Origin of the sequence: Roseivivax jejudonensis (assembly GCF_900172265.1) — a bacterium.
GTDB classification, from domain to species: domain Bacteria; phylum Pseudomonadota; class Alphaproteobacteria; order Rhodobacterales; family Rhodobacteraceae; genus Roseivivax; species Roseivivax jejudonensis.
Window position 1 is genome coordinate 56,167 of sequence record NZ_FWFK01000002.1, and the last position, 56,079, is coordinate 112,245.

Below are 56,079 nucleotides of genomic sequence, written 5' to 3' on the forward strand. Positions count from 1 at the left end.
GGCGTCGCGCTCAACATCGCGATGACGCTGGCGCATCTGGGCCTGCGTCCGGCGCTCCTGTCGGCGGTGGGCCGGGATGCAGAGGGCGACCGCCTGGTGGCGGAATGCGCGCGCATGGGGCTCGAGACCGCGCATCTCTATCGCTCCGAAGATCTGCGCACGGACCGCTACATGGCGGTCGAGGGCGCGAACGGCCTGATCGCGGCGATCGCCGACGCGCATTCGCTCGAGGAGGCCGGCGCCAAGATCCTGCGGCCGCTGCGCGACGGCGCAATCGCCGACGCGGCGACGCCCTATGCCGGGCTGGTGGCGCTCGACGGCAACCTGACCGCCGCGCTTCTCGAGGAGATCGCGGGAGATCCCGCGTTCCGCGCCGCGGACCTGCGGGTTGCGCCGGCCTCGCCGGGCAAGGCCGAGCGGCTGCTGCCGTTCCTGCGGGCCGGTCGCGGCACGCTCTACGTCAACCGCGAGGAGGCGGCGCTGTTGTGCGGCACGCCCTTCGAGGATGCGCAGACGGCCGCCGCCGCGCTCGTCGCGCGTGGCGCGGCGCGTGCGCTGGTAACCGACGGCGCCGCGGAGAGCTGCGATTCCGACGGCCGCGCCACCGTCCGCCGCCGTCCGCCCGAAGTGCTCGTGACCCGGGTGACCGGCGCGGGCGACACGTTCATGGCCGCGCATATCGTGGCCGAGCGCGGCGGTGCCGACCGCGAGACCGCGCTCGCCCGCGCGCAGGCCGCCGCCGCCGCCCACATTTCCGGAGACACCCCGTCATGAGCCTTGTCACCCCCTCGCCCGCGGTCGCGGCAGCGCTGGCCGACGGCCGGCCCGTCGTCGCGCTGGAATCCACGATCATCACCCACGGCATGCCGTGGCCGCAGAACCTCGAGATCGCCCGGCGCATAGAGGCGGTGGTGCGCGAGGGTGGCGCCGAGCCGGCGACCGTGGCGGTCCTGGGCGGGACGCTGCGCGCGGGCCTCGAGGATGCGCAGATCGAGGCGCTGGCGCAGGCGCGCGGAGTGGCCAAGCTCAGCCGTGCCGATCTCGCGGTGTGCATGGCCGAAGGCGGTACCGGCGCCACGACGGTCGCGGCGACGATGATCGCCGCGGCGATGGCCGGGATCGAGGTCTTCGCCACGGGGGGCATCGGCGGCGTGCATCGCGGCGCAGAGCAGAGCTTCGACGTCTCCGCGGACCTGCAGGAGCTGTCGCAGACCCCGGTGACCGTGGTCGCGGCGGGCGCCAAGGCGATCCTCGATCTGCCGAAGACGCTCGAGGTGCTGGAAACGCTCGGCGTGCCCGTCATCGCCTACGGGCAGGACGCGCTGCCGGCGTTCTGGTCGCGCTCGGCGGGGTTGCGGGCGCCGTTGCGGATGGACGAACCGGGCGCGATCGCACGGGCGCACCGGATGCGGCGGCGGCTGGGCCTGCCTGGCGGACAGCTCGTGACGAACCCGATCCCCGAAGAGGCGGAGATCCCGCGGGCGGAGATGACGCCGGTGATCGGGCGCGCGATGCAGGACGCGGAGGATCACGGCATCCACGGCAAGGATCTGACGCCGTACCTGCTGCAGCGGATCTACGAGCTGACCGAGGGCCGCTCGCTCGATGCCAATGTCGCGCTCGTCCTCGCCAACGCCGCGCTCGCCGCCCGGATTGCCGCCGAAATGGTCAGCCTGCCCGCGGAATGATCCGGATACGGCGGCATGCCATTGTATCGCGCCGAGGCGCCGCCTAATTTGCGGTAAACGACGCCTTGCACGGATCGGTCCGCCGCGATGACCACGCCCTTCGACCCCCAGCCGCGCCGTCCGGGGATGCTCGCCCGGCTGCGCGCCAGCTTCCTGACCGGGATCGTCGTGATCGCGCCGGTCGGGCTGACGGTGTGGCTGATCTGGACGGTGATCGGCTGGATCGACGGATTCGTGCTTCCGCTCGTGCCGCAGAGGCTCGATCCCGAACAATATATCGGGATCAACCTGCGCGGCATCGGGGTGATCTTCTTTCTCGGCTTCACGGTGCTGGTCGGCTGGATCGCCAAGGGTATCATCGGGCGGTCGCTGATCCGCTGGGCCGAGGGGCTGGTCGCGCAGCTGCCGATCGTGCGGTCGGTCTACAACGGCGTGAAGCAGATCGCCGAGACGGTGTTCGTGCAATCCGAGCGGAGCTTCGAGAAGGCCTGCCTGATCGAGTATCCGCGCAAAGGGATCTGGGCCATCGGCTTCATCTCGACGGAGACGCGCGGCGAGGTGGCGCGGCGCGCGGTGACCGGCGGCGGGCTGATCTCGGTCTTCGTGCCGACCACGCCGAACCCGACATCGGGATTCCTGCTGTTCTTCCCGAAGGAAGACGTGATCGAGCTCGAGATGAGCCTCGAGGACGCGGCGAAGCTCGTGATCTCGGCGGGTCTCGTCTATCCCAACGAGCGCGATCCCTCGGCCCCGCCGGTGGTGCACAGCCCCGCCCGCGCGGCCGAGTGACCGGCGGGCGAGCGCCGGGCGACGGGATCAGATCCCGTCGTCGTCGTCGCAGTTGACGCCGGGCGGACGGTTCGGAACGTCGAGGTCGCAGCCGCTGGGCGTGACCGGAGCGTTCGCCGACGTGGTCGCCATGCCGCCCGCCGTGCAGGCGCCGAGCGTCGCGAGCATCGCGACGAGGCTGAGCGATCTGATCATCTCGGATCCTTTCTGGTCTGTCGATGTCCGCTCGGACCTAGCCGGACGCCGATCAACGTCGACGGCTCTCACGCGGGCGTGACCCGGGGCGCGGGGCCGAGCCCCCTGCCCCGGACGCCCGGCGCCGGTCAGTTGAACATCTTCACCAGGTCGGCCGATTGCCGGACGCCGATATCGTCCCTGTGGTGATAGAGAAAGTCGCCGGCGGCTCGGCGTCCGGCCTCCTTGAGCTGCAGGATGACGGTCGAGATCGGCACGAGCTTCGTGGCGACCGACAGGCGGTTCATCAGCTCGTCGTCGGAGACCATGTGCACGAGGACGCGCTTCATCGCGCCCTCGGCCACCGATCCGGCGGAGATCAGGCGCTGCACGAACTCGATCGCGCGCAATTCGCGCAGGAGCGAGGAATTGAAGCTGATCTCGTTGATCCGGTTCTGGATCTCCTGCGGCGTGACCGGCAGGCGATCGACCTCCAGCGGGTTGATGTTCACGATCAGCACGTCGTCCGGCAGCTCGGGCTGGAACAGCGGGAAGAGCGCCGGATTGCCTGTATAGCCACCATCCCAGAACGCCTCGCGCTCGCCGCTGAGCGGACAGGTCGCGTAGACCGCCTGGAACACCGTCGGCAGGCAGGCGGAGGCGAGGATCGCCTCGGTCGTGATGTGTTCGCCCGAGAAGACCCGGACCTTGCCGTCGCGCACCGCCGTGGCGCAGATGTAGAGGTCGGGACCGCCCGCGGCGCAGACCTCGCCGAAATCGAGCCGCTCGGCGATGGGTTGCACCGGGTTCTGGTAAAGCGGGCCCCAGGCATAGGGCGACAGGGCGCGGGTCAGCCCGTCGCCCGCCGCGAAGGCCGGGGAATACTCCACCGCGAGGCTGAGGATGCCGGGATCGGGCAGCCACGCGTTCATCCATTCCGGCAGGCTCAGGCTGTCGAGGCGACCGACCTCGGTCCAGACCCAGTCCAGCATTTCCTTGGCGCCCTCGCGGCCGTTGCGGATCATGCCGGATTTCAGCGCCGCGCCGTTCAGGGCGCCGGCCGAGGTGCCGGAGATCGCGGCGATCTCGATGTCGTCTTCTTCGAGGATGCGGTCGAGCACGCCCCAGGTGAAGGCGCCGTGCGCGCCCCCGCCCTGCAGCGCGAGGTTGATGCGTTTGGTCATGACGTCCCGCCGGTTCGCTGTGTCCGCGACGAAGGTATGCCCGTCGGCCGGTCGCGCAAGACCATTTTTCTGCGCCGCAGCGTGCCTGCCCGCCGCGCGCGCCCCGGCCGCAGTCAGGGACCGTGCAGTCGCGCGATGTAGAAGCCGTAGCTGACGTGCCGGGCGTGGCGTTCGAACAGCGCGATCTCGTGGCGCTCCGCCTCGACGATCTGCCGCGCCCTCGGGTCGCCCGGATGGCGTGCGAGGAACGCGTCGAAGCGGGACGCGAGCGGGCCGTAATAGGTGTCGATCCACGACGAGACCGGCAGCGGAAAGTACCCGAGCGGCACGAGGCCCGCCGCCTCGATCTGCGAGATCTTCGTCCCGGCGGTTGCGATGCCGGGATAGGCCTCGTCCCAGTGACGCTGCAGCTCGGCCGGGCGGTCGGTGGTGAGCCAGGTGAGTTCGGACACAGCGAGGATCCCGCCGGGCGCGAGGAAGCGCTGCCACGCGGTCAGACCGGCCTCGAAGCCCATCGTGTAGATCGCGCCCTCGGACCAGATCGCGTCGAAGCCGCCCTCGGCCAGGGGCAGCGCGTCCATCGACGCCTCGACCGTGTCGATCCTGTCGGAGAGACCGGCGTCGCGCGCCCGGTCGGTCAGGGCCGAAAGGAAGTCCGGCAGCAGGTCGACCGCCGTGACGTGCGCGTCGAGCTGGCGCGCCAGGTCGAGCGTCGCGGCGCCTGTGCCACAGCCGATATCGGCGATCCGCAGCCCGGATCTGCCCGCGAGGCCCGACAGCGCGATCGCGCGGGCGGTGTCCTCGGCGCTGCCGGGGCCCTGGCGCGCCCCGGCCAGATGCAGGTCGACAAGCAGCGCGAGATCATGGTCTTCGGGTGTGTCGCTCACCCGAGCGCGTAGCCCGCGCCGCGCACCGTCCGGAGCGGGTCCGGGCCGCCGTGCTGGCACAAGGCCTTGCGCAGACGCCCGATATGGACGTCCACGGTCCGGGTGTCGACATAGATGTCGCGGCCCCAGACACGGTCGAGCAGCTGTTCGCGGGACCACACGCGGCCGGGCTTTTCCATGAAGGTGGACAGCAGCCGGAACTCGGTCGGCCCGAGCTTCAGCGCCTGACCGTCGCGCACCACGCGGTGCGTTTCGCTGTCGAGAACGATATCCTCGTATTCGAGGCGCACGCCGGCCGAGGCGGGGCGCGTGCGGCGCAGCTGCGCCCGCACGCGGGCCATCAGCTCGATCACCGAATAGGGCTTGACCACGTAGTCGTCCGCGCCGGTTTCGAGCCCGCGCACCTTGTCGACCTCCTCGGAGCGGGCCGAGAGCATGATGACCGGCACGCCACGCGTTTCGGGCTTGGTCTTCAGCTGGCGGCAGACCTCGATACCGCTCGTCTTCGGCAGCATCCAGTCGAGCACGATGATGTCCGGGTTCTCCTCGGACACCAGCAGGAGCGCTTCCTCACCGTTGGCCGCCTTGGCCACGCGAAAGCCCTCGGCCTCCAGATTGTAGCCCAGGACCTCGCGCTGCGCTTCCTCGTCCTCGACGACAAGAACGATCGGCTGATCGGCGGGCATGGATCAGTCCTCCCCCTCGCCGGCTTCTGGCGAAAACCGCGGGTCGGTCGAGGTGGCGTCGGCCTTGGGGCGTTTTTGCTCGGGCATCGCGCCCTCGACGAGGAAGACGACCTGTTCGGAGATGCCCGTCACGTGGTCGCCCATCCGCTCGATGTTCTTGGCGATGAAGTGCAGGTGCATGCAGGCGGTGATGTTGCGCGGGTCCTCCAGCATGAAGGTGAGGAACTCGCGGAACGCGGTGTTGTACATCTGGTCGACGTCGCGGTCGCGTTCGATCACGTCGCGCGCCAGTTCGGGATCGCGCTGGATATAGCTGTCGAGCGCGTCCTTGAGCATCAGCTCGACCTCGCGCGCCATGCGCCGCAGGCTGGCGGCGGCACCGTCGATCGGCTGCAACTGCACGAGCACGCCCGTGCGCTTGGCCATGTTCTTGGCCAGGTCGCCGATGCGTTCGAGGTTGTTTGACATCCGCAGGACCGACAGGGCGACGCGGAGGTCGGTCGCCGTCGGCGCGCGCAACGCGATCACGCGCGCGGCCTCCTCGTTGACCAGCGTGTCGAGTTCGTCGATCGAGGCGTCGCGGCGGCGGACCTCTTCGGCGAGTTCCTCGTCGCGGCTCTCGAGGCTCTTTGCGGAGTCGCGGATCGCGGCCTCGACGAGGCCGCCCATCTTCATGATGTGCGCCTGGATGCCCTCGAGGTCCCGGTCGAAGGCCGAGACGATGTGTTGACTGAGTTGGCTGGCCATTTGGGTCCTCGTATCAGCCGATCCGGCCGGTGATGTAGCTTTCGGTGCGGCTGTCCTGCGGGTTCGTGAAGATCTTCTCGGTCTCGTCGTACTCGACGAGGTTGCCCAGGTGGAAGAACGCGGTCTTCTGGCTCACGCGGGCGGCCTGCTGCATCGAGTGGGTGACGATGACCACCGAGTAGTTCTGCTTGAGCTCGTCGATCAGTTCCTCGACCTGGCTGGTTGCGATCGGATCGAGCGCCGAGCACGGCTCGTCCATCAGCAGGACCTCGGGTTCGGTCGCAACGGCTCGGGCGATGCACAGGCGCTGCTGCTGACCGCCGGACAGGCCGGTGCCCGGCGCGTCCAGCCGGTCCTTCACCTCGTCCCAGATGGCGCCGCGGCGCAGGGCGCGCTCCACGATATCGTCGAGCTCGGACTTGTTCTTGGCGAGGCCGTGAATCTTCGGGCCGTAGGCGACGTTGTCGTAGATCGATTTCGGGAACGGGTTCGGCTTCTGGAACACCATGCCGACCTTGGCACGCAGCTGAACCGGATCCACGCGCTTGTCGTAGATGTCTTCGTTGTCGATGTGGATGTCGCCCTCGACCCGGCAGATCGGGATCGTGTCGTTCATCCGGTTGAGACAGCGCAGGAAGGTCGACTTGCCGCAGCCCGACGGGCCGATGAAGGCGGTGACCAGCCGGTCCTCGATGTCGACAGACACATCCTTGATCGCATGGGTCTCGCCGTAATAGACTTGAACGTTCTTTGCAGCGATCTTGATGTCTGCCTGACCCACGCGGTTCTCCGTCCGGTTTTGATCTGCGTCGTACATTGGGTGACTCCTTACCACCTGCGCTCGAACTTGCGCCGCAGGAAAATCGCCAGTGCGTTCATGAATAGAAGGAACACCAGCAGCACGATGATACCGCCCCAGGCCTTTTCGTAGAAGGCCGGGTCGGCGCGCGCCGCCCAGGTGTAGATCTGCGCCGGCATCGCCGAGTTGGGATCGAGAAGACCCGAGGCGAGCCCGTCGGGGTATTGCCGCGCGACGAAGCCGACCATGCCGATAAGCAGCAAGGGCGCGGTTTCGCCGAGCGCCTGCGCGAGGCCGATGATCGTGCCGGTCAGGATGCCCGGTGCGGCGAGCGGCAGCACATGATGGAATACCGCCTGCATCTGCGAGGCGCCGACGCCGAGCGCGGCGGCGCGGATCGACGGCGGCACCGATTTCAGCGAGGCGCGCGTCGAGATGATGATGGTCGGCAGCGTCATCAGCGTCAGAACGAGGCCACCCACCAGCGGCGCCGATTGCGGCAGGTGCGCGAACTGGATGAACACCGCGAGACCGAGGATGCCGAACACGATCGACGGCACCGCCGCGAGGTTCGAGATGTTCACCTCGATGAGGTCGGTGAACTTGTTCTGCGGCGCGAACTCTTCGAGGTAAATGGATGCCGCCACCCCGATCGGGAGCGCCAGCACAAGCACCACGAACATCATGAAGAACGAACCGATGACCGAAGCGCCGATGCCCGCGCCGCCGGGGTTGTCCACGCCCGAGTCGGTTCCGGTTATGAAGGTCCAGTCGAAGGCGTTGGCCATGACGCCGCTGTCCACGAGCCGGTCGACGATGTCGAGGTCCTCGGGCTCGAGGAAACGGCTGTTGGTCAGGTCCTCGCGGCTGAGCGCGCCGTTCAGGTACCGGTCGACGCGGCTCGAGGCCGGAACGGTGAAGCTCACCTCCTGACCCAGCTGATCCTGGTTGGCGCGGTAGAACTCGCGGATCTGGCTGCCGACGTTGCCCATGATGCGACCGACGGCATCTTCCTCGACCTGCACGTCGCCGGCGCCTTCCTCGTTGAGCTGCGCCTGCAGCGCGCGAACGAAGAAGCCCTCGTATGCGGCGGTCTTGAGGACCTGGCTTTCGGCCTCGTCGAACTGTTCCTGGCTGAGATTGAACTCGACCGTCACGGCGGTTTCGGTGAAGGCGGGCAGCCCGGAGCGCAGGATCGACCACGTGAGCGCCACGAGGAAGAACACGCCGATGCCGATGGCGATCATGCCATAGGTCTGGAACCGCTTCTCGGCCGCGTTGCGCTTTCGCGTGTTGGTGTCTTGCGTGACGATCGACTTCCCGCGGCGGGGCGCGGCGTCCGGGGCGGCACTTGCGGTGGCGTCGGTCATTCGTACTGCTCCCGGTACTTGCGAACGATGTAGAGGGCGGCGACGTTCAGCGCGAGCGTGACCACGAAGAGGGTCATGCCGAGCGCGAAGGCGACGAGCGCTTCGGCGGAGCGGAAGTCACTGTCACCGGTCAGCTGGCTGACGATCTTGGCGGTCACGGTCGTCATCGCTTCGAACGGATTGAGGCTGAGACGCGCGGCCGCGCCGGCGCCGAGAACGACGATCATCGTCTCGCCGATGGCGCGCGAGGCCGCGAGAAGGATCGCGCCCACGATGCCTGGAAGCGCCGCCGGCAGGATCACCTGGCGGATCGTTTCGGACTGCGTCGCGCCGAGGCCGTAGGAGCCGTCGCGCATCGACTGGGGCACGGCGTTGATGATGTCGTCCGACAGCGAGGACACGAACGGGATCAGCATGATCCCCATCGCGAGGCCCGCGGTCATCACGGCGGTTCCGGCGTCCATCCAGCCGACCGTCTGGTCGCCGAAGACCCGCAGCAGGAGCGGCCCGATGGTGAGCAGAGCGAAGAGGCCGTAGACGATGGTCGGGATGCCGGCGAGGATCTCGATCGCCGGCTTGGCGATGGCGCGGGTCCGTTTGGAGGCGTATTCCGACAGGTAGATTGCCGCGAAAAGGCCGATCGGCACCGCGACGATCAGAGCGATCACCGAGATGTAGAGCGTGCCCCACAGCAGCGGAATGATCCCGAGCTCGGACCCGCCGCCAAAGGACGGTGACCACGTGGTCGAGAAGAAGAACTCGCTCGCGGGGTAGAGGCGGAAGAACTCGATCGTGTTGAACACGAGGCTGAGCACGATGCCGATCGTGGTCAGGATGGCGATGCAGGCGGCCAGGATCAGCAGGATCTTGATGCCGGATTCGACGACGTTGCGCGCGCGGTAGCCCGCCGTGCTGTTGCGCAGCCCGAACGCAAGCCCCGCCAGCGCCAGCGCCAGCACCACACCGGTGCGCAGAAGGTCGGCGCGGCCGCTGATCGCGCGGTAGCGCTGAGCGGCCCGCAACACCGCCGACGTCACATCGGAGCCGAGCGCGACGCCCGCCTGCCCGAGCCGCTCGCGCACATCGGTGAACTCGGTGCGCATGTTCGAGGCCCGCTCGCGGGTCATGACGCCCTGCGATACGGCGACGTCGAGGCCGTTCGCCACGCGGCGCACGTCCGACATCATCAGCGATACCGAGCGATTCTGGCGCTCGGCCTCGTCCTGCAGGTCGCCGCGCACCGAGGTCTCGACGATCAGCGGCTGCGCGAGGAGCCAGATCCCCATCAAGAGCATCGCGGGCACGACCGTCTTCATCGCGACGTTCGTGCCGTAATACGACGGCAGGGAGTGCAGCCGGCGCTGGTCGCCGTTCACTTCGCGCAGCGCCCGGCCGCGGCCCAGCACATAGCCGGCCGCACCGAGCGCAAGCACGATCAGAACCACCAAGGTTGTCGACATGAGCGCCCCCACTCCACCATTTCGGAACCAGGAAAAATGACTGAAAGAAAGACCCTAAAAGGGATGGGAGGCGGACAGAGCCGCCTCCCGGAAGTTCAGCCGCTTACGACTGCTCTTCGCTCATGGTCGTCTCGTTTTCGATCTTCTGCTGGGTATCGGCCAGCTCCGGATCGGGCACGAGGCCGTAGTTGGCGAGCGGGCCGCCCGGGCCTGCGATCTCGTCGGAGACGAAGAAGGACGCGTATTCCTTCAGGCCGGGGATCACGCCGATATGTGCCTTCTTGATGTAGAAGAACAGCGGGCGCGACACCGGGTACTCGCCCGACGCGATGGTCTCGGTCGAGGGCTCGACGCCGCCCATGGTGGCGACCTTCAGGGTGTCGGTGTTGTTCTCGTAGAACGCCAGGCCGAACACGCCGATGCCATCGGGGTTGGATTCGATGCGCGCGAGCGTCTCGGTGTAGTCGCCGTCGATGTCGACCGACGCGCCGTCGGTGCGGACAGCCATGCACGCCGCTTCTGCGTCGTCCTCGGACATGCCCATCTCGACCATCTGGTCGTAGGCGCCGGTGTCTTCGCAGCCCTGCAGCAGGACGTTTTCTTCGAAGACTTCACGGGTGCCGTGCTTGGTGCCCGGGATGAAGGCCGAGATCTCGACCTCCGGAAGGTCGCCGTTCACGTCGGCCCAGGTCGAGTTCGGGTTCGCAGCCATTTCGCCGTCCTGCGGGATCTCGGCAGCCAGCGCCGAGTACCAGTCGGAGGGTTCGAACGCGCCGAACTCGGGGCCCGACTGCTGGCTGGCGAAGACGATGCCGTCATAGCCGATGCGCACTTCGATGATCTCGTCCACGCCGTTCTCGGCGCAGGTCTCGACTTCGCCGTCGCGGATGGCGCGCGATGCGTTCGCGATGTCGATGGTGTTCTCACCAACGCCTTCGCAGAAGCGCGCGAGACCTGCCGACGAGCCGCCCGACTCGACAACGGGGGTCGGGAAGTCGGTGTTTTCGCCGAAGGCTTCGGCCACGATCGACGCGTAGGGCAGCACGGTCGACGAACCGGCGACCTGAACGTTCTCGCGCGACTGGGCAAAGGCCGGAGCCGCAGCGGCGATCGCCAGCGCGGATACGGTGAGCGTAACGGATTTCATGGAGAACTCCTGTTTGACATGAATCGTCGGGACCATCCCCCGATGGCCTTGGCGTCTCGCTAGATCGCGCGGACAATCCTTTTGTGACGGTTGCGTAACAGTTTTATGAAGCACACCGGCCCTCCCCGACGTCATCCTCGGGATATCCGGTACTTGTCCAAACGCCGTCAGATGAAGCGCCTCACTTTTGCCCGGATTCGAGATACAGTCCGCGCGGATCGTTTCCCCTCAGAGGCCAATTCGCGCATGTCCTCCGCCCTGTCCGACGCACCGACCGCGCCGCGCGACATCGCCGCGCGGTTTCACGGCGTTGCCGTGCCCGCGTCCCCGTTCCTGACCGAACGGCGTATCACACGGCTCAATTCCGGGCGCTACGAGCGGGAGGAAGTGAGCGGTGCGCTCGCCGTCGTGCGCCCCGAGGACCGCGTGCTGGAACTGGGGGCCGGGATCGGCGCGGTAGGCGCGGCGATCGCGCTCAATACCGGGGCGGAGGCTGTGCTCGCCTTCGAGGCCAATCCGGACCTCGTGCCGGCGGCGCGCGCCCTCTATGCCGCCAACGGCCTCGAGGATCGCGTCACGGTGCGTCATGCAGCGCTGGGCGCTGGGCCCGACCGCCCGGAAAGCGCGACGTTCCGTGCCGGCAAGAGCTCACTCTCCGGCCATGTGGCATCCGGCCTCGTGCCGCGCGACGCGGATCGCCGGGGCGACGTGCCGGTGGAGGAGTTCGAGGCCGTCGCCGCCGCGTTTCGCCCCACCGTACTTTTGATGGACATCGTGGGCGGCGAGATCGACCTGCTGCCGCACATAGACCTGTCGCGCTTTCGCGCCGTCGTGGTCGAGTTCCACCCCGGCGCCTACGGCCAGGAGGGCGTCAAGGCCTGCAAGTCCGCGCTGAAACGCGCCGGCCTCGCCAAGCGGTCGGACCTGTCGACGCGCCTGGTCTGGACGTGCGAGCGGACGACGCCCGATGCCGGTCGCCCCGAGGATTCGCCGCGTCCCGAGGGCGGGTGGTCCGACAGCCTGCAGGTGCTGGACGGTGCGGTGGTCGTGCCGCCCGACACCATCTCGGAAATGCGGTTTCACGCCGGGGTCCTGACGGCCGAGGGCGCGCCCTGCCCCGAGGCCGCGACATGGCGCGGTGTGCGTCGCATCACGGCGCCGCCGAAGCCGCCGGCCACGCCGCCAGAGAGTCTGCCGGGCACGTGGCTCTGGGGTGGGCTGCTCTATGCGCATTTCGGGCATTTCCTGGTTGAGAGCGTCACCCGCCTCTGGGCGCTCGATCACCTGCCCGAGCCGGTCGAAGGCATCGTGTTCTACGCGAAGTTCGACGCCGAAACCGAGGGGCCGCGGGACTTTCACGGCGCCTTCCTGCATCAGTTGGTAACGGATCTGCCGATCCGCATCGTCAGTCGCCCGACCGAGGTCGCGCGACTCGTGGTGCCGGGACAGGCCTTTGGACTCGGATCGGCGATCCGGGGAACGGAGAGGTTCCGCGCGGCCTTCGCCCGGTTCGGTGCGGACACGGCTCCGGAGGGGCCGGAAAAGCTCTATGTCAGTCGCGCGGGCCTCGGCCCGAACCGGGGCGGGCTGCTTTTCGAGTCGCGGCTGGAAGAGCGCCTCGCGGCGGAGGGATACGAGATCTTCCGCCCCGAGCGGCACGACCTGCAAACCCAGATCGCGCGCTACAAGGCCGCGCGGCGCATCGTGGCCGCCGAGGGCTCGGCCCTGCATCTCTACGCGTTCTGCGGCGATCCCGGGCAGAAGGTCGCCATCGTGGTGCGCCGGATGTCGAAGTCCACGCACCATATCCGCACGCATATCGAGGCCTTCGCCGGTGCGGAGGTCACGCTCGCCGACGCGATCGGCCGCGCCTGGGTGCCCGAGGGCCGCGCGCCAACGCACATGACCATGGCCGAGATCGACTTTCCCCGGCTCGGCGCGACGTTGGAGGAGGCCGGATTCGTGTCGGGCGGCGATACCTGGGCGCCGGTCACCGAGGACGAGGCCCGCGCGTTCATCATGGCAAAGCGCCTCTGGCGCCGCCGTGGCTACCACCCGAAGCGGTCAAGGTCTCCGGCCGCGCCGATCGCCGACTAGGCGTCCCGCGTCGGTCATCCCGTCGGCAGGACGACGGTGAACTCCGAGCCCTCGCCAGGCGTCGAGTCGACCAGAAGCCGGCCGCGATGGCGGTTGACGATGTGCTTGACGATGGCAAGACCCAGACCCGTGCCGCCCCGCTCGCGGGATCGGTGCGTGTCGATCCGGTAGAAGCGTTCCGTCAGGCGCGGGATGTGCACCGGGTCGATCCCGGGCCCGCTGTCGGCGACGCGGATGCGAACGCCCTGCCCGCGCACCCGGGGCTCGTAGGACGGGCCGGTCAGGGCCACGCGGGTTGTCGTGCCCTCGCCCGAATACTTGATCGCGTTCTCGATGAGGTTGACCAGCACCTGCCGCAGCTGGTCGGTATCGCCAACGATCTCCGTCGTGCCGGAGCTCAGTTCCAGCGCAACGGTCACGCCGGCCTCGGCCGCCACGGGCTCGAGCGAGCGCACCGTGGCGCGGATGAGGGCGGCGAGGTCGAGCCGCGCGGTGGGGCGCACCCGCTCCTCGGCCTCGACCCGGCTGAGCGACAGCAAGTCGCTGACCAGCCGGTTCATGCGGTTGGCCTCGGATTCCATGATCCCGAGAAAGCGGTCGCGCGCATTCGGGTCCTCGCGCGCCGGTCCACGCAGCGTGTCGATGAAACCGATCAGCGCGGTGAGCGGCGTCTTCAGCTCGTGGCTGACATTGGCCACGAAATCCCGGCGCATCTGCTCGGCCTGCGCGCGGTGGGTCTCGTCCTCGAAGCAGACGATGACGCCGGTCGTCCCGCCCTCGTCGACCTGGCGCGCGGTGACGCGAAAGCTGGTGTCCTGACGCCCGTCGTTCGACAGGTAGACCGCTTGCGAGGGCGCGCCCGTCCGCAGGGCGCCCTCGACCGCCTCGAGCGTCTGGGGCTGGCGCAGAACGGTGATGAAGTGGCGCCCCTCGATCGTCGCGCCGAGCAGTGCGACCGCCTCGGCGTTCGCGGCGATGATGCGTTCGTCGCGCGCGATCAGGAGCGCCGGCATCGGGATCGCGGCAACGATGCTGCCGGGGCCTGCGACCATGGCGCGGTCCGCCTCAGCCGACGGCTTTCGCCGCGGCGAGCCCGGCGTCGATCGCGGCCAGCAGCGCCGCCCGGTCCTCGAGCCCGACCGAGATCCGGAACGTGCCCTCGGAGATCCCGATCGCGGCCCGGCCCTCGGGCGTGAGCGCGCGGTGCGAGGATGACGCGGGATGCGACAGCGTCGTGCCCACGTCCCCCAGCGTCGGCGCGAAGGCGAGCCCTTCCGCGCCCTTGGCAAAAGCGTTGGCCGCGCTGCGACCGCCGTCGAGGTCGAAGGTCACCATGTGACCGCCCTGCCCCCGCAGAACCGCCTGCGCCCGGCGCGCGTCGGGGTGATCATCCCGGGTGGGATAGAGCACGCGCGCGACGCCGTCGCGTCCCGCAAGGTGCGCAGCGAGCGCCGCCGCATTGTCCTGCGCCGCGGCGTAGCGCAACGCAAAAGTGGCGAGCCCGCGCTCGGCCAGCCAGCAATCGAACGGGCTGGGCGTCAGCCCGGTGGTCACGGCGAAATCGTAGATCGCCTTGCGCTGCTCGGGGCTGCGCGCCCAGACCCAGCCCAGCGTCACGTCGGAATGTCCGGCCAAAAGCTTGGTCACCGAGTGGATGACGATGTCGGCGCCGTGATCCGCCGGCGTGATCCCGGCCGGTGTGGTGAAGGTGTTGTCGACCGCCAGCAGGATCCCGCGATCACGACAGAGCGCGGCGATGCCGTCGAGATCGGCGATCCGCAGCGTCGGGTTGGACACCACCTCGATCAGCACCATCCGCGTTTCGGGCCGGACCGCCGCCGCGAAGGCGTCGAGATCGGTGGGATCGGCGAGGCTCGTCTCAACGCCGAACCGCGGCAGATCCTCGCGCATCAGTCGCAGCGACCTGCCGTAGAGCTGGTCGCCCCCGAGGACGTGATCGCCGGCCGACAAGAGGCCCATCAGCGCCGCGGTGACCGCCGCCATGCCCGAACCGGTCACGATGCCACCTTCCACGCCTTCCAGCGCGTCGATGCGCCGGGCGAGGATATCGGCGTTCGGGTGCCCCTCGCGCGCATAGGTGTGACCCTGCGCCCGGCCCTCGTATTGCGCATCGAGCGAATCCGGCGTGTCGCTCGCGTAGACCACCGACGGCATGATCGGCGTCACCACGGGGGCGGACGCGCCGCGCAGGAGCGGGCCGGGCCGCATCAGCGTGCGCTTCACGGTCGGGTCGGAGGGCTTGTTCATCGTCTTGTCTCTTTCTCGATCACGTCCGGCCAGACCGTGGCCGGCCCGTCGTCACAGCGGGCGCAGGCCGTCCCGGAAGCGCGCCGCGTTGTCCTGGTAGTGAAGCGCCGAGGCTTGGAGCGCCTGGATGGCGGCGGCATCGAGCTCGCGCACGATCTTGGCCGGCATGCCCATGACCAGGCTGCCGTCGGGGATCTCCTTTCCCTCGGTTACCAGCGCGCCCGCGCCGATCAGGCAGTTCCGCCCGATGCGCGCGCCGTTCAGGACGGTGGCGCCCATGCCGATCAGGCTGTTGTCGCCGATCGTGCAGCCATGAAGCATCGCCTTGTGCCCGATCGTGCAGTTCGTTCCGATCGTCAGGGGGAACCCCATATCCGTGTGACAGACGGTATTTTCCTGCAGGTTCGTGCCGTCGCCGATCGTGATCGGCTCGTTGTCACCGCGCAGCGTGGCACCGAACCAGACCGATGCGCGCGCGCCGAGGATCACGTGCCCGATCACGTGGCTGCCCGGCGCGACCCATGCGTCATCGGCCACGTCCGGGCGCTTGTCTCCGAGTGCGTAGAGCGTCATCGCAACCCCTCCTCGAATTCCGACTGGAGCGCGCGCACGTGCTGCGTCAGCCCCGGTTGCTGGCTGCGGCGCAGCCGCGCCGCCGTCACTATGGATTTCAGCCGCGCCTCAGTCTCGTCGAGATCGGCGTTGACCAGCACGAAATCATAGCCGCCCCAGTGGCTGATCTCGTCCCAGCTTTTTTCCATACGCTTGCGTATCGTGGCCTCGGAATCCTTGCCACGGTCCACCAGCCGGCGCTTCAGCTCGGCGATCGACGGCGGCAGGAGGAAGATCGACAGCGTGTGCAGGTTGAGCGGCGAATTCTGAAGCTGCTGAGCGCCCTGCCAGTCGATGTCGAACAGCACGTCGCGCCCGGCATTGATCGCCTGTTCCACCGGCGCCCGAGGCGAGCCGTAGAAATTGCCGAAGACGTGCGCGTGTTCGAGCATCTGGTCGTTCTGGACCATGCGGCGAAAGGCGGCGTCGTCGACGAAGCGGTAATCCTGGCCGTCGACCTCTCCCTCGCGCGGGGGCCGCGTGGTGGCCGAGACGGAGAACTCGATCGTCGGATCCCACACGCGCAGGCGCTTGGCGAGCGTCGACTTGCCCGCGCCGGAAGGCGACGAGAGGATGATCAAGAGGCCGCGGCGGGTCTCCATACGCGTCACTCCACGTTCTGGACCTGCTCGCGCATCTGGTCGATCACGACCTTCAGCGCGAGGCCGATCTCGGTCAGGGCGGTCGACCCGGCCTTGGAACACAGCGTGTTGGCCTCGCGGTTGAACTCCTGCATCAGGAAATCGAACCGCCGGCCCATCGGGGCGTCCGCGCCGAGCAGCCCGCGCGCGGCCGCGACATGCGCACCGAGCCGGTCGATTTCCTCGGTCACGTCCGCCTTGACCGCGATCAGGGCGAGCTCCTGCGCGACGCGGTCCGGGTCCGCGCCGTCGGCGTGGTCGGTTACTCGGGCGAGCGCCTCGGCCAGCCGCGTCTTCTGTTCGCCGGCGCGGTCCGCCGCCGCGACGCGCGCGGCGTCGGTCAGGCGCGCGACCTCGTCGAGTTGCGCCGAAAGGATCGTGGCGATGGCCGCGCCTTCGTCGGTCCGCATGGACACGAAGGCGTCGATCAGGCCGGGCAGATCGGCCAGAACGGCGCGCGCCAGCGCATCCGGGTCCGGCGCCGCCGCGCCCGCCTCGAGCACGCCGCGCAACGCCACCACCTGCGCCGCGGTGGCCGGGGCGAGGTCGACGCCCCTTTCCTGCGCCGCCGCCTCGACCTGCGCGACGGCGTCCAGCACCGCATCCAGCGCCAAGGGATCGAGCCTCGGGGTCGAGGCACCATCGTCGGCCGTCACCCGCAGCGACACGGAGACCGATCCGCGCGCGACACGATCCTTCAGGGCCGCGCGCACGGCCGGGTCGAGCCCCGGGAGCCAATCCGGCAGACGCAGCCGCAGATCGAGACCCTTGGAATTGACGCTGCGGATCTCCCACAGCCAGCTTGCGCCCGCTCCGGCGCCTTGAACGCTGGCATATCCGGTCATCGACTGGGTCATGGAAATCCGCCCTCCGCGCGGCCCGCGAAGGCACCGCAGGGGCGACCTACGCGAGCGCGACGATCAAGGCAAGACGCGCGCCCGCCAGGGGCCAAGCCCCGGGCAGCGTTAACCTTTGAGACGGAATTGAGGCGCATTTGCGGCGAATACCGGTATGTTAAGGGAAAGTTAGGAAATGCCGGCAAGGCTGGAGGATGGCGCGATCATCCCCGCCCTTCCGGCCGGACCGGAGGCCGCAGGATGTCCGATCACAGCAAGTTCCCGTCGCGGGTGGTGCCGATGACCGAGCATGAACGCGCGCGCCGTCTGCGTCCGCTGACCCTGATCGAAAGCTACTGGCACGCGCTTGCATCCGAGGCGGGCGGCATTCCGTTTCGCAACGATGTGGACCCGCGCGGCATCCAGGACGCGCTGGAATACGCCTTTCTGGCCGAGCGTGCGGCGCCGCGCGTGGCGCGGTTGCGCGTGGCCGGTGCGCACCTGTCGGACCTGATGGGAATGGAGGTTGCGGGCTTGCCCCTGAGCGCGTTCCTGATGCCGGACAGCCGCGATCCGCTCGGCGACGGCATCTGCAGGGCATTCGCGCAGAACGCGGCGCTGTGCGCCGACCTGCAAGCGGCCACGTCGCTCGGGCGGCCGGACTTGTCGGCCCATCTCCTACTGATGCCGCTGCGTTCCGAGAGTGGCGAGATCGACCGCGCCCTCGGCGGGTTGGTCAGCGTGGGGCGGATCGGGCGCGTGCCGCGCCGCTTCAACCTTGTCGATCTGACCGTGCGCGCGGTGGAGGTCCCGAGCGGCACGGCCACGGATCCGATGTCCTCGGGATTCGCAGAGGATCGCGCGCCCTATCGCCCAAGTCCGGTCAATGCAGAAGCGCGCGACCGGACACCGGCGCGGCCAGCGCATCTTCGCCTGGTGGTGTCGAACGACTGACCGTTGCGCATGCCGCTGCGCGCACGGGCGCACCGACACGCGCGAACATCACTCCGCAGCGACGGGCTTCGGCGCCAGATCGGCGAGCGTCGCGCGGAATTCCGGACGCTGGCCGGCATAGGCGATGGTCGCCTGCAGCATGCCAGCCTTCGAGCCACAATCGTAGCGCGCGCCGGAGAAGCGGAAGCCGCACATGCCGACGCTCTGGGCTCCCTTGGCGATGGCGTCTGTCAGCTGGATCTCGCCGCCGGCGCCGGCGGGCAGCCCGCGCAGATCGTCGAAGATCGACGCGTCCAGCACGTAGCGCCCGACGACCGCCTGCCGCGACGGCGCGTCTGCTGGATCGGGCTTTTCGACCATGCCGTCCGCGAGGATCAGCGGACCGTCACGGCCTGTGACCGACAGGATCCCGTAGTTGGACACCGCGTCCTCGTCGACCTGCATGGTCGCCACCATGTGTCCGGCCTTCCCGCCATCGTAGGCTGCAATCATCTCGGCGATGCAGCCCGGCTCACCGAGGATGAGGTCATCGGGCAGGATGACCGCCACCGGCCCCGGCAAAGCCTCGTCCGCGGCACAGAGCACCGCATGGCCGAGGCCGAGCGGTTCAGGCTGCATGACGAAGGCAACCTGACGCTCGCCGTCGCACAGCGCGTTGTCGTGCAGCATGTCGGCCAGCGTGTCCTTGCCCTTGTCGCGCAGGGTGGATTCGAGCGCGGCGTCTTCGGTCACGTAGCGCTCGATCGCCGACTTGGACGGGTGGCTGACAAAGACCATCCGCTCGATCCCGGCGGCGCGGGCCTCGTCGATCGCGAACTGGATCAGCGGCTGGTCGAGCACGGGCAGCAGTTCCTTCGGCGTCGACTTCGTGGCCGGCAGGAACCGCGTGCCGAGTCCGGCGACGGGGAAGATTGCCGTGCGCACGCGGCGCGGGGTCTGCTGGGTGGCGTCGGTCATCTGAGTCCATTGCTCCTTGTGACGGTTCGGTCGGTCGCCGCGCTGCGGCAGCGCACTGAGGATATGAGGGGCCGTCGACATGTCAAAAATGCTGCCACGCGGCATTCGGTTCCCGCCAGCGGGAAGATATCGAAGTTGATATTTATCAATGCCTTATCTCTAACGAGCCATAGCAATGGCGGATGTGCGCCGACCCTGCATTCAACTTAAGATTGTCGCCCAGATGTTCAATTCGCAAGAATTGACCCCGCTCTCTGCTCATTCGGCAGTCGCCGGGCGCGCGGAGCGCCCAAAAACCGGGCAATCACGGTCGCGTGGCGTTCCTTCGCATCAGCGGTGGACTTGGAGCCGTCTGCGCCTAGGCTCAGACAGGTGCATCGGTGCGCCGGCACCATGCCGATCCTGCAGCCTCTCGATGGATGGACCGACCCTGAAACTCCCCGAACGACATCCCGAACCCGCCCGTCCCGGCATCGTCTACGCACGTCCCTACGCGCGTCTCGCGGTCCTCGGCATGGGCTCCTGGGGCACCGCGCTCGCCTCGGTCGCGGCCGCGGCCGGACGCGAGGTGCGGCTCTGGGGCCGACGCGAGGAGCTTGCGGAGAAAATGCGCCGCACGGGCATGAACCCGGATTACCTGCCGGACACGCCCCTGCCCGACGGCATCGAGCCCACGTCCGAGCTCGCCTACGCGCTCGACGGCGCCGAGGCGGTGCTCATCGTCACGCCGTCGTCGTCGCTGCGCGAGATGTGCGCCGCGCTGCGCCCCCACCTCGCCCCGGGCGTACCGCTGGCGCTGTGCTGCAAGGGGATCGAGCGGCATACCGGCTACCTGCTGTCGCATCTCGTGGAGGAGGAACTGCCGGGCCATCCGGTCGGCGCGCTCTCCGGCCCGACCTTCGCCAAGGAGACGGCGCTCGGCCACCCGACCGCCGCGACCATCGCCTTCGAGTTCCGCTACACCGACCGGCTCGAACCCGACAAGAGCCCGGCCGCGCGGCTGTCGGTGTCGATGTCCTCGAACTCGTTCCGGCCCTACATGTCCGACGACCTCGTGGGCGTCGAGGTCGGCGGCGCGGTGAAGAACGTGATCGCCATCGCCTGCGGGATGATGACCGGCGCCGGCTTTGCCGAGAACACCCGCGCCGCGCTCATCACCCGCGGCATCGACGAGATGAAGGTCCTTGCCGAAGCGCTTGGCGGCAAAAGGGAAACCGTCACCGGCCTGTCGGGGGCCGGCGACCTGACGCTGACCTGCTCGTCCATGACATCGCGCAACATGAGTCTCGGCGTGCAGCTCGGCGAGGGCAAGACCCGCGCGGAATGCTTCGAAGGCAAGAACGTTGTCGTAGAGGGCGAGATCTCGGCGGCATCCGTGGTCGAGCTCGCCCGCCGGATCGGCGTGTCGATGCCCATCTGCGAGGCAGTCCACACCATCCTCTACGACGGGGCCGATCTCGACCAGACCTTCACCGATCTCTGGGCGCGCCCGATCGAATCCGAGCCGCGCGCGCTCGAGATCGAGCTCGTCCACCCCGCCACCATGCCAGAGGCCTGACGTGACCCGACCCCTCAAGGACAAGCAGTTCGTTCTCGCGACCGATCTCGACGGGACCTTCCTCGGCGGCAGCGAGGACGACCGCCGCCGGCTCTACGACTGGATCGAGGCGAACCGCGACACGATCGGGCTCGTCTTCGTCACCGGGCGCGATCCCGGCTTCATCGCCGAGCTCTGCGAGGGCGGCGTGCCGTGGCCGGAATACGCGATCGGCGATGTGGGCACGACGATCGCCCGCATCGACGGCGGCCGCGTGACGCCGATCCCCGAGCTCGAAGCCGAGATCGAGGCGGCGTGGGGCGATGCCGGCCCGCGCGTGCGCGATGCGCTCGACGGACATCCCGGCCTGACCCTGCAGCCGACGGAATTCCGCTACCGCGTGAGCTTCGATCTCGACCCGCACGCCTTCGACGACAGCGCGATCACGCGCGTTCGCGACATGGGGCTCGACGCGCTGATCTCGGACAACCGCTTCTTCGACGTGCTGCCGCGCGGCGTGTCGAAGGGTCCCTCGCTCCGCCGCTTCGTCGATCACCAGGGGATCGACGACCGCCGCGTGCTCGCCGCGGGCGACACCCTCAACGACGCATCGATGCTGGAATCCGGGCTGCCGGCCGTCGCGGTCGGCGGCGCGGAGCCCGCGCTTCTCGACCGTCTCGAGGGCCTGCCCCACGTGCATCGCGCCACGGCCATCGGCGCGGCCGGCATTCTCGAGGCCGTCGCGGCCCTGTCCCTGCATCCGCTCCCGGAAGGAGAGAGGTTCCCATGAGCAGCGAACTCGTCATCGTCTATCACCGCCAGCCCTACGAGGAGGTGGTCGAGAACGGCCAGACCGTCTTCAAGGAAAACAAGAGCCCCAACGGCATCGTGCCGACGCTCAAGTCCTTCTTCGGACGCGTCGAGAACGCCGCCTGGGTCGCCTGGAAAGAGGCCGAGACCCCGTCCGATCCCGGCTTCGAGCGGGTGATCGAGATCGAGGACAGCTTCGGCAAATACACCGTGTCGCGCCTGCCCCTGACCAAGGCGCAGGTGTCCTCGTTCTACCACGTGACCTCGAAGGAGGCGTTCTGGCCGATCCTTCACGGCTTCAAGGAGAAGTACAATTACGACCCGGTCGACTGGCCGACCTTCAAGGAGGTGAACTGGGCATTCGCCGAGGCCGCCGCCGCCGAGGCCGCGAAGGGCGCAGCCGTCTGGGTGCACGACTACAATCTCTGGCTCGTGCCCGGCTATCTGCGGCAGATGCGGTCGGACGTCAAGATTTCGTTCTTCCACCACACGCCGTTTCCCGCCGCGGACATGTTCAACGTGTTGCCCTGGCGCGGCGAGATCGTCGATTCGCTGCTGTCCTGCGACGTGGTCGGCTTCCACATTCCGCGCTACGCCGCCAACTTCGTGTCGGTCGTGCGCAGCTTGCGCGACGTGGGCCAGGTGCCGCGGCAGCCGGTCGATCCGGATTTCATCTCCGAGGGCTCGGCGCTGTCGGACCGCACCGTCCCGCGCGAGATCCACACCGAGGACCGTGTGGTCCGGTTGGGCACCACGCCGGTCGGGGTCGACACCGACTACATAACCTCGGTGGCCGACCGCGAAGAGACCGACGCGCGCAAGGACGAGGTGCTCACCGCCATGGCGAGCCGCCGACTGATCCTGTCGGTGGGCCGCACCGACTACACCAAGGGCGGGGCCGAACAGCTCCTGACCTTCGAGCGGCTGCTCGAACGGCGCCCCGATCTCGCGCAGGAACTCAAGCTTCTGCACATCTCGGTCTCGGCCAACCGCAACATGACGGCCTACGCCGAAATCCAGTCCGAGATCGAGCAGATCGCCGGCCGCATCAACGGACGCTTCGCCACCTTCGACCGTACGCCGGTGTCGCTGATCTCGAACGCGATCCCCTTCACCGAGCTCGTCGCCTATTATCGCGCCGCGGACGTGGCGTGGATCACCCCGCTCGCCGACGGGATGAACCTCGTGTGCAAGGAATTCGTCGCGGCCCGGTCGGACGGCGACGGCGTCCTCGTGCTGTCAGAGTTCGCCGGCGCGGCGATGGAGCTCAGCTCGGCGATCCTGACCAATCCCTATTCGCACAAGAACATGGATCACGCGATCGACCTCGCGCTCGACATGCCGCAGGAGGAACGCCGCGCCCGCATGCAGGAGCTGCGCCGCCTGGTGATGAAATACAACACCGAGGCCTGGGCGCGCGACCAGCTCGCGCTCCTGTCACCCGAGGATTTCGGCACCGAGGCCGCCTGACCGCGCCGCGCGCCGGGCCACCCCGGGGGCGGCCCGGCGCGCGATGCCCGCAAAGCTTTGCCCCTGGTCTTCTTCTTGGGTCAAATACTCCGGGGAGCGCGAGGGGCAGCGCCCCTCGCCGGTCACGCCCCGCCCGTCTCAGCCCGTCGCCGCGTTCAGCGCCTCGCGGTGGGCGGTCAGTTCCTCGGCGACGAGGAACGCGAGCTCCAGCGACTGCGTCGCGTTGAGCCGCGGGTCGCACGCCGTGTGGTAGCGGTCGGACAGGCTCTCGTCCGACACGGCGTGCACGCCACCGGTGCATTCGGTGACGTCCTGGCCGGTCATCTCGAAATGCACGCCGCCCGGGACGGTGCCCTCGGCCTTGTGCACCGCGAAGAAGTCGCGCACCTCGCGCAGTACCGCGTCGAACGGGCGGGTCTTGTAGCCCGAGGCGGACTTGATCGTGTTGCCGTGCATCGGATCGCAGACCCAGGTGACGTTGGCGCCTTCCTCGCGCACCGCCTGAATGAGGCGCGGCAAGTGCTCGGCCGCCTTTCCGGCGCCGAAGCGGGCGATCAGGGTGAGCTTGCCGGCCTCGTTCTCGGGGTTGAGCCGCGCCATCAGCGTCTTGAGATCCTCGGGCGTCAGCGACGGGCCGCATTTCAGGCCAACCGGGTTCAGGACGCCGCGCGCGAACTCGACATGCGCGCCGTCGGGCTGGCGCGTGCGGTCGCCGATCCAGATCATGTGCCCCGAGCCCGCCAGCCACTTGCCGGAGGTCGAATCCAGCCGGCAGAGCGCCTCCTCGTATTCGAGCAGCAGGCTTTCGTGGCTGGTGAAGAACTCGACCGTCCGCAGGTTGTGGTTGGTGTCGCTCTCGAGCCCTGCGGCCTTCATGAAGTCGAGCGTGTCCGAGATCCGGTTGGCGAGGTCGCGGTACTTCGCGGCCTTCTCGCTCTCGGTGAACCCGAGCGTCCAGGCATGCACCTGGTGCACGTCGGCGTAGCCGCCGGTCGAGAACGCGCGCAGGAGGTTCAGCGTCGCCGCGGCCTGGGTGTAGGCCTGCAGCATCTTCTGCGGATCGGGACTGCGCGCCGCGGGCGTGAAGTCGAGCTCGTTGATGATGTCGCCGCGGTAGGACGGAAGCTCATGTCCGCCGCGCACCTCGGTCGGGGCCGAGCGCGGCTTGGCGAACTGCCCGGCCATGCGGCCGACCTTCACCACCGGGACCTTGGCGCCGTAGGTCAGCACCATCGCCATCTGCAGCATCACCTTGAAGGTGTCGCGAATGCCGTCGGCGGAGAACTGGTCGAAGGCCTCGGCGCAGTCGCCGCCCTGCAGCAGGAACGCCTCTCCGCGCCCGGCGGCGCCGAGCTGACGCTTGAGCGTGCGGGCCTCGCCGGCGAAGACCAGTGGCGGATACTGGGCAAGCCGGGCTTCAACCGTGTGCAGCGCATCTGCATCGGTATAGTCCGGCATCTGCACCCGCGGCTTGTTGCGCCAGGCCGATTTCGTCCACTCGCTCATCGTGTCTCTCCGTCTTTCGGTTCGCGCGTCGCGGGTGCGTGCCGACGGGGCCGCGACAGTGCCCGAGGTCTATAACCGAAGCGGCCCGCCGCTGGCCAGCGAAGAAAACGCCGGGGGCGCTTGACGCGGGGCCTCAGTTCTGGACTCTGCCCTGCTATCCGGACGTGCTTCGGACCTGTTCAAGAGGTGTGAGGATGGCGCAGTACGCGGCCTCGTCAGTCACCGGAGAGACGGCAAAGCCGCGCCGGTTCGTGTTCGTGCTTCTGGCCGACTTCACGCTATTGAGCTTCGCCTCGGCGGTGGAGGCGCTCCGGATCGCCAATCGCATGTCCGGGCGCACGCTTTATACCTGGGTGACGGCCGGCGACGGCGGGGGCACGGCACGCTGTTCGGCCGGCACGGAGTTCACTCTCGACGGCGATCTGCCCGAGATCAACCGGGGCGACACGGTCATGGTCTGCTCCGGCCTGCGCGTGCGCGAGGCGCTGAGCAAGCGCCTGCTGGGCTGGCTGCGGCGCGAGATGCGCCACGGCCCGGTCCTGGGCGCGCTCTGCACCGGGACGCAGGTCCTCGCGGAGGCGGGCCTGCTCGACGGCAAGCGCGCGACCATTCACTGGGAGAACCACGACAGCTTCGCCGAGGAGTTCGACGAGGTGCAGCTGACCAAGTCGGTCTTCGCGATCGACGGCAACGTGGTCAGCGCCGCGGGCGGCACGGCGACGATCGACCTGATGCTCTACCTGATCGCGGATCACCACGGGCCCGAGCTCGCCAATGCCGTGGCCGACCAGCTGATCTATTCGTCGATCCGCACCGACCAGGACACCCAGCGGCTGTCGGTTCCGACGCGGATCGGCGTGCGCCACCCCAAGCTCGCCGAGGTCATCCACCGGATGGAGGCGCATATCGAGGAGCCGATCAGCCCGGCGACGCTGGCCACCCAGGTCGGAATGTCGACGCGCCAGCTCGAACGGCTGTTCCGGCGCTACCTCAATCGCTCTCCCAAGCGCTACTACATGGAGCTGCGCCTGCAGAAGGCGCGCAACCTCCTGATGCAGACCGACATGAGCGTCATCACCGTGGCGCTGGCCTGTGGCTTCGCGAGCCCGTCGCACTTCTCGAAGTGCTATCGCGCGCATTATGACACCACGCCCTACCGCGAACGCGGCAGCCACGGGTCGCGCGAGCAGGCCTGACGCGCCGGCAGCGCCGGGGGAACGCCGGGCGCGCCGTGCCAAACTCCGCGCAATCAGCGCCTTGGCGGGCGATCTTCGTGCGTCTGGCGGCGCGGGGGCCGGCGCGGCGCCTCTTTACTTTTCGCGCGGCCCGATCCTACGCTCCGGCGCAGGACCAGACGTCCAAACAGGGAGACCACATTATGAAAAAGCTCATGATGGCCACCGCCGCGGCGGCGCTGGCCGCGGGCGGAGCCCACGCGCAGAGCGAGGACGTGAAGATCGGGATCATCCTCGGCTTCACCGGACCGATCGAGAGCCTGACGCCGGCGATGGGCGCCTCCGCCGAACTCGCCATCGCCGAGGTGAACGACAGCGGCGCGTTCATGGACGGCACCACGATCACCCCGGTCACCGCGGACTCGACCTGCGTCGACAGCGCCGCAGCCACCGCTGCGGCGGAGCGTCTGGTGACCACCGACGGCGTCGTGGCGATCATGGGCGCGGACTGCTCGGGCGTGACCGGTGCGGTCCTGTCGAACGTCGCGGTGCCGAACGGCGTGCCGATGATCTCGCCGTCGGCGACGTCGCCGGGCCTGTCGACGGCCGAGGATGACGGGCTGTTCTTCCGCACCGCGCCCTCCGACGCGCGCCAGGGCGAGGTTCTGGCCGGCATTCTCGAGGACCAGGGCGTGAGCTCGGTCGCGGTTACCTACACCAACAACGACTACGGCAAGGGCCTGTCGGACAGCTTCGTCGCGGCCTTCGAGGAGGCCGGCGGAGAGATCACGCTGACCGCGCCGCACGAGGACAACAAGGCCGACTACTCCGCCGAGATCGGCGCGCTCGCCTCGGCCGGCGGCGAAGTGCTGGTTGTGCTGGGATATGCAGATTCCGGCGGCCGCGGCCTGATCCAGGCGGCGGCTGACACCGGCGCGTTCTCGACCTTCATGATGGGCGACGGGATGTTCTCCGAGGCGCTGCTCGAAGATCTGGGCGGCGTGCTCGAGGGCTCCTACGGCGCGGTGCCGTGGTCGCAGGGCGAAGGCGCGGACGCGTTCGCGGCGCTGGTGAACGAACGGGCCGACTTCGATCCGGCCGGCTCCTACACCCGCGAGAGCTACGATGCGGCGGCGCTGCTGATCCTCGCGATGGCGGCGGGCGGCGAGGCCACCTCCGAGGCCGCGGCGGCCAACGTGATGAACGTGGCCAACGAGCCCGGAGAAGAGATCCTGCCCGGCCAGCTCGGCCGCGCGCTCGAGATCCTCGCCGAGGGCGGCGACATCGACTATGTCGGCGCGACCGACGTGGAGCTGATCGGCCCCGGCGAGGCCGCGGGCACCTACCGCTACTACACGATCACCGACGGCGCGTTCGAGACCGTCGAGTTCCGCTAAGTCGGACTTGCACTCCGGGGGACGGCCGTACAGAAGTGCGGCCGTTCCGCATATCCGGGCCGCGCGATCGGCCCGTTCGCCGATGCGGCGACACGAACGAACGACGCGCGCCCGCGAAGGCGCCGCGCTGACAAGGGGATGACCGCGTGATCCGGGTGGAGAAGCTGCACCGCCATTTCGGCGGATTCCGTGCCGTCGACGGCGCCACGCTCGAAATCGCCGACGGCTCGATCACCGGGCTCGTCGGGCCGAACGGCGCCGGCAAGACGACGCTGTTCAACGTGATCGCCGGCGCCCTGCCCCCGACCTCGGGCCGCGTGATGATGGACGGCGAGGACGTGACCGGCCTGCCGCCGCACGCGCTGTTTCACAAGGGGCTGCTGCGGACCTTCCAGATCGCGCACGAGTTCTCGTCGATGACCTGCCGCGAGAACCTGATGATGGTGCCGCCGGCGCAATCGGGCGAAACCCTGTGGAACGCGTGGTTCGGTCGCGCCCGGATCCGCGAGGAGGAGGACGCGCTGCGGCGCAAGGCCGACGAGGTGCTCGACTTCCTGACGATCTCGCATCTTCGGGACGAGCGCGCCGGCAACCTCTCGGGCGGACAGAAGAAGCTCCTGGAGCTTGGCCGGACGATGATGGTCGATGCAAAGATCGTGTTTCTCGACGAGGTCGGGGCCGGCGTGAACCGCACGCTTCTGAACACGATCGGCGACGCGATCCTGCGGCTCAACGCCGAGCGCGGCTACACGTTCTGCATGATCGAGCACGACATGGATTTCATCGGCCGCCTCTGCGACCCGGTCATCGTCATGGCCGAGGGCAAGGTGCTCGCCGAAGGCACCATCGAGCAGATCAAGTCCGACGAGCGGGTGATCGAGGCGTATCTCGGCACCGGGCTCAAGAACAAGGAGAGCGCGTGATGGCGGCGCGGTCGGGCCGGCGGGAGCTCCGCTCCCTGCACCCCACGGAGTATTTCCGCCAAGAAGAAGCGGGGGGCCGGGAATGAGCGATCCGCTGCACGACGACCGCGGCAATCGCGACCGGTCGATCACCAACCCGACCGGACGCGGCAGCTACTATCCCAAGGGGCGGTCGGGCGACGTGACGCCGGCGCCCGAGGGCCCGTTCCTGATCGGCGACGCGATGACCGGCGGCTACGGCCGCGGCGCGGACATCCTGCACGGCTGCACCATCGCCGTGGAGCGCGGCGAGATCGCGGTGATCGTCGGGCCGAACGGCGCCGGCAAGTCGACCGCGATGAAGGCGGTGTTCGGGATGCTCGACCTGCGCGAGGGCGCGGTGCGGCTCGACGGCGAGGACATCACCCGCCTGACGCCGCAGGACCGGGTGAAGAAGGGCATGGGCTTCGTGCCGCAGACCTCGAACATCTTCACCTCGCTGAGCGTCGAGGAAAACCTTGAGATGGGCGCCTTCATCCGGCGCGACGACATCTCCGGCACGATGGCGCAGGTCTACGATCTTTTCCCGATCCTGAAGGAGAAGCGGCGCCAGCCCGCGGGCGAGTTGTCCGGCGGCCAGCGCCAGCAGGTGGCGGTTGGGCGCGCGCTGATGACGCGCCCCAAGGTCCTGATGCTCGACGAGCCGACGGCGGGCGTGTCGCCGATCGTGATGGACGAGCTCTTCGACCGGATCATCGAGGTGGCGCGGTCCGGCCTGCCGGTGCTGATGGTGGAGCAGAACGCCCGGCAGGCGCTGGAGATCGCCGACAAGGGCTACGTGCTGGTGCAGGGGCGCAACGCGCATACCGGAACCGGGCGCGAGCTTCTGGCCGACGACGAGGTGCGGCGGAGTTTCCTGGGGGGATGAGGATGGGTGCGACACCGAAGGCGTCCGTCCGGGCCTGCGCGACGGCGGGCCTGGTTATGGCGGGCCCGCTTGCCGCGGAGGATGTGACGCGCGGCGATCTGATGGTCTGGCACTGCGAGATCGCCGCGGTCGAGACGGACCTGGCGGAGCCGCCCGCCAGGGTCGGTGACTGTCTGCTATGGCTCTACGGCTCGGCGATCGCCACCGGCTCGTCGTGCCGGCACGCGCGCCTGCGGACGCCGGACGGCGCCACCTTCTATGCCTGCCGGATCTCCGGTGGCGCGCCGCTGCCGAAGCCGGCCCAGCTTGCCGCGTGGCGCAGCGTGATGACGACCGACGGGCCGTTCGGCGCGTGGACGCTGTTCGACGACACGGGCGCGCGCACGTACCGCGCCGGCTTCTCCTGCACGCGTCTGAGCCTCGGCGGTCTGCCGGAGCGCCCCGATTGCAGCCCGACGGGCGAGTCCGCGCGGCTCTCTCCGATCGTCCCCGGTCCGGGAGCGTCGTGATGGATATGCTGAACGCGTTCGTGGCGCTGTCGAATTTCGTGCTGATCCCGGCGATCGCCTATGGCAGCCAGTTGGCGCTGGGCGCGCTCGGGGTGACGCTGGTCTACGGCATCCTGCGGTTCTCGAACTTCGCCCACGGCGACACCATGGCCTTCGGAACGATGGTGGCGATCCTGGTGACGTGGGGGCTGCAATCGCTCGGCGTGAGCCTCGGGCCGCTGCCTACGGCGCTCCTGGCGATTCCGTTCGGGATCGTCGGCTGCGCCCTTCTGCTCCTGGCGACCGACCGGCTCGTCTTCCGGTTCTACCGGGTGCAGAAGGCGGTGCCGGTGATCCTCGTGATCGTGTCGATGGGCGTGATGTTCGTCTACAACGGGCTGACGCGCCTGGTGATCGGGCCCGAAAACCGCACCTTCGCCGATGGTGCGCGGTACCTCGTGAACGCGCGCCAGTTCCGCGAGTGGACGGGGCTGGCCGAGCCCCTGGTGATCCGCGGCACGCAGGCGATCACGGTGGTGACGGCGGTGATCGTGGTGGCTCTCCTCTTCTGGTTTCTGACGCGCACGCGCACGGGCAAGTCGATGCGGGCGTTCTCCGACAACGAGGACCTCGCGCTGCTGTCGGGGATCGACCCCGAACGGGTGGTGCGGGTGACGTGGCTGATCGTGGCGGCGCTGGCGACCATCGCGGGCGTGCTCTACGGGCTCGACAAGAGCTTCATGCCCTTCACCTATTTCCAGCTCCTGCTGCCGATCTTCGCCGCGGCCATCGTCGGCGGCCTGGGCTCCCCGCTCGGCGCGATCGCCGGCGGCTACGTGATCGCCTTTTCGGAGGTGGCGATCACCTATGCCTGGAAGAAGGTTCTGGGCTACGTCCTGCCCGACAGTCTCGCGCCCGACGGGCTCGTCCAGTTGATGGCCACCGACTACAAGTTCGCGGTGAGCTTCATGATCCTGGTGGTGGTGCTGCTGTTCCGGCCCACCGGCCTCTTCAGGGGGAAATCGGTATGAGCCCGACACTTCGCACGCCGCTGATGTTCGCGCTGGTCGCGGTCCTGATCGTTGGGACCGGGATCGTGCAGAGCTGGAACTCGGCGCTTCTGATCCTCAACATGGGCCTCGTGTCGGCGGTCATGTCGCTGGGGGTCAACCTGCAATGGGGCTTTGCCGGGCTGTTCAACGTAGGGGTCATGGGCTTCGTCGCGCTGGGCGGGCTGTCGGTGGTGCTGGTGTCGATGCCGCCGGTCGGAGACGCCTGGGCGGCGGGCGGCGCGCGCATTCTCGCCGGGCTCGCGATCGGCGCGGGCGCGCTGGTGGCGGCGGTCCTGGCGTGGCGCCGGGTCGCGCGCCGGTGGCGCGGCTGGGCCGTGGCGGCGCTCCTGATCGCGGGCTTCGCGATCTACCGCGCGGTGCTCGGCCCGGCGGTCGACGCGGTCGAGAGCGTCAACGCCGCCTCGACGGGGTATCTCGGCGGGCTCGGGCTGCCGGTGCTGTTCGCCTGGCCGGTGGGCGGCGCGCTCGCCGCGGGGGCGGCATGGATCATCGGCAAGACCGCGCTGGGGCTGCGGTCGGACTACCTGGCGATCGCGACGCTCGGCATCGCGGAGATCGTCATCGCCGTGCTGAAGAACGAGGACTGGCTGGCGCGCGGGGTGAAGAACGTGATCGGCCTGCCGCGCCCGGTGCCCTACGAGGTCGACCTGCAGCGCGATCCGGGCTTCGTCGAGCGCGCGGCCGGTTTCGGGCTCGATCCGACGACGGCCTCCACGCTTTACGTGAAGGCGGGATACGGGCTTCTGTTCGCGGCGGTGCTGGTGATCGTGCTGGTGCTCGCGCAGCTCGCTCTGAACTCGCCCTGGGGCCGGATGATGCGCGCGATCCGCGACAACGAGACTGCCGCCCGCGCGATGGGCAAGGACGTGACGCGCCGCCACCTGCAGGTCTTCGTGCTCGGCTCGGCGATCTGCGGCGTCGCCGGCGCGATGATGACCACGCTCGACGGCCAGCTCACCCCGTCCTCCTACCAGCCGCTGCGCTACACCTTCCTGATCTGGGTCATGGTGATCGTCGGCGGATCCGGCAACAATTACGGCGCGGTGCTCGGCGGATTCCTGATCTGGTTCCTGTGGGTGCAGGTGGAGCCGATGGGCCAGGCGTTGATGGGCCTCGTGACTTCCGGGCTCGCGGACGGGCCGCTGAAGTCGCACCTGCTCGGCAGCGTGCAGCACATGCGCCTGCTGACAATGGGGCTGGTGCTGCTTCTGGTGCTGCGCTTCTCGCCGCGAGGCCTTCTGCCGGAGCGGTAACGCCCAACCGGGTGCGGCCCCCCACAATTCCCGCGTTTGACGGATGCGGGTTTACGGGGGCGGCGCCGCGGCGCACGGCTCCCCTCTGCGCGGGCTCGCTCTGTCGCGGCGCCGGACGGCCGCGCGATGTCCCGAGCCTTCATGCCCACCGGCGCTTCGTGAAAAAGGCCCATGCCGGATCGCTCCGGCATGGGCCCTGTCTTGCCTGCTCGTAGGCCTTCGGAGCCCGGCGGGGCCGCGCCCCGCCGGAGACCCTGCCGTCACACGAAGATGAAATCCTCGGATCCGATGTCGGCCGCATCGACGCCCTGAAGCACGATGTCGTGGCCGTCGATGGTGACGGTGGCGGACATCATGTCTTCGGTCGAGCTGTCGGTGACCGTGGCATCGTCGAAGGTCACGCCGCGCGCCTGGATCAGGTCCGCACCGTCCTCGAAGTCCATGATCGTGTCGGTCTCGCCCGAGTTGATGAGGTTGAAGACGAAGAGGTCCTCGCCCTCGTTGCCCCAGAGCATGTCGTCACCGAGACCACCGTTGACGGTATCGGAACCCGCCTGACCGTGCAGCTCGTCCGCGCCGGCGCCGCCGGCCACGAAGTCGTCGCCAACCCCGGCAAAGACGGTGTCCATCCCGGTGCCGCCGCCGATCAGGTCGTCGCCCGCGCCGCCTTCGATGGAGTCGTCGTTGAAGCCGCCGCCGAGCGAGTCGTCGCCCATGCCGCCGGTCACGATGTCGTCACCCTGACCGCCGCCGGCGGTGTCGTCGCCCGTACCGCTGAGAACGAGGTCGTCACCGAGGCCGCCGTTCATGAAATCGTTTCCGGCATTGCCGTAGACGATGTCATTGCCCGAACCCGCGCCGACGATATCGTTGCCGTCGCCGCCCTCGATGCTGTCGTTGCCGGCACCGCCGCCGATGTTGTCGTTGCCGGCTTCGCCGCGCACGGTGTCGGTCCCGGCACCACCGGCCAGCTCGTCGTTGCCGTCGCCGGCGAAGAGCAGGTCGTTGCCGTCGTTACCGGCCAGGAAGTCGTCACCCGCAGCGCCGCCGATGTTGTCGTCACCGTCGCCACCGGACAGGAGGTCGTCACCGCCGGCACCGCGCAGGATGTCGTTCCCGCCTTCGCCGTAGGCTTCGTCTCCGGCCATGCCGGTCTGGGTGTTGGCAGTGTCGTCATCCACGTCGTCACCGTCGATCCAGGTGCCGGTGTGGATTTCGTCGTTGCCGTCGCCGCCCATGATCGTGTCGGACCCGTCGGCCCCGGCATTGAAGTCGATCCCGGCCGCCGCCGAGACACGGGTGTCGTCGTCACCGGTGATGATGTCGTCGCCGGCCGAACCGGAAATCATGTCATCGCCCGCGCCGCCGGCATAGCCGTTGTCGTATTCCGAAAGCGGCAGCGCGCCCGACGCGCCGTTGTCGGCGTTGTTGCGGGTGTTGTCGCTATCGGCGTCGAGGATCGTGTCGTTGCCGCTTTCGCCGGCCAGCACGTCGTCGCCCATGTCGCCTACGAGGATGTCGTCACCCTCGCCACCCGACGCGGTGTCGTTGCCGCTGCCGGTATGGGTGTTGTCGAAGCCGTCGTCACTGTCGGCCCAGGTCCCGACGTGGATCTCGTCGTTTCCTGCGCCACCCGAGATCATGTCGTCGCCATCGGCGTCGACATCGAACATGTTGCCGGCTGCGTCGGACACGCGGCTGTCGTCGTCGCCGCTGATGATGTCGTCGCCGACACCGCCTTCGAGCGTGTCGTCGCCGTCACCGCCGGCATAGCCGTTGTCGTAGTCCGACAGCTCGAGGGAGCCGGCCGCGCCATCATCGGCATCGTTCTCGGCGTTCGTGTCGTCGTCACCGCCCGACACCATGTCATCGCCGGCCAGCGCGTCGATCACGTCCGTGCCGGCGCCGCCGGTCAGGTCGTCGTTGCCCTCGGTGCCGGTGAGCGTGTCACCGCCGGCGTCGGCGGTCGCCGTCGTGCCGAGCACCGCCTGCTGGTCGTTGAAGATCTCCATCGCTTCTTCGAGCGTGGTCTCCTCGATCTCGCCCGCGGCTGCCGGAAGGATCGGGATGAAGCCGCCGGCCCCGTTGACTTCGCCTTCGGTGCCGTCGCCCGAGCCCTCGGGGACAGTCACGCCGTGCAGCACGATCTCGCGGAACGGCAGCGGCAGAACGTCGTCACCCTCGTAGTCGGTCATCGTGACCGGGCTGCCGAAGTCCTCGTCGTTGTTCACGTCGAAGGAATAGCTGTAGGTAAAGCTGCCGTCGGCGTTGGTCATCGGCGCGTTGCCGTCCTCGTCGACGAGCGTCAGGATCACGTCGCCGTAGTTCGGAACGCCTTCAATGACCTCGACGAAGCCGTCGCCGTCCGTGTCGGCGGAGATATCGGGCGTCATCGAATCCGCAGCGCCGTTGGCCGGGTCGCCGCCTTCGAACAGGCCGTGGATGTGCTGGGGCACGCCGACCGACGACTCCATGCCGTCCACGGCAATGGAGACCGACAGGATCTGTTCGCCGTCATCGTTCTCGGGCGCGAGCGTAAGGAGCGCGGTCCCGGTTACGCCGGAATTGTTGAGCGACGCGAAGTCGACCGAATAGATGGCCTCGGCCGAGGCGAGTCCGTCCTCGAACATGCTGAGAGATTGCGGGGTGGCAGCCATGGAGCCTCCAAGTGGATCTGAATTGAATTCGCACGGCAGTCACGCGACACGACGCGTCGCTGTTTCAGAAAATTGGCTAACAATCTTGCAAGTGCGGGCTCTCCCTCGGACATTTCGGCCGCGCACGGGACCGCAACCCGCCGGAGCGAAACGACATTCCGCCGGTGTCGCCGGCTAAAACAATGCGAGCTGATCGCCCTTTTGCGGCGGGACGCGAAACAATCCCGCTTGGAGCGGTGCGGTCGGCCGATCGAGGCCGAGACGGCGCGCGGCGATCTTGAACCGGTGGCCGATGACCTCCGCGTACGGTCCCTCGCCCCGCATCCGGCGGTGCCATGCGCTGTCGTAATCCTTGCCGCGGTGCATTTCGCGCAGGCGGTTCATGATGCGTCCGGCGCGATCGGGATAGTACTCCTCCAGCCAGTCGCGCCAGAGCGGCGCGACCTCGCGCGGGAGACGCAGCATGATCCAGCTCGCCGCGTCGGCGCCCGCGGCGGCCCCCGCCTCCATGATGCGCTCCATCTCCGGGTCGGTGAGCGCGGGCACCACGGGCGACACCATCAGCCGCACCGGGATGCCCGCCGCGCTCAGCCGGCCGATGGCCGCGAGGCGTCGCGCAGGCGCGGGCGCGCGCGGCTCCAGGCGCCGCGCCAGCTGCGCGTCGAGCGTCGTGACCGACAGCCCGACGCGGACAAGTCCCTCTGCCGCCATCGGTGCGAGGATGTCGATGTCGCGCTCGATGAGCGTGCCCTTGGTGACGATCCCGACCGGATGGCGGAATGCGCGCAGCACTTCGAGGATCTGACGCATGATGCCCCGGTCGCGCTCGATCGGCTGATAGGGATCGGTGTTCGTGCCGATGGCGATCGGGGCGACCCGGTAGCGCGGCGCGCGCAGTTCGCGCGCCAGAACCTCGGCGGCATGCGGGCGCGCGATCAGCTTCGTCTCGAAATCGAGCCCGGGCGACAGGTTCAGGTAGGCATGGGTCGGCCGGGCGAAGCAGTAGATGCAGCCGTGTTCGCATCCCCGGTAGGGATTGATCGTGCGATCGAACGGGATGTCGGGCGAGCGCACGTAGTTGATGAGGCTGCGTGGGCGCTCCTCCCGCACGTCCGTGCGCAGCAGAGCGGTCTCCTCGGGGATGTCCCAGCCGTCGTGGGTCAGCTCGCGCGCGTGCCGTTCGAACCGACCGGAATCGCAGGAGGCGGCGCCGCGTCCGCGGCGACTGTCGCGTTCGACCGGGTTGAGATGCCGTGTCATGCCCCGAATATGGAACATAAAGAGAACATCGACAATGGCATGGCGGACACGGCAACGGAATATTCAGAACGGCCGTCGCATTATCCGCCTGCGAAGTCGCAAAACAGCGCTTTCACAGGGCCGGGTCCGAGGATTGTGGGCGAAGGTATGCGATTGGCGACCAAGCGTGTGTTAGGGCGGAGGACCCGACGATGGCCGATGCGGAAGATGATCTGATCCTGTCCGAGCTGCCCGACGAGGAGCTCGTGCCGCAGATGCACGACGACCTGTACGACGGTCTCAAGGAAGAGATCGAGGAAGGCGTGCACATCCTGCTGGACCGGGGATGGGCGCCCTACACGATCCTGACCGAGGCGCTCGTCGCCGGCATGACGATCGTCGGCCGCGATTTCCGCGACGGGATCCTGTTCGTGCCCGAGGTCCTGCTCTCGGCCAACGCGATGAAGGCCGGCATGGCGATCCTAAAGCCGCTCCTCGCAGAGACCGATGCGCCGACAGTGGGCCGCATGGTCATCGGCACGGTCAAGGGCGACATCCACGACATCGGCAAGAACCTCGTGTCGATGATGATGGAGGGCGCGGGCTTCGAGGTCATCGACATCGGTATCAACAACCCGGTCGAGAAGTATCTCGAGGCGCTGGAGACCGAGAAGCCCGACATCCTCGGCATGTCGGCGCTCCTGACCACGACCATGCCGTACATGAAGACGGTGATCGACACGATGGTCCAGGAGGGTATCCGCGACGACTACATCGTGCTGGTGGGCGGTGCGCCCCTCAACGAGGAATTCGGTCGTGCCATCGGCGCGGACGCCTATTGCCGCGACGCCGCCGTCGCGGTCGAGACAGCGAAGGCCATGATGACGCGCAAGCACAATTCGATGGCGCTCGGCTGAGGGCGGGCATCTGCCGTAGCGTCAAACCGCCACCTTTCGGGAACGGGGCTTTTCTTGTGCCGGTAACCGGCCCATATTTTGGCACAAGAGAGGAGACGTTCATGCCCGTGACCTTTTTTGCCCTGCTCGTGCTGTTCGCGATGTCGATGGCCGCCCTGACGATCTGGGCGCTCAGCGCGTTCGGAGCGATGACGATCCTGCCGATCCTCATCGTCGTGGCGCTGGTGCTGCGCTGGGGCCTCGGGCACGTCCCCTACGACGACCGCCAGGCCTGACAGGTCGGCGGTGAGCGACACCGCTCCCGACGACATCTCGCTGACCGTTTCCGGACGGGCGCCCGAACGCAGTGGCCGGCTCCTGCTGATCGCATGCGGAGCGCTTGCGCGAGAGATCCTCGCGCTGCGCCATGCAAACGGCTGGCACCACCTCGATCTCGCCTGCCTGCCCGCCATCCTTCACAACACGCCAGACGCGATCCCGGACGCGGTCGAAGCCGCGGTGCACCGGCATCGCGACGCTTACGAGCGCATCTTCGTGGTCTACGCCGATTGCGGCACCGGGGGGCGTCTCGCGGCGCGCTGTGACGCGCTTGGGGTCGAGATGGTGCCTGGGCCGCACTGCTATGCCTTTTTCGACGGCTTGTCGGCGTTCGACACGCGCGACGAGATGACGGCATTCTACCTGACCGACTTCCTCGCGCGTCAATTCGAGGCGTTCGTGATCGAGCCGCTCGGGCTCGACCGGCACCCGGAACTACGCGACATGTATTTCGGGCACTACGACCGCGTAATTTACCTCGCACAGACCGCAGACGCGACCCTGACGGAGCGCGCCCGAGCCTGCGCAGATCGCCTGGGCCTGCGGTTCGAACGCCGGTTCACCGGCTACGGCGATCTCGCGACGACGCTCGACCGCTGGGCGGAGGCCTGAGCTAGCCCGATGCGCCCCGGCGCAGGACCTGCGACGCCGGCACGAGAGCCACTTCGTCGGCCCGGTCCTGAAGCGACCACAGCAGCAGCGCCGAAATCGTATCGGCGCGCAGCCGGCCCAGCATCACCACCGCGCCCTCCTGCCCGGCCCGGAACGCGGCCTGGTCCAGAAAGCGGCGCTGCACCGTCGGGTCCTGCCCCTCGCCGTCGAAATCGCGGAAGATCGTGGCCGACGGCACGCCGGCGCGGGCTGCGAGCTGCTGTCCGGTGTTGAGCCCGTCCGGCGCCATCAGGAGGCCGTGCCCGCTCGACGACAGGATCTCCGCGACCTGGTCGGACACGGCGCGCGAGCCTTGCAGCGTCGAGCCCGGCCGTTCGAGAACGCCCACGGCCTCGGGCAGCGCGCTGAGCGCCGCCTCGATGGCCACTTCGGCATCGGCGGGCGTTCCGGCCTCGGGCATGCCGGCCAGCGCCATGACCTCGAAGCCGCGCGCGCGGTAGCCCGACATGCGCTCTTCGACATCGGGCAGCCCGGGATCCACCGCGAAGGTGACGGGGAACGGGAACGCGTCGAGCGCGTCGGGGCCGAGCGGCCCGGCGCCATCGTCGATCAGCACGACAGAGAGAAGCGGCCGATCGCCGGCCTCGACCGCGGGCGCGGCATAGCGCTGGATCGGCGGTGCATCGGCGTCCTCCGCCGTGCCGGTGTCCGACGCCGCGGCCTCGGGCTCCGCCCCCGGGCGCCGGACGGGCACCGCGTTTTCGCGCTGGGTGAAGCTGCCGGCGCGCTCGCCGATGGCCGGGCCGCCGTCCGTCTCATCCTCAGTCGCGGCATCGGCGGTATCCTCTGCCGCGTCGTCGGTCGCGGGGGCGTCTTCCGTGGCCGTATCGGAGTCACTCTGGTCGGCCTCCGGCGTGTCCGCGCCGTCGGTCTGCGGCAGCGCGGCGATGCGTTCGTCGGGCGTGGCCCCGTCATCGGGAATCTCGGCCACAAGCCCGCTCTCCTCGCTCGGAACGTCCGGCGCCGGCGGCTGCGCGGGTTCGGTGGCGATGTCGGGCAGCGCCTCGCGGGCCGGGGCGGCCGGGCCGTCGGACGGCGGCGGAGGCGCTACTGGCGCGTCGTCGGCGACGGCCACCTCGCCCGCCTCATCAGGGGCATCCGGCGCCGCGAGCGCGTCGCTGTCCTGCGCCGCCTCGGGGCGTGCCGCGGGCGATGCCGCGTCAACGGCCGGCGCCGCGCGCTCCTCGGATGCGGGCGCATCGAGCCGCGCGGCCTCTTCGGATACCGCGACCGGAGCCTCGTCGCCGGGCCTGCGGGCTGGCTCGCGCGGTTCAGGATTTGTATCCGAAGCGGTCGCGTTTTCGGCGTCGACTGCCGGTTCGGTGGTTTCCGCGTCTTCGGGCGTATCCTCGGACTCTGCGGGATCGACCGATGCTTCGGCCGTCGTCTCCGCACCATTGGTGTCCGCGTCAGCGTCGGTCTGCGTCTCTGTCTCGGGGGCTACGGCGACCTCGGGTTCGGGGGGCGGTGCAGCGGTCTGCGATGTCTCTGTCGTCGTCTCGGCTGGCGCGTCCGTGCCCGCCGTGTCGGCCGCGACACCTTCGGCGGGCGCTTCGCCCGGGGCCTCTGCACGGTCGTCGGACGTCTCCCTGCCGACGCCCGGCGACGGCGTCGTCCCGGTGTCCGGTGCACCGGCCATCGGACGATGTCCCTCGGGGAACCCGACCACCACGGACAGCGCACCCGCCGCGGCCACCGAGGCCACGAGACCCAGCGCCGCGCCCGACAGAAAGCCCTTGGCCATGAGACGATCCTCTTCTGCTCACCCGTCCTCGGCGACGCGGTCGCAGCCTCGTTCGCAGGGCTGCGATCGCCGCGCCGGCCCGCCTCTTGACGCGCCCTCGCCGCTCGCCGCATGTATAGCCCGACGTGGCTCGTCGCGGCCAGCCCCCGACACGCCCGCCGGCCCGCCTGCGGCCCCAGAGCCACCGGATTTTCCCGACCGACCGGACACGCATGACCCCAACCTCTCCGACCTGCCCGGCCGTCTGATGAGCGACGCGCTGAAACCCCTGATCGGCGCCGCCGCCGACCGTCCGCTGACCCGCGACGAGGCCACCCGCGCCTTTTCCATATTGTTCGAGGGCGAAGCCACGCCGAGCCAGATCGGCGGGCTTCTGATGGCATTGCGAACGCGGGGCGAGACGGTCGAGGAATATGCCGCGGCCGCCGCGGTGATGCGCGCGAAATGCCACAAGGTGAAGGCCCCCGCCGACGCGATGGACATCGTCGGGACCGGCGGCGACGGGAAGGGAACGCTCAACATCTCGACGGCTACCGCCTTCGTGGTCGCGGGCGCCGGTGTCCCGGTGGCCAAGCACGGCAACCGCAACCTGTCGTCGAAATCGGGCTCGGCTGACGCGCTGACCCAGATGGGCGTGAACGTCATGGTTCCGGCCGACCGGGTATCGGGCATCCTGTCCGAGGCGGGAATCGCGTTCATGATGGCGCCGATGCACCACCCGGCGATGGCGCATGTGGGCCCGTCGCGCATGGAGCTCGGCACACGGACGATCTTCAACATCCTCGGGCCGCTCACGAACCCTGCCGGCGTCTCCTACCAGCTGACCGGCGCCTTCTCGCGCCTGCTGATCCGGCCGATGGCGGAAACGCTGCGCGCGCTCGGCGCCGCGCGCGCCTGGCTGGTTCATGGTGGCGACGGTACCGACGAGCTGTCGATCGCCGGGGTCAGCTGGGTGGCGGCGCTCGATGCGGACGAAGTCACGGAGTTCGAGGTTCATCCCGAAGAGGCCGGCCTGCCCGAGCATCCCTTCGAGTCGATCCTGGGGGGGACGCCGCAAGAGAACGGCGCAGCGTTCCGCGCTTTGCTCGACGGAGAGCCGTCGGCTTATCGCGACGCGGTGCTGCTGAACGCTGCCGCGGCCCTGCGCGTGGCGGGCCGGGCGAACGACCTCATGACCGGGGTCGCAATGGCGGCCGAGAGCATCGATTCCGGCGCCGCGAAGGCGCGGGTTGAGGCGCTGGCGCGTCTGACCTCGGCGTGACCCTGACCCCGCCACCGGCCTGGGCGCATCTTCCGTTCTTCACGCGCGACCTGCCGGCAATCGAGGCCGCCCTCGACGCCGAGCAGCGGACGATCCTGCCGCCGCGCGCGGAGGTCTTCGCCGCGCTGAACGCACTCCCGCCAGAGGACGTGCGCGTTCTGATCCTCGGCCAGGATCCCTATCCCACGCCCGGCCATGCGCACGGCTTCGCCTTTTCGGTGGCGCCGGGCTTGCGGCCCCTGCCCCGGTCCCTGGGAAACATTTTCAAGGAGATGGCCGCCGATCTTGGCACGGCGCCAACGGACGGCGACCTGCGCGGCTGGGCCCGCGAGGGGGTCTTGCTGCTCAACACGGCGCTGACCGTTCCGGCGGGCGCGGCCGGCGGACATGCCAATCTCGGCTGGACCGCGTTGGCCCGCGACGTGGTACAGGAACTTTCGCAGGCGCCACGGGCCTTTGTCCTCTGGGGCGCGCAGGCACAGCGCTATCGCCCCTTCATAACCGGCAGCGATCACCTTATCCTTGAGAGTGCACACCCATCGCCGCTGTCGGCGCGGCGGGGCTTCTTCGGCTCCCGCCCCTTTTCGCGCGTCAACGACTGGCTTAAGGCCCGTGGCGAGAGAGAAATCAACTGGATGAGGACATGACAGAGACCATTCTGGACAAGATCAAGGCCCACAAACTCACCGAGATTGCATCGGACAAGGCGACGATGCCGCTGGACCTCATCGAGGGCGCGGCACGCAACGCCGATCCTGTCCGGCCCTTCGTCGACAGCCTGCGCCGGGCGCAGACCAACGGCTACGGGCTCATCGCCGAGATCAAGAAGGCCTCTCCGTCCAAGGGTCTCATCCGCGCCGACTTCGACCCGGCAGTCCTCGCCACAGCATACGAACGCGGCGGCGCCACCTGCCTGTCGGTCTTGACCGACATGGCGTTCTTCAAGGGCGCGAAGCCCTACCTGAGCCAGGCGCGCGGCGCCACGATGCTTCCCACGCTGCGCAAGGACTTCATGTTCGACCCCTACCAGGTGGTCGAGGCACGTTCGCTGCATGCGGACGCGATCCTGCTGATCATGGCGGCACTCGACGATGGTCAGGCGGCCGAGCTCGAGGCCTGCGCGATGGAGTGGGGGATGGACGTCCTGATCGAGGTGCACGACCGCGCGGAACTCGACCGCGCGCTGGCGCTGAAGTCGCCGTTGATCGGGGTGAACAACCGCGATCTCAATACCTTCGAGACCTCGCTTGACGTGACCCGATCGCTGGCGGCGCATGTGCCCGATGACCGGCTTCTCGTCTCGGAATCGGGGCTGCACAGCACCGAGGACCTCAAGGCGATGGCCGAGGCCGGCGCGCGCAGCTTCCTCATCGGCGAGGCGCTGATGCGCGAGGAAAACGTCGAGGCGGCAACCGCGCGCATCCTCGCCGATCCGGTGCCAGCCTGAGCCATGGCCGGGTTCACGCATTTCGATGCCGAGGGCCGCGCGCAGATGGTCGACGTCTCCGAAAAGGCGACGACCGCGCGCATCGCCGTGGCGGCAGGCTGGGTCAGGATGTCGCCGGAAACGCTTGAAATGATTGTCGAAGGACGGGCCGACAAGGGCGATGTCATCGGTGTGGCGCGGCTCGCCGGGATCATGGGCGCCAAGCGCACGTCCGACCTGATCCCGCTCTGTCATCCGCTGCCCGTCACGAAGGTTTCGGTCGATCTCGTGCCCGACAGCGAATTGCCGGGCCTGCGGATCGAGGCCACGGTCAAGACGACAGGCCAGACCGGCGTCGAAATGGAGGCGCTGACCGCGGTGTCGACCGCGGCGCTTACCGTCTACGACATGGCCAAGGCGGTCGATCGCGGCATGGAGATCGGGGGCGTGTCGCTCCGGCTCAAGGACGGCGGGAAATCCGGCCGGTACGAGGCGCCATGATCCCGGTGGCGGCGGCGCTCGATGCCCTCTTCGATCTGGCGCGGCCGACCGAGACAGAAGACGTGCCGCTGCGCATGGCCGGCGGACGCATCTTGCGCGAGGATGTGGTCGCGTCACGCGACCAGCCACCCTTTGCCGCGTCGGCGATGGATGGATACGCGATCGCGGACGGCGCGGCGGGCGACCGGTTGCGCGTGATCGGCGAAAGCGCCGCCGGCCACCGCTTTGCCCGTGGCGTCGGTCGCGGCGAAGCGGTGCGGATCTTCACCGGGGCGCCGGTGCCCGAGGGCACGACGCGTATCGCGATCCAGGAGGACGTGACCGCCGAGGGCGACTCCATCGTGCTCGACAGCGACGATGCCGCGACGCATATCCGCCCGTCGGGCGGCGATTTCCGCGCCGGGTTCCGCGTGCCGGCGCCGCGCCGGATCGGGCCACAGGATCTCGCGCTACTGGCGGCGATGAATGCCGGCACGGTGCGTGTCGCGCGGCGCCCGCGCGTTGCGATCATCGCGACCGGGGACGAACTGGTCATGCCAGGCGACGCCCCGGGGCCGGACCAGATCGTCGCCTCCAACACGTTCGGGTTGCACGCGCTGCTGCAGGATCTCGGAGCGGACCCGCGCCTGCTGCCGATCGCGCGCGACACGACAGCTGCTCTCGACACCGTTCTGGGTCTCGTCGACGATGCGGATCTCGTCCTGACGGTGGGAGGCGCATCGGTCGGCGATCACGACCTGGTGGCGCAGGCGGCCGCGGCCCGTGGGCTCGATCGGGCGTTCTACAAGGTCGCGATGCGGCCGGGAAAACCCTTGATGGCCGGCCGGCTCGGCGAAGCCGCGATGATCGGCCTGCCGGGCAACCCGGTTTCGGCGATGGTGTGCGGGCATGTCTTCGTCGCGCCGGTGGTCCGGGCAATGCTGGGCCTGGGCGCCGCCCCGGCGCCGCGCCAGGCGGCGCCTCTGGCACACGACCTGTCCGAAAACGGACCGCGCGAACATTACATGCGCGCGCGGCTCGAGGACGGTGTGCTGCACGTGTTCGATCGTCAGGACAGTGCGCTCCTGAGTGTGCTGCAGGCGGCGGACGCGCTGGTCGTTCGCCCGCCACGGGATGACGCGCGCCGGGCCGGAGAGCGTGTCGCTTACCTCCCGCTGGGTGGGCATGCGTAACGGGCTTTAGCCGCCGGTCCGGATCCCGCTCGCGCCGTCGGCGTCCGGATCCTCGGATTTCGTCGTTCGCAGGGCGCTTGCCTCGGCCAGGCCATCCTGAACGACCTCTGCCAACTTGTTGAGCGAAAACGGCTTCTGCAGGAAGGAGACATTCGACATGTCGCCGGCGCTGGCCCCAAGCGCATCGGTCGCGTAGCCGGACATGAAGATCACCCCCACATCGGGCCGCGCCTTACGTGCCTCGCGGACCCAGGTCGGACCGTCGCGGCCGGGCATGATCATGTCGGACACGATCAGGTCGATCTCGAGGCCCGGATCATCGAGCATCTCCAGAGCGCATTCGCCGTTCTCGGCCTCCAGCACGGTGAACCCTTTCAACCGGAGGCCGCGTGCCGCGAAGGCGCGGACGGGCGACTCGTCCTCAACGAGCAGCACGACACCGCCGGTCACGGGCGGACCGGCCTGCGCGCGTGCGGCGGGCCGCGCCGGCACCGCTGCGGCGTTCGTCACGCCGCTCTGGGCGGGGAAGATGAGGCGAAACGTCGTGCCGACGCCCAATTCGCTGTCGAGGAAGATGAAGCCGCCGGTCTGCTTGACGATGCCGTAGACAGTGGACAGGCCCAGTCCGGTGCCCTCGCCGCTGCGCTTGGTCGTGTAGAACGGTTCGAACACCTTGCGAACCTTGTCGGGCGCGATACCGGTGCCGGTGTCGGTGACCTTGACCACGACGTAGTCGCCGGGTTCGACCTCGGCGCGGTCGCGTTTCAACGGGCTGTCGAGTGTCAGCCGCTCGGTCTCGACGAGGATCCGCCCGCCGTCGGGCATCGCGTCGCGCGCGTTCACCACGAGGTTCATCATCACCTGTTCGAGCTGCCTTTGATCGCCGCGGATCGCTGGCAGCGCGGGCTCGTGCCGCAGCTCCAGCGAAATCCGCTCGCCCACGAGGCGGTTGAGCAGGTGCGTGAGGTCGGACAGCGTCTCGCGCAAATCGAGCAGTTCGGGCTTCATCGATTGCTTGCGCGAGAACGCCAGGAGCTGGCCGACCAGAGCGGCGGCGCGATTGGCGTTCTGGTTGATCTGGAGAAGATCGTCGTAGGCGGGATCACCCCTGAAGTGCCGCAGCAAGAGAAGGTCGCAGTGCCCTGATATTGCAGTCAGAAGATTGTTGAAGTCGTGGGCGACACCGCCCGCGAGCTGACCGATGGCCTGCATCTTCTGGCTCTGGACGAATTGCGCCTCGAGCGTCTTGAGTTCGGTTGCGTCCGTCATCACGGCGAGCAGGTCGCCGCCCGAGGTCCGTGTCAGCGCGACCTGAAGGAACGTCTCGCGGTGCGCGCGACTGAGGCGGAGAAATTCCGGACGGTTCAGTCCGCGTCCCTCGGCCGCGTCCGCGATCCATTCGGCGATCGGGCGGCCCAGCCCCTCGAGCAACGTGCCGAGGCGCGCGCCCTCGTGGCAGTCGAGCGCGAGCAGCGACCGGGCCTCGCGGTTCGCGGCGAGGATGGCGCCGTCACGTGCGACAGTCACGAGCGCGATCGGCAGCGTTTCGAACACCGTCGACGGCATGGTTCCGGCCTCGGGTGCGGGCAGGAGCGCGATCTCCGTGCGTCCCGGACCGGCCGACAGGCACCGGAACTCGATCCGCTGCCGGCCGTCCGCCGTGGCAATTTCGTGCACCGCGCCGTTGTCGACCGTGTCACGCCCGACAAGGTCCGACAGAGCCCGGACGCGCCGGCCAAGAAGCACGCGCGCCGATCCGTTCATCGCGAGGATGGCACCGCGACGCCCGACCGACAGCGCCGCAACGCCGGCATCGCCCGACGGCGCGGCGACCACCTCTTCGATCCGCCAGAGCGTCAGGCCGGGACCGGCCGCGCGCGCGGCGACGCGGACCGCCGAGTCACCCAAGACCACGTCCTCGGCGGCGCTGCCGGTCTTCGCCGTCGAGTCGCTCAACCGCTGCAGCAGGGCCGCGGGATGCGCCAGTCGTTCCCGCAGGCAATCGACAAGGCTGCCCCCCGGGTCGGCGCAGAGATCGCGCCGCGCCGCGGGGTTGGCGTAGCGCACGACGAGGTCGTCGGAGCAGAGCACACTGGGAAACGGGTCGCCGTCCAGAACGCTCGCAACATCCGCCGATGCCAACGGCGTCGTGCGACCGCGCGCTGTCTTTCGGACGCCGAGGACCGCGCCAGCGCCCGTGAAAACGGCCCCGGCGCCGATCAACGCCACGGAGATCGCGGATCCGGGCGTCACGGCGGAGAGCACGAAGCAGAGAATGCCGAAGACGAGCGCGAGCGCCCAGAGAGCGTGCCGCGTTGGCCGGCCGGCCTCACGGCCCGCGAAGCTTAGCTCCGCTTCCATCATTCGTCACTCGTCCCTCGCACTCGGCGCGTCGCCCCTGATGGTCCGCAGCGTGGCCGGCGCCCCCTAATTTTCGGTAAAGCGCGGTTGCAGAGGCTACAGTCGCGTCATGCGTGCATCAAGTGTGCTGTAAAGAAACCGTCCCCATCCGGTCCGGGCAGGAACTGGCGGCGCAGGACACTACGCCAGCCGGGGCGACGGTCGAGAAAGGCGTCGATGCGCGCATCGTTCTCGTTGGGCAGGATCGAGCATGTGGCATAGGCCAGCGTCCCGCCGGGCGCGAGCAGATCCGCGGCGCGGTCGAGAATCCCGTCCTGTATTGCCTGCAGTTGCACCAGACGTTCGGGTGACAGCCGCCATTTCTCCTCGGGCGTGCGCCGCCACGCGCCGCTGCCCGAACATGGCACATCGGTGAGAACGAGGTCATACGCGTCCTGCGGCGCTCGGAGGATCCGGATGTCGGCGCCGGCGCGGTTCGCGCGCGGGGGCAGATCGCGCATCCGCCCCGGATCGGCGTCCCACGCCTCGACCGGGCCGCCGCCGAGGCGCGCGGCGATGGCGAGAGCCTTGCCGCCGCCCCCCGCGCAGAGGTCGAGAACGCGCGCGCCCGGCGCCAGCGGGAGAAGATCGACCACGGCCTGACTCGCCGCGTCCTGCAGCTCGACCCGGCCGTCGCCATAAGCGGTGCACTGCGCGACCCGGCGCGCATTCGCTGTCACCGTGAGCGCGCATGGCGCGAGCGGGTTCGGAGCTGTCTCGATCCCCTCGTCCGCGAGCGCCCGCACGGCGCTCGTGACATCGGCCTTTAGCGTGTTGACGCGCAGCGTGACCGGCGCGCGCACCCGCAGCGCCGTCGCGACGGCTTCGGCCTCCGCGCCGTAGGCCGCGTCGAGCCTGGCACAGAGCCAGTCCGGCAGATCCCATAGGTCGTGACCCTCGGGGCCGGCCCCTCCGGACCGCTCCTCTTCGGTCAGCGGCGCCGGACCGTGCCGCGTGCCGGTAAAGAGCGTGTCGGGATCCGCATCGTCGAGCCGCAGGAGGCCGAGCATGATGTGCCGGCCCGAGGCGCCGCCGCCGGCCGCGCTGGCCGACCGCCACCGCCGCAACGCGTCGAAGACGTGATCGCGCACCGCCGCGCGGTCCTTCGACCCGGCGAACCGCGCACCGCGCGCCCATGTCGTCAACGCGCGTTCGGCGACCTCGCCCGCGGCGATCCGGTCGAGGATCTCGGCCGCGGTCTGCACCCTTGCGTCTGGCGTCATGCCCGGTCTCCGTCACTGCCGTTTCGAAGGCTTTTCCCAGAGCGCCGCGCCCGCGGCAACGCCTTGATCTGGCGCAAAGCCGGCATGTGCCCGGGATGGCAGGGTGACCCGAAGACGGCTCACGAAACGAAAGGACCGCCAATGACCGACCGGATTCTCGCAGACGCCGAGGCGACGCTGCGCCGCCGCCGCGCGGAGCTTGTCGCTGCGCTCGGCCGTATCGAGAGCGCGCTCGACGAGACGCCGAACCCCGACGCAGAGGATCGTGCCACCGAGCGCGAGGGCGACGAGGTGCTGGAGGCGTTGGGGCGCTCGGACGAGACGGAACTTCGCGCGATAGACGCGGCGCTGGCGCGGATCGCGGAGGGCACTTACGGCACCTGCCAGACATGCGGCGACACGATCGCGCGCGAAAGGCTCGCGGCGGTGCCGACGGCTGCGCTCTGCCGCGACTGCGCGCGGCGCTGACGCTGGGTTTGCGCCGGAGTCCCGGCGCAAAGATCAGTCAGCCGACGCGATAGTTCGGGCTTTCGCGGGTGATGGCGACGTCGTGCACGTGGCTTTCGCGCAGGCCGGCATTGGTGATCCGCACGAAATCGCAGTTGGCGCGCATCTCGTCCACGGTGGCGCAGCCGGTGTAGCCCATCGCCGCGCGCAGACCGCCGACAAGCTGGTGGAGGACCGCGGTCGCCGAGCCCTTGTAGGGCACCTGCCCTTCGATCCCCTCGGGCACGAGCTTGTCCGAGGCCGCATCCTTCTGGAAATAGCGGTCGGCCGATCCGCTCGCCATCGCGCTGAGCGAACCCATGCCGCGATACGCCTTGAACGACCGGCCCTGGAACAGAATGACCTCGCCCGGGCTTTCGTCGGTCCCGGCGATCATGCTGCCGACCATGGCGCAGGAGGCGCCGGCGGCGATCGCCTTCGCGAAATCACCGGAATACTTGATGCCGCCATCGGCGATGATCGGAACGTCGCCGGCGGCCGCGGTACAATCCATGATCGCGGTAAGCTGCGGCATCCCCACGCCGGCCACCATGCGCGTCGTGCAGATCGAGCCCGGGCCGATCCCGACCTTGACCGCATCCGCGCCCGCGCCGATCAGCGCGCGTGTCGCCTCGGCGGTGGCGACGTTGCCCGCGATGACCTGAACCTCGTTCGACAGCTGCTTGGCACGCTCGACCGCACGCGAGACGCCCTCGCTGTGGCCGTGCGCGGTGTCGATCACGATCAGGTCTACGCCGGCATCGACCAGCGCCGCGGAGCGCTCGAAGCCCGCATCGCCCACGGTGGAGGCCGCGGCCACACGCAGCCGGCCGAGTTCGTCCTTGCACGCCGTCGGGTTCAGGACCGCCTGCTCGGTGTCCTTGAGCGTCAGCAGGCCGGTCAGCCGACCCTGCGCGTCGGTCACGAGAAGCTTTTCGATCCGGCGCGCCTTCATCAGGTTCTTGGCCTCGTCGCGGTCGGCGGGCTCGGCCAGGATGGCGAGGTTGTCCTTCGTCATCATGGCGTGGACCGGCGTTTCGTCCGACGTGGCGAAGCGCATGTCCCGGTTTGTCACGATCCCGACGACCCGGCGCCCCTCGTCGACGACCGGAAAGCCGGTGAAGCCGTAGCGCTCGGTGAGCGCGCGCGCATCCGCAAGCGTCTGGTTCTGGGTCAGGGTGATCGGGTTGTAGACGATCCCGCTCTCGAAGCGTTTGACCCGGCGCACCTCGCGGGCCTGCTGCTCGACGTCGAGGTTCCGGTGAATGACGCCGATGCCGCCCGCCTGCGCCATGGTGATGGCCATCCGCGCCTCGGTCACCGTGTCCATCGCGGAGGACAGCAACGGAATGTTCAGCGCGATGGATTTCGTGACCCGCGTGCGGGTGTCTGCGGTCGAGGGCAGCACGCGGCTCTCAGCGGGAACGAGCAGGACATCGTCGAAGGTCAGCGCCTCGCGAATCTCCATGAGCGGCACTCCTTTGGAGGGGATCGGTTGGCGCGTCCCCATCGCATGTATGCGCCGCAGGGGAAAGCCCCAAAGCGCGCATGTCTCCGCGGGCCCGGGGCGCCACCGGCGCACCCGTGTGACCGCTCCGCCGCGTTGCAGAAATGTCGCTTGCGCCGCATGGACGATGCGCGTTCACCTGAGCCTCGAAACGGCCCAGCGGAGACGCTTATGCCCCTGCCCCTCGCCGGTCTTGTCGTGCTCGACCTTACCCACGTGTTGGCGGGCCCGTTCGCGTCGATGACGCTTGCCGATCTCGGCGCGCGGATCATCAAGGTCGAGCGGCCCGGCACCGGCGACGACACCCGCACCTTCCCGCCCTTCAAGAACGGCAAGAGCGCGTATTTCGCCGCCATCAACCACGGCAAGGCCTCGATCGCGCTCGACCTCAAGGCCGACAGCGACCGCGCCACGTTCGAGCGGCTCGTGGCGCGGGCGGACGTGCTTCTCGAGAACTTCCGCCCCGGCGTGATGGAGCGGCTGGACTACGGCTGGGAGACACTGCACAGGAAACATCCGCGCCTGATCTACGGCGCGGTGTCCGGCTTCGGCCATACCGGACCGGACGCCAGGCGGCCATCCTACGACATGGTCGCTCAGGCCCGTGGCGGCGTCATGTCGATCACCGGCGAGGCGGACCGGGACCCGGTGCGCGTCGGCGCCTCGATCGGCGACATCGCGGCGGGCATGTACCTTACGCAGGGTGTGCTGGCCGCGCTCTACGACCGGCAGCGCACGGACACAGGGCGCAAGATCGACATCTCTATGCTGGACTGCCAGCTGGCGATCCTCGAGCACGCGATCGCCATCGCGTCGGTCACCGGCAAGGCGCCGGCGCCGTCCGGCGCGCGGCATCCGTCGATCGCGCCGTTCGAGACCTTTCACGCCTCCGACGGGCTCTTCGTGATCGCCGCGGGCAACGACGTCCTGTTCGAAAAGCTCTGCGTGGCGCTGAGCCTGCCGATCGCCGACGACCCGCGCTTTGGCAGCAACGCCGACCGCGTCGAGAACGTGCGGCTTCTCAAACGGCTGATCGAGGCGGTGACGCTCGACCAGACGCGCGCGCACTGGATCGCCAAGCTGACCGCCGCCGGGATCCCCAACGCGCCGATCCAATCGGTCGACGACGTGATGCGCGACCCGCAGATCGTGGCGCGCAACATGGTCGTCGATGTGCTCGACCGGAACGGGCGGCAGGCGTTCAAGGCCGCCGGCAACCCGATCAAGATGACCGATGCCGAGGATCGGACCGCGCGCGCCCCTGCCCCGGACCTCGACGGCAACCGGGGCGAGATCCTGCGCTGGCTCGACGGCGACTGACCCGCGCACCGGGCCGGGCTCGTCCGCCGGCGCGGGCGGCGCACCGTGAAGCGGCCCCGGAATTCGGCCGTCGCCATTGTCCGAGCCGTCGGCACCGTGTCTCATTCAGGCAGGAAAGCGTCGCGCCGGATCGGGCAGGACGGCGCGCGGGTGGGCTAGCTGCGCAAACAGGTCTCGTGACAGGCAGGACATGGCCCAGGATCCCCTTGTCGTCTTTACCCCGTCCGGTCGGCGCGGGCGCGTGCCCTCCGGGACGACGGTGCTCTCCGCGGCGCGCATGCTGGGTGTCGATCTCGACTCCGTCTGCGGCGGGCGCGGCATCTGCTCCAAGTGCCAGGTGGCGCCGATGTCCGGCACCTTTGCCAAGCATGGCATCACCGCCGGGCCCGAGGCGTTGTCGGAACAGAATGCCGTCGAGGCGCGGTACGATGCGAAACGCGGGCTCGCGGCCGGGCGCCGCCTGGGCTGCCAGGCGCAGATCCTGTCGGACGCGGTGATCGACGTCCCGCCCGAAAGCCAGGTCCATCGCCAGGTGGTGCGCAAGGACGCGGACACCCATCCCGTCGAAACGGATCCCGCCACGCGGCTGATGATGGTCGAGGTCGCGCCCGCCGACATGCACGCGCCCGAGGGTGCGTTCGAGCGGTTGTCGGCGGCCCTCGCCAACGAATGGGCCGTCGGGACGCTCGAGGCCGATCTGCCGATGCTGGCGGCGGTGCCCGCGGCGCTCGAGGCCGGGGGCGGCCGGGTCACCTGCGCGGTCTTCGCCGATCATCGCGGCGGCCCGGCGCGCTTGACCGAGATCCGGCCCGGGCTTCTCGCTGACGGGATCTTCGGGCTCGCGATCGATCTTGGTTCGACCACGATCGCCGCGCACCTGACGGATCTCGCGTCGGGTTCGGTGGTCGCCTCGGCCGGGGCGATGAACCCGCAGATCCGGTTCGGCGAGGATCTGATGAGCCGCGTGTCCTACGCGATGATGACACCGGGCGGCGCGGCGGAGATGACTTTGGCCGTGCGCACGGCGCTGGGCACGCTGGTCGCGGAGGTTGCCGCCGACGCCGGTGTGGCCCCGGAGCGGATCCTGGAGGCCACGATTGTCTGCAACCCGGTGATGCATCACCTGCTGCTCGGGCTCGATCCGGTGCCGCTCGGTCAGGCGCCGTTCGCGCTGGCGGTTTCGGACAGCCTGACGCTGAGCGCACGCGATCTCGACCTTGGGGCGCTGCCCGACGCCGCTCGGATCTACGTCCTGCCCTGCATCGCCGGGCATGTCGGCGCCGATGCCGCGGCGGTCGCGCTGGCGCAGCGGCTCGACCTGCGCGACGACCTGTCGCTGGTCGTCGATGTCGGGACCAACGCGGAGATCCTCCTGGGCAACCGGGACCGCGTGCTGGCCTGTTCGTCGCCCACCGGCCCGGCGTTCGAGGGCGCGCAGATCACCTGCGGCCAGCGCGCCGCGCCCGGCGCCATCGAGGCGGTGCGGATCGATACCGAAACCAAGATCGCGAGGGTGCGTGTCATCGGCTGCCCGCTCTGGTCGGACGATCCGGGCTTCGCGGCGGCGATCGCGGGCACCGGCATCACCGGCATCTGCGGCTCGGGCATCGTCGAGGCGGTCGCCGAGATGCGCCAAGCCGGCGTCATGGATGCGAGCGGGCTGATCGGAAGCCCCGAGGCGACCGGCAGCGACCGGGTTCGCGCAGACGGCAGGACATGGGAGTACGTGCTCCATGACGGCAGCGCGACCGGCGGCGCGCCGATCCGCGTGACGCAGAACGACGTGCGCGCGATCCAGCTCGCGAAGTCGGCGCTCTATGCCGGCGCGCGGCTCCTGATGGACGAAATGGGCGTCGATCGCGTGGACCGCGTCGTGCTGGCCGGAGCCTTCGGCGCGCATATCTCGCCCCTGCACGCGCTCGTTCTGGGCATGATCCCCGATGTGGCGCCGGACGCGGTGACAAGCGCCGGCAACGCGGCGGGCACCGGCGCGCGCATCGCCTTGTGCTCGCGAGCGGCACGCGCGGAGGTCGAGGCAATCGTCGGGCGCATCACCAAGGTAGAGACCGCCCTCGCCCCACGGTTCCAGGAGCATTTCGTGGCCGCGAACGCGATCCCGCACGCGAGCGAGCCCTGCCCCGAACTGCTGCGCGTGGTCACTCTGCCCGATGTCGCGTTCGGCGCCGCGGGCGGGCGCGAGGGCGGCCGGCGCCGGCGCAGGGCCTGAGCGCGGTTCAGGCCAGAACCGTCTCCATCAGGCCCTTGAGGTCGCCGAAATAGCCGCCCGAGCGGGCGGGCTGTGTCGGATCCGAAGTGATGGCGATCACCGTGGCAGCCTCCGGCGCGACGGCGAGCACCTGCCCGCCATAGCCGCGACCGTAGCGGACCGGCGTGCCGGACAACTGCGTCAGAAACCAGCCGTATCCGTAGCTGTCTCCAGAGAACGGCGATCGTGCGTTGGGCTCCCAGCTGCGCGCGATCCAGCTCTCGGCCACGACCTGCGTGTCGTTCCACCGGCCCCCGTCGAGGACCATCTGCCCGATCCGCGACAGCCCGCGCGGGCTGATGCCCATGTCGTTGCCGCCGAGGTAATTGCCCTGTGGGTCGGCGACCCACGGCGCGAAATCCACGCCGAGCGGCGCGCCGAGCCAGTCGCGCGCGAGCGACAGTAGCGAACGGTCGGCCGCGTTCGACAGCGCCACGCCCAGCAGGTGCCAGCCTCCGGTGGAGTAGATGAAGCGGCCCCCCGGATCGGCCACGAGGTCGCGCTCCAGCGCGAAGCCCACCCAGTCGCCCGACGACACCCATTCACCGTAACTGCCGCCGGAGACGCTCTCGAGCCCGGCGCGCATCGACAGGAGATCCCCGACGGTGATGTCGTCACGCGCGTCGCCGAAGGCGCCGCGTTCGAGGAGCGGCACCACCGGCTGGTTCACGCCCTCGAGAACGCCGCGGTCGATCGCCACGCCGGTCAGCAGCGCGAGCAGCGTCTTTGACACCGACTTGACGTTCGCCACCGCGTCGAGCCCTCGCCCGCCATATCGTTCGGCCAGCACTTCCTCTCCGTCGCGACGCACGATGAGGGCGTGCAGTTGGTCGAGCTCGGCGGCGCGATCCGCAGCCGGCACCCCGTCCGATTGCGCGCGCAGGATTGCGGGCGCGGCAACGCCGGCGGCTGCAAGTGTCAGGACATGGCGGCGGGTCGGCATCGGCGTCTCTCCTGTCGGTGTCACGCGGCACCTGTGCCGCCGGGGCGCCGCGCGCCAGCGCGGGAGGCTCACCTTTGCGTGTGTTTGTCGCACGGTCGGGCCACAACGGCTCTCAATTTGCAAAATCGTTCCGGCCGATGCAGTCGCACGCAACAAATGGAAAGAAATACGCGTCTCTGGCGTCACTTTTCTCGGCCGACACTGGTTGACGCCGCGGGCCGCGCGGCGTAAATGCCAATGACGCAACGCGAACACGGGACCGCCGAAATGACGGATCTAGTCGTACTTATCGTAGGATTGAGGCGCATGGGCCGGTAACGGACGCCATAACGGTTTCCCATGCGCCCCCGGATCGACCGTCGGGGGCTTTTTTGTGCGCGAGACACGCCTGATTTTGGAGCTGGAGACATGACCAAGGCGATGACCGGAGCGAAGATGGTGGTGCAGGCCCTGAGGGATCAGGGCGTGGAGGTGGTGTTCGGCTACCCCGGCGGCGCCGTGCTTCCGATCTACGACGAGATTTTCCAGCAGAACGACATCCGCCACATTCTCGTTCGGCATGAACAGGGCGCGGTGCACGCGGCCGAGGGCTATGCCCGCGCGACCGGCAAGCCCGGCGTCGTGCTGGTGACGAGCGGCCCGGGGGCCACGAACGCGGTGACGGGCATCACCGACGCGCTGATGGACTCGATCCCGCTGATCGTCCTGACGGGCCAGGTTCCGACCTTCATGATCGGCTCGGACGGCTTCCAGGAGGCGGACACCGTCGGCATCACCCGCCCCTGCACCAAGCATAACTGGCTGGTGAAGGACACGCATTCGCTGTCGGCGACGATCCACGAGGCGTTCCACGTCGCCACGAACGGCCGGCCGGGCCCGGTGCTCGTCGACATTCCTAAGGACGTGCAATTCGCCAGCGCCGAGTACCAGCCCAAGGCCCGCGCCAAGACCGACCGCTACCAGCCGAAGGTCAAGGGCGACATGGACATGATCACCGGGTTGGTCGAGGCGATCGAGACCGCCGAGCGGCCGGTCTTCTACACCGGTGGCGGCGTCATCAATTCCGGCCCGGCGGCGAGCCAGTTGCTGCGCGAACTGGTCGAGGCGACGGGGATCCCGATCACGTCGACATTGATGGGGCTCGGCGCCTATCCCGCATCCGGGCGCAACTGGCTCGGCATGCTCGGCATGCACGGTCTCTACGAGGCCAACCTCGCGATGCATGGCTGCGATCTGATGATCAACGTCGGCGCGCGCTTCGACGACCGGATCACGGGCCGGCTCGATGCGTTCAGCCCGCGCTCGCGCAAGGCGCATATCGATGTGGATCCGTCTTCGATCAACAAGGTCGTGCAGACCGAGTTTCCGATCATCGGCGATGTCGCCCACGTTCTCGAGGACGTGCTGAAGGTCTGGAAGGCGCGCGGGCGCAAGGTGAACCGCGACGCGATCCAGCGCTGGTGGGCCCAGATCGAGGATTGGAAAAAGACCGACTGCCTGTCGTTCAAGCCGTCGCCCAAGACGATCAAGCCGCAACACGCGCTGGCCCGGCTGGAGGCGCTGACGAAGGGACGCGATCGCTACATCTGCACCGAGGTCGGCCAGCACCAGATGTGGGCGGCGCAGTATCTCGGCTTCGAGGATCCGAACCGCTGGATGACCTCGGGTGGGCTCGGCACGATGGGCTACGGCTTCCCGGCGTCGATCGGCGTGCAGATCGCGCATCCCGACGCGCTGGTCATCAACGTCGCGGGCGAGGCGTCGTGGCTGATGAACATGCAGGAGATGGGCACCGCGGTGCAGTACCGCCTGCCGGTCAAGCAGTTCATCATGAACAACGAGCGGCTGGGCATGGTGCGCCAGTGGCAGGAGCTGCTGCACGGCGAACGCTATTCGCATTCGTGGTCCGAGGCGCTGCCCGACTTCGTGAAACTCGCCGAGGCATTCGGGGCGAAGGGCATCCAATGCTCCGATCCCGCCGACCTGGATGACGCCATTGAGGAGATGCTGGCCTATGACGGGCCGGTGATCTTCGACTGCCTCGTCGAGAAGCACGAGAACTGCTTCCCGATGATCCCCTCGGGCGAGCCGCACAACAAGATGCTGCTGGGCGAAGCGTCGACGCAGGACGCGATCAAGGAAGGCGGCGCGGTGCTGGTGTAACGGCGCCGCGCGACCCCGGGGGACGTCCC

At 68.9% G+C, this 56,079-nt stretch carries 50 protein-coding genes (1 of these 50 only partly in view); 27 read left to right on the forward strand and 23 right to left on the reverse strand.

Annotated features, from left to right (window positions below; genetic code table 11):
* The 3 genes from ROJ8625_RS05345 to ROJ8625_RS05355 all read left to right on the forward strand — a co-directional run.
* Positions 1 to 774 carry the 3' portion of a PfkB family carbohydrate kinase gene (locus ROJ8625_RS05345; RefSeq protein WP_085790853.1) on the forward strand. It extends 126 nt beyond the left edge of the window, so only the last 774 of its 900 coding nucleotides appear in the window; its start codon lies beyond the left edge, outside the window; the stop codon is at positions 772 to 774.
* Positions 771 to 1,688 carry a pseudouridine-5'-phosphate glycosidase gene (locus ROJ8625_RS05350; RefSeq protein WP_085790854.1) on the forward strand — a complete coding sequence of 306 codons (918 nt, stop codon included), beginning with the start codon at positions 771 to 773 and terminating at the stop codon, positions 1,686 to 1,688. Before ROJ8625_RS05345 ends, ROJ8625_RS05350 begins: the two co-directional genes overlap by 4 nt.
* 87 nt (positions 1,689 to 1,775) lie before the next feature.
* Complete coding sequence (locus tag ROJ8625_RS05355) at positions 1,776 to 2,477, forward strand: DUF502 domain-containing protein (protein WP_085790855.1); 702 nt, start codon at positions 1,776 to 1,778, stop codon at positions 2,475 to 2,477.
* 27 nt (positions 2,478 to 2,504) lie between these two features.
* Here the strand turns inward: ROJ8625_RS05355 and ROJ8625_RS20950 are convergent, their stop codons facing one another.
* The 9 genes from ROJ8625_RS20950 to ROJ8625_RS05395 form a co-directional block, all read right to left on the reverse strand.
* Complete coding sequence (locus tag ROJ8625_RS20950; RefSeq protein WP_159456728.1) at positions 2,505 to 2,672, reverse strand: hypothetical protein; 168 nt, start codon at positions 2,670 to 2,672, stop codon at positions 2,505 to 2,507.
* 128 nt (positions 2,673 to 2,800) lie between these two features.
* On the reverse strand, positions 2,801 to 3,835 hold the full coding sequence (locus ROJ8625_RS05360) for a patatin-like phospholipase family protein (protein ID WP_085790856.1): 1,035 nt from the start codon (positions 3,833 to 3,835) through the stop codon (positions 2,801 to 2,803).
* A gap of 113 nt (positions 3,836 to 3,948) precedes the next feature.
* Positions 3,949 to 4,722 (reverse strand): class I SAM-dependent methyltransferase, encoded by a 774-nt coding sequence (locus ROJ8625_RS05365; protein WP_085790857.1) that lies wholly within the window; start codon positions 4,720 to 4,722, stop codon positions 3,949 to 3,951.
* Positions 4,719 to 5,408 carry a phosphate regulon transcriptional regulator PhoB gene (phoB, locus tag ROJ8625_RS05370; RefSeq protein ID WP_085790858.1) on the reverse strand — a complete coding sequence of 230 codons (690 nt, stop codon included), beginning with the start codon at positions 5,406 to 5,408 and terminating at the stop codon, positions 4,719 to 4,721. The genes ROJ8625_RS05365 and phoB overlap by 4 nt, the downstream gene beginning before the upstream one ends.
* A 3-nt stretch (positions 5,409 to 5,411) precedes the next feature.
* A complete protein-coding gene (gene phoU, locus ROJ8625_RS05375; RefSeq protein WP_085790859.1) occupies positions 5,412 to 6,155 on the reverse strand; it encodes a phosphate signaling complex protein PhoU in 744 nt (247 codons plus the stop codon).
* Positions 6,156 to 6,168: 13 nt separating this feature from the next.
* On the reverse strand, positions 6,169 to 6,972 hold the full coding sequence (gene pstB, locus ROJ8625_RS05380) for a phosphate ABC transporter ATP-binding protein PstB (RefSeq protein ID WP_085790860.1): 804 nt from the start codon (positions 6,970 to 6,972) through the stop codon (positions 6,169 to 6,171).
* Between the two features lie 11 nt (positions 6,973 to 6,983).
* Entirely contained in the window at positions 6,984 to 8,324 is a 1,341-nt protein-coding gene (gene pstA / locus ROJ8625_RS05385; protein WP_085790861.1) for a phosphate ABC transporter permease PstA, read from the reverse strand.
* Positions 8,321 to 9,784: a phosphate ABC transporter permease subunit PstC gene (pstC, locus tag ROJ8625_RS05390; protein WP_085790862.1), complete on the reverse strand. Its 1,464-nt coding sequence runs from the start codon at positions 9,782 to 9,784 to the stop codon at positions 8,321 to 8,323. The genes pstA and pstC overlap by 4 nt, the downstream gene beginning before the upstream one ends.
* Before the next feature lie 103 nt (positions 9,785 to 9,887).
* Entirely contained in the window at positions 9,888 to 10,931 is a 1,044-nt protein-coding gene (locus ROJ8625_RS05395; protein WP_085790863.1) for a PstS family phosphate ABC transporter substrate-binding protein, read from the reverse strand.
* A 246-nt stretch (positions 10,932 to 11,177) separates the two neighbouring features.
* Here ROJ8625_RS05395 and ROJ8625_RS05400 point away from each other — a divergent pair, with 246 nt between their 5' ends.
* Entirely contained in the window at positions 11,178 to 13,028 is a 1,851-nt protein-coding gene (locus ROJ8625_RS05400; RefSeq protein ID WP_085790864.1) for an FkbM family methyltransferase, read from the forward strand.
* Positions 13,029 to 13,042: 14 nt separating this feature from the next.
* Here ROJ8625_RS05400 and ROJ8625_RS05405 read toward each other — a convergent pair whose 3' ends face one another.
* Genes ROJ8625_RS05405 through ROJ8625_RS05425 form a run of 5 tightly spaced genes read right to left on the reverse strand, consistent with a single transcriptional unit; the run spans position 13,043 to position 17,406 of the window.
* Complete coding sequence (locus ROJ8625_RS05405) at positions 13,043 to 14,080, reverse strand: sensor histidine kinase (protein ID WP_085790865.1); 1,038 nt, start codon at positions 14,078 to 14,080, stop codon at positions 13,043 to 13,045.
* A gap of 13 nt (positions 14,081 to 14,093) precedes the next feature.
* Positions 14,094 to 15,296, reverse strand: a complete 1,203-nt coding sequence (locus tag ROJ8625_RS05410; protein ID WP_370738468.1) for a trans-sulfuration enzyme family protein — start codon at positions 15,294 to 15,296, stop codon at positions 14,094 to 14,096.
* A 51-nt stretch (positions 15,297 to 15,347) separates the two neighbouring features.
* Complete coding sequence (locus ROJ8625_RS05415) at positions 15,348 to 15,869, reverse strand: gamma carbonic anhydrase family protein (RefSeq protein WP_085790866.1); 522 nt, start codon at positions 15,867 to 15,869, stop codon at positions 15,348 to 15,350.
* On the reverse strand, positions 15,866 to 16,510 hold the full coding sequence (gene gmk / locus ROJ8625_RS05420; RefSeq protein ID WP_085790867.1) for a guanylate kinase: 645 nt from the start codon (positions 16,508 to 16,510) through the stop codon (positions 15,866 to 15,868). Before gmk ends, ROJ8625_RS05415 begins: the two co-directional genes overlap by 4 nt.
* Before the next feature lie 5 nt (positions 16,511 to 16,515).
* Positions 16,516 to 17,406, reverse strand: coding sequence for a YicC/YloC family endoribonuclease (locus ROJ8625_RS05425; protein ID WP_085790868.1), 891 nt, complete (start codon positions 17,404 to 17,406; stop codon positions 16,516 to 16,518).
* A 240-nt stretch (positions 17,407 to 17,646) separates the two neighbouring features.
* On the opposite strand from ROJ8625_RS05425, the gene ROJ8625_RS05430 reads away from it, so the two are divergent.
* Positions 17,647 to 18,339, forward strand: coding sequence for a PAS domain-containing protein (locus ROJ8625_RS05430; protein ID WP_085790869.1), 693 nt, complete (start codon positions 17,647 to 17,649; stop codon positions 18,337 to 18,339).
* A gap of 48 nt (positions 18,340 to 18,387) precedes the next feature.
* Here ROJ8625_RS05430 and ROJ8625_RS05435 read toward each other — a convergent pair whose 3' ends face one another.
* Positions 18,388 to 19,296, reverse strand: a complete 909-nt coding sequence (locus ROJ8625_RS05435; RefSeq protein ID WP_085790870.1) for a UTP--glucose-1-phosphate uridylyltransferase — start codon at positions 19,294 to 19,296, stop codon at positions 18,388 to 18,390.
* A 415-nt stretch (positions 19,297 to 19,711) separates the two neighbouring features.
* Between ROJ8625_RS05435 and ROJ8625_RS05440 the strand changes: the two genes are divergently transcribed.
* From ROJ8625_RS05440 to ggpS, 3 genes are read left to right on the forward strand one after another with little or no spacing between them, the layout of a single operon-like run.
* Positions 19,712 to 20,854: an NAD(P)H-dependent glycerol-3-phosphate dehydrogenase gene (locus tag ROJ8625_RS05440; protein WP_085790871.1), complete on the forward strand. Its 1,143-nt coding sequence runs from the start codon at positions 19,712 to 19,714 to the stop codon at positions 20,852 to 20,854.
* A gap of 1 nt (position 20,855) precedes the next feature.
* Positions 20,856 to 21,623: an HAD-IIB family hydrolase gene (locus ROJ8625_RS05445; RefSeq protein WP_085790872.1), complete on the forward strand. Its 768-nt coding sequence runs from the start codon at positions 20,856 to 20,858 to the stop codon at positions 21,621 to 21,623.
* On the forward strand, positions 21,620 to 23,113 hold the full coding sequence (gene ggpS, locus ROJ8625_RS05450) for a glucosylglycerol-phosphate synthase (protein ID WP_085790873.1): 1,494 nt from the start codon (positions 21,620 to 21,622) through the stop codon (positions 23,111 to 23,113). The genes ROJ8625_RS05445 and ggpS overlap by 4 nt, the downstream gene beginning before the upstream one ends.
* Before the next feature lie 138 nt (positions 23,114 to 23,251).
* Here the strand turns inward: ggpS and ROJ8625_RS05455 are convergent, their stop codons facing one another.
* The gene (locus tag ROJ8625_RS05455) at positions 23,252 to 24,619 is read right to left on the reverse strand and encodes a class II 3-deoxy-7-phosphoheptulonate synthase (RefSeq protein ID WP_085790874.1); all 1,368 of its coding nucleotides are present in this window, start codon (positions 24,617 to 24,619) and stop codon (positions 23,252 to 23,254) included.
* A gap of 194 nt (positions 24,620 to 24,813) precedes the next feature.
* On the opposite strand from ROJ8625_RS05455, the gene ROJ8625_RS05460 reads away from it, so the two are divergent.
* The 7 genes from ROJ8625_RS05460 to ROJ8625_RS05490 all read left to right on the forward strand — a co-directional run bounded on the left by ROJ8625_RS05460 (position 24,814) and on the right by ROJ8625_RS05490 (position 31,835).
* Positions 24,814 to 25,815, forward strand: coding sequence for a GlxA family transcriptional regulator (locus ROJ8625_RS05460; protein ID WP_085790875.1), 1,002 nt, complete (start codon positions 24,814 to 24,816; stop codon positions 25,813 to 25,815).
* 182 nt (positions 25,816 to 25,997) lie between these two features.
* Complete coding sequence (locus ROJ8625_RS05465) at positions 25,998 to 27,191, forward strand: ABC transporter substrate-binding protein (protein WP_085790876.1); 1,194 nt, start codon at positions 25,998 to 26,000, stop codon at positions 27,189 to 27,191.
* 146 nt (positions 27,192 to 27,337) lie between these two features.
* Positions 27,338 to 28,114 (forward strand): ABC transporter ATP-binding protein, encoded by a 777-nt coding sequence (locus tag ROJ8625_RS05470; RefSeq protein ID WP_085790877.1) that lies wholly within the window; start codon positions 27,338 to 27,340, stop codon positions 28,112 to 28,114.
* 82 nt (positions 28,115 to 28,196) lie between these two features.
* Entirely contained in the window at positions 28,197 to 29,021 is an 825-nt protein-coding gene (locus tag ROJ8625_RS05475) for an ABC transporter ATP-binding protein (protein ID WP_085790878.1), read from the forward strand.
* A 56-nt stretch (positions 29,022 to 29,077) separates the two neighbouring features.
* Entirely contained in the window at positions 29,078 to 29,530 is a 453-nt protein-coding gene (locus tag ROJ8625_RS05480; RefSeq protein ID WP_159456729.1) for a hypothetical protein, read from the forward strand.
* The gene (locus tag ROJ8625_RS05485; RefSeq protein ID WP_085790880.1) at positions 29,530 to 30,540 is read left to right on the forward strand and encodes a branched-chain amino acid ABC transporter permease; all 1,011 of its coding nucleotides are present in this window, start codon (positions 29,530 to 29,532) and stop codon (positions 30,538 to 30,540) included. Before ROJ8625_RS05480 ends, ROJ8625_RS05485 begins: the two co-directional genes overlap by 1 nt.
* Positions 30,537 to 31,835 (forward strand): branched-chain amino acid ABC transporter permease, encoded by a 1,299-nt coding sequence (locus tag ROJ8625_RS05490; protein ID WP_085790881.1) that lies wholly within the window; start codon positions 30,537 to 30,539, stop codon positions 31,833 to 31,835. The genes ROJ8625_RS05485 and ROJ8625_RS05490 overlap by 4 nt, the downstream gene beginning before the upstream one ends.
* Before the next feature lie 260 nt (positions 31,836 to 32,095).
* Here ROJ8625_RS05490 and ROJ8625_RS05495 read toward each other — a convergent pair whose 3' ends face one another.
* The gene (locus ROJ8625_RS05495) at positions 32,096 to 34,492 is read right to left on the reverse strand and encodes a calcium-binding protein (RefSeq protein WP_085790882.1); all 2,397 of its coding nucleotides are present in this window, start codon (positions 34,490 to 34,492) and stop codon (positions 32,096 to 32,098) included.
* A gap of 174 nt (positions 34,493 to 34,666) precedes the next feature.
* The gene (locus tag ROJ8625_RS05500; protein ID WP_085791337.1) at positions 34,667 to 35,752 is read right to left on the reverse strand and encodes a PA0069 family radical SAM protein; all 1,086 of its coding nucleotides are present in this window, start codon (positions 35,750 to 35,752) and stop codon (positions 34,667 to 34,669) included.
* 191 nt (positions 35,753 to 35,943) lie between these two features.
* Here ROJ8625_RS05500 and ROJ8625_RS05505 point away from each other — a divergent pair, with 191 nt between their 5' ends.
* From ROJ8625_RS05505 to ROJ8625_RS05510, 3 genes are all read left to right on the forward strand, one after another.
* A complete protein-coding gene (locus ROJ8625_RS05505; RefSeq protein ID WP_085790883.1) occupies positions 35,944 to 36,648 on the forward strand; it encodes a cobalamin B12-binding domain-containing protein in 705 nt (234 codons plus the stop codon).
* 101 nt (positions 36,649 to 36,749) lie between these two features.
* Positions 36,750 to 36,923, forward strand: a complete 174-nt coding sequence (locus tag ROJ8625_RS20955; protein WP_159456730.1) for a hypothetical protein — start codon at positions 36,750 to 36,752, stop codon at positions 36,921 to 36,923.
* A gap of 10 nt (positions 36,924 to 36,933) precedes the next feature.
* Positions 36,934 to 37,578 carry a DUF1638 domain-containing protein gene (locus ROJ8625_RS05510; protein WP_085790884.1) on the forward strand — a complete coding sequence of 215 codons (645 nt, stop codon included), beginning with the start codon at positions 36,934 to 36,936 and terminating at the stop codon, positions 37,576 to 37,578.
* A 1-nt stretch (position 37,579) separates the two neighbouring features.
* On the opposite strand, the gene ROJ8625_RS05515 is transcribed toward ROJ8625_RS05510, so the two are convergent.
* A complete protein-coding gene (locus tag ROJ8625_RS05515; RefSeq protein ID WP_085790885.1) occupies positions 37,580 to 39,382 on the reverse strand; it encodes a divergent polysaccharide deacteylase family protein in 1,803 nt (600 codons plus the stop codon).
* A 247-nt stretch (positions 39,383 to 39,629) separates the two neighbouring features.
* Between ROJ8625_RS05515 and trpD the strand changes: the two genes are divergently transcribed.
* From trpD to ROJ8625_RS05540, 5 genes are read left to right on the forward strand one after another with little or no spacing between them, the layout of a single operon-like run.
* Positions 39,630 to 40,643, forward strand: coding sequence for an anthranilate phosphoribosyltransferase (gene trpD, locus ROJ8625_RS05520; protein WP_085790886.1), 1,014 nt, complete (start codon positions 39,630 to 39,632; stop codon positions 40,641 to 40,643).
* Between the two features lie 2 nt (positions 40,644 to 40,645).
* Complete coding sequence (locus ROJ8625_RS05525) at positions 40,646 to 41,290, forward strand: uracil-DNA glycosylase (RefSeq protein ID WP_085791338.1); 645 nt, start codon at positions 40,646 to 40,648, stop codon at positions 41,288 to 41,290.
* Positions 41,287 to 42,090, forward strand: a complete 804-nt coding sequence (gene trpC / locus ROJ8625_RS05530) for an indole-3-glycerol phosphate synthase TrpC (RefSeq protein WP_085790887.1) — start codon at positions 41,287 to 41,289, stop codon at positions 42,088 to 42,090. The genes ROJ8625_RS05525 and trpC overlap by 4 nt, the downstream gene beginning before the upstream one ends.
* A 3-nt stretch (positions 42,091 to 42,093) precedes the next feature.
* On the forward strand, positions 42,094 to 42,570 hold the full coding sequence (gene moaC, locus ROJ8625_RS05535) for a cyclic pyranopterin monophosphate synthase MoaC (RefSeq protein ID WP_085790888.1): 477 nt from the start codon (positions 42,094 to 42,096) through the stop codon (positions 42,568 to 42,570).
* Positions 42,567 to 43,742 (forward strand): molybdopterin molybdotransferase MoeA, encoded by a 1,176-nt coding sequence (locus tag ROJ8625_RS05540; protein WP_085790889.1) that lies wholly within the window; start codon positions 42,567 to 42,569, stop codon positions 43,740 to 43,742. Before moaC ends, ROJ8625_RS05540 begins: the two co-directional genes overlap by 4 nt.
* Before the next feature lie 6 nt (positions 43,743 to 43,748).
* Here ROJ8625_RS05540 and ROJ8625_RS05545 read toward each other — a convergent pair whose 3' ends face one another.
* The gene (locus tag ROJ8625_RS05545) at positions 43,749 to 46,106 is read right to left on the reverse strand and encodes a hybrid sensor histidine kinase/response regulator (RefSeq protein WP_085790890.1); all 2,358 of its coding nucleotides are present in this window, start codon (positions 46,104 to 46,106) and stop codon (positions 43,749 to 43,751) included.
* A gap of 104 nt (positions 46,107 to 46,210) precedes the next feature.
* Positions 46,211 to 47,365: an RsmB/NOP family class I SAM-dependent RNA methyltransferase gene (locus tag ROJ8625_RS05550; protein ID WP_085790891.1), complete on the reverse strand. Its 1,155-nt coding sequence runs from the start codon at positions 47,363 to 47,365 to the stop codon at positions 46,211 to 46,213.
* 141 nt (positions 47,366 to 47,506) lie between these two features.
* Here ROJ8625_RS05550 and ROJ8625_RS05555 point away from each other — a divergent pair, with 141 nt between their 5' ends.
* Positions 47,507 to 47,833 carry a TraR/DksA family transcriptional regulator gene (locus ROJ8625_RS05555; protein ID WP_085790892.1) on the forward strand — a complete coding sequence of 109 codons (327 nt, stop codon included), beginning with the start codon at positions 47,507 to 47,509 and terminating at the stop codon, positions 47,831 to 47,833.
* Positions 47,834 to 47,870: 37 nt separating this feature from the next.
* Here the strand turns inward: ROJ8625_RS05555 and guaB are convergent, their stop codons facing one another.
* A complete protein-coding gene (gene guaB, locus ROJ8625_RS05560; protein WP_085790893.1) occupies positions 47,871 to 49,319 on the reverse strand; it encodes an IMP dehydrogenase in 1,449 nt (482 codons plus the stop codon).
* A 210-nt stretch (positions 49,320 to 49,529) separates the two neighbouring features.
* On the opposite strand from guaB, the gene ROJ8625_RS05565 reads away from it, so the two are divergent.
* Together ROJ8625_RS05565 and ROJ8625_RS05570 are read left to right on the forward strand one after the other, a co-directional pair.
* The gene (locus ROJ8625_RS05565) at positions 49,530 to 50,678 is read left to right on the forward strand and encodes a CaiB/BaiF CoA transferase family protein (protein ID WP_085790894.1); all 1,149 of its coding nucleotides are present in this window, start codon (positions 49,530 to 49,532) and stop codon (positions 50,676 to 50,678) included.
* 190 nt (positions 50,679 to 50,868) lie between these two features.
* The gene (locus ROJ8625_RS05570) at positions 50,869 to 52,905 is read left to right on the forward strand and encodes an ASKHA domain-containing protein (protein WP_085790895.1); all 2,037 of its coding nucleotides are present in this window, start codon (positions 50,869 to 50,871) and stop codon (positions 52,903 to 52,905) included.
* Positions 52,906 to 52,912: 7 nt separating this feature from the next.
* Here ROJ8625_RS05570 and ROJ8625_RS05575 read toward each other — a convergent pair whose 3' ends face one another.
* Entirely contained in the window at positions 52,913 to 53,887 is a 975-nt protein-coding gene (locus tag ROJ8625_RS05575) for a serine hydrolase domain-containing protein (protein ID WP_085790896.1), read from the reverse strand.
* Positions 53,888 to 54,295: 408 nt separating this feature from the next.
* On the opposite strand from ROJ8625_RS05575, the gene ROJ8625_RS05580 reads away from it, so the two are divergent.
* Entirely contained in the window at positions 54,296 to 56,050 is a 1,755-nt protein-coding gene (locus tag ROJ8625_RS05580) for an acetolactate synthase 3 large subunit (RefSeq protein WP_085790897.1), read from the forward strand.
* The last annotated feature ends 29 nt before the right edge of the window (positions 56,051 to 56,079 follow it).

Excerpts from the sequence above, each read along its gene's own strand:
- ROJ8625_RS05350 (WP_085790854.1), top strand. The coding sequence starts at position 771 with ATGAGCCTTGTCACCCCCTCGCCCGCGGTCGCGGCAGCGCTGGCCGAC.
- ROJ8625_RS05355 (WP_085790855.1), top strand. The coding sequence starts at position 1,776 with ATGACCACGCCCTTCGACCCCCAGCCGCGCCGTCCGGGGATGCTCGCC.
- ROJ8625_RS20950 (WP_159456728.1), bottom strand. The coding sequence starts at position 2,672 with ATGATCAGATCGCTCAGCCTCGTCGCGATGCTCGCGACGCTCGGCGCC.
- ROJ8625_RS05360 (WP_085790856.1), bottom strand. The coding sequence starts at position 3,835 with ATGACCAAACGCATCAACCTCGCGCTGCAGGGCGGGGGCGCGCACGGC.
- phoB (WP_085790858.1), bottom strand. The coding sequence starts at position 5,408 with ATGCCCGCCGATCAGCCGATCGTTCTTGTCGTCGAGGACGAGGAAGCG.
- phoU (WP_085790859.1), bottom strand. The coding sequence starts at position 6,155 with ATGGCCAGCCAACTCAGTCAACACATCGTCTCGGCCTTCGACCGGGAC.
- pstB (WP_085790860.1), bottom strand. The coding sequence starts at position 6,972 with ATGTACGACGCAGATCAAAACCGGACGGAGAACCGCGTGGGTCAGGCA.
- pstA (WP_085790861.1), bottom strand. The coding sequence starts at position 8,324 with ATGACCGACGCCACCGCAAGTGCCGCCCCGGACGCCGCGCCCCGCCGC.
- pstC (WP_085790862.1), bottom strand. The coding sequence starts at position 9,784 with ATGTCGACAACCTTGGTGGTTCTGATCGTGCTTGCGCTCGGTGCGGCC.
- ROJ8625_RS05395 (WP_085790863.1), bottom strand. The coding sequence starts at position 10,931 with ATGAAATCCGTTACGCTCACCGTATCCGCGCTGGCGATCGCCGCTGCG.
- ROJ8625_RS05400 (WP_085790864.1), top strand. The coding sequence starts at position 11,178 with ATGTCCTCCGCCCTGTCCGACGCACCGACCGCGCCGCGCGACATCGCC.
- ROJ8625_RS05405 (WP_085790865.1), bottom strand. The coding sequence starts at position 14,080 with ATGGTCGCAGGCCCCGGCAGCATCGTTGCCGCGATCCCGATGCCGGCG.
- ROJ8625_RS05410 (WP_370738468.1), bottom strand. The coding sequence starts at position 15,296 with ATGAACAAGCCCTCCGACCCGACCGTGAAGCGCACGCTGATGCGGCCC.
- ROJ8625_RS05415 (WP_085790866.1), bottom strand. The coding sequence starts at position 15,869 with ATGACGCTCTACGCACTCGGAGACAAGCGCCCGGACGTGGCCGATGAC.
- gmk (WP_085790867.1), bottom strand. The coding sequence starts at position 16,510 with ATGGAGACCCGCCGCGGCCTCTTGATCATCCTCTCGTCGCCTTCCGGC.
- ROJ8625_RS05425 (WP_085790868.1), bottom strand. The coding sequence starts at position 17,406 with ATGACCCAGTCGATGACCGGATATGCCAGCGTTCAAGGCGCCGGAGCG.
- ROJ8625_RS05430 (WP_085790869.1), top strand. The coding sequence starts at position 17,647 with ATGTCCGATCACAGCAAGTTCCCGTCGCGGGTGGTGCCGATGACCGAG.
- ROJ8625_RS05435 (WP_085790870.1), bottom strand. The coding sequence starts at position 19,296 with ATGACCGACGCCACCCAGCAGACCCCGCGCCGCGTGCGCACGGCAATC.
- ROJ8625_RS05440 (WP_085790871.1), top strand. The coding sequence starts at position 19,712 with ATGGATGGACCGACCCTGAAACTCCCCGAACGACATCCCGAACCCGCC.
- ggpS (WP_085790873.1), top strand. The coding sequence starts at position 21,620 with ATGAGCAGCGAACTCGTCATCGTCTATCACCGCCAGCCCTACGAGGAG.
- ROJ8625_RS05455 (WP_085790874.1), bottom strand. The coding sequence starts at position 24,619 with ATGAGCGAGTGGACGAAATCGGCCTGGCGCAACAAGCCGCGGGTGCAG.
- ROJ8625_RS05460 (WP_085790875.1), top strand. The coding sequence starts at position 24,814 with ATGGCGCAGTACGCGGCCTCGTCAGTCACCGGAGAGACGGCAAAGCCG.
- ROJ8625_RS05465 (WP_085790876.1), top strand. The coding sequence starts at position 25,998 with ATGAAAAAGCTCATGATGGCCACCGCCGCGGCGGCGCTGGCCGCGGGC.
- ROJ8625_RS05475 (WP_085790878.1), top strand. The coding sequence starts at position 28,197 with ATGAGCGATCCGCTGCACGACGACCGCGGCAATCGCGACCGGTCGATC.
- ROJ8625_RS05480 (WP_159456729.1), top strand. The coding sequence starts at position 29,078 with ATGGCGGGCCCGCTTGCCGCGGAGGATGTGACGCGCGGCGATCTGATG.
- ROJ8625_RS05485 (WP_085790880.1), top strand. The coding sequence starts at position 29,530 with ATGGATATGCTGAACGCGTTCGTGGCGCTGTCGAATTTCGTGCTGATC.
- ROJ8625_RS05490 (WP_085790881.1), top strand. The coding sequence starts at position 30,537 with ATGAGCCCGACACTTCGCACGCCGCTGATGTTCGCGCTGGTCGCGGTC.
- ROJ8625_RS05495 (WP_085790882.1), bottom strand. The coding sequence starts at position 34,492 with ATGGCTGCCACCCCGCAATCTCTCAGCATGTTCGAGGACGGACTCGCC.
- ROJ8625_RS05500 (WP_085791337.1), bottom strand. The coding sequence starts at position 35,752 with ATGACACGGCATCTCAACCCGGTCGAACGCGACAGTCGCCGCGGACGC.
- ROJ8625_RS05505 (WP_085790883.1), top strand. The coding sequence starts at position 35,944 with ATGGCCGATGCGGAAGATGATCTGATCCTGTCCGAGCTGCCCGACGAG.
- ROJ8625_RS20955 (WP_159456730.1), top strand. The coding sequence starts at position 36,750 with ATGCCCGTGACCTTTTTTGCCCTGCTCGTGCTGTTCGCGATGTCGATG.
- ROJ8625_RS05515 (WP_085790885.1), bottom strand. The coding sequence starts at position 39,382 with ATGGCCAAGGGCTTTCTGTCGGGCGCGGCGCTGGGTCTCGTGGCCTCG.
- trpD (WP_085790886.1), top strand. The coding sequence starts at position 39,630 with ATGAGCGACGCGCTGAAACCCCTGATCGGCGCCGCCGCCGACCGTCCG.
- trpC (WP_085790887.1), top strand. The coding sequence starts at position 41,287 with ATGACAGAGACCATTCTGGACAAGATCAAGGCCCACAAACTCACCGAG.
- moaC (WP_085790888.1), top strand. The coding sequence starts at position 42,094 with ATGGCCGGGTTCACGCATTTCGATGCCGAGGGCCGCGCGCAGATGGTC.
- ROJ8625_RS05540 (WP_085790889.1), top strand. The coding sequence starts at position 42,567 with ATGATCCCGGTGGCGGCGGCGCTCGATGCCCTCTTCGATCTGGCGCGG.
- ROJ8625_RS05545 (WP_085790890.1), bottom strand. The coding sequence starts at position 46,106 with ATGATGGAAGCGGAGCTAAGCTTCGCGGGCCGTGAGGCCGGCCGGCCA.
- ROJ8625_RS05550 (WP_085790891.1), bottom strand. The coding sequence starts at position 47,365 with ATGACGCCAGACGCAAGGGTGCAGACCGCGGCCGAGATCCTCGACCGG.
- ROJ8625_RS05555 (WP_085790892.1), top strand. The coding sequence starts at position 47,507 with ATGACCGACCGGATTCTCGCAGACGCCGAGGCGACGCTGCGCCGCCGC.
- guaB (WP_085790893.1), bottom strand. The coding sequence starts at position 49,319 with ATGGAGATTCGCGAGGCGCTGACCTTCGACGATGTCCTGCTCGTTCCC.
- ROJ8625_RS05565 (WP_085790894.1), top strand. The coding sequence starts at position 49,530 with ATGCCCCTGCCCCTCGCCGGTCTTGTCGTGCTCGACCTTACCCACGTG.
- ROJ8625_RS05570 (WP_085790895.1), top strand. The coding sequence starts at position 50,869 with ATGGCCCAGGATCCCCTTGTCGTCTTTACCCCGTCCGGTCGGCGCGGG.
- ROJ8625_RS05575 (WP_085790896.1), bottom strand. The coding sequence starts at position 53,887 with ATGCCGACCCGCCGCCATGTCCTGACACTTGCAGCCGCCGGCGTTGCC.
- ROJ8625_RS05580 (WP_085790897.1), top strand. The coding sequence starts at position 54,296 with ATGACCAAGGCGATGACCGGAGCGAAGATGGTGGTGCAGGCCCTGAGG.